This window comes from Sphingomonas sp. jy18, assembly GCF_056931895.1.
In genome coordinates, this window is sequence record NZ_JBXPBT010000001.1 from 937904 (window position 1) to 990990 (window position 53087).

The 53087-nt window shown below is 66.2% G+C and carries 60 protein-coding genes and 1 tRNA gene (2 of these 61 running past the window's edge); 30 read left to right on the forward strand and 31 right to left on the reverse strand.

Features of this window, described 5'->3' with window-relative positions:
* The 3 genes in view from leuS to holA are tightly spaced (each overlapping or abutting the next) and all read left to right on the forward strand, a layout consistent with a single transcriptional unit that may run on beyond the window.
* A protein-coding gene (gene leuS, locus AC0QC4_RS04585) for a leucine--tRNA ligase (protein ID WP_483658524.1) crosses the window boundary here: on the forward strand, window positions 1–422 show its final stretch. The gene continues 2107 nt to the left of window position 1, outside the view; only the last 422 of its 2529 coding nucleotides appear in the window; the start codon falls outside the window, past its left edge; its stop codon occupies window positions 420–422.
* Entirely contained in the window at window positions 419–940 is a 522-nt protein-coding gene (lptE, locus tag AC0QC4_RS04590) for an LPS assembly lipoprotein LptE (RefSeq protein ID WP_483658525.1), read from the forward strand. Before leuS ends, lptE begins: the two co-directional genes overlap by 4 nt.
* A complete protein-coding gene (holA, locus tag AC0QC4_RS04595; protein WP_483658526.1) occupies window positions 940–1989 on the forward strand; it encodes a DNA polymerase III subunit delta in 1050 nt (349 codons plus the stop codon). The genes lptE and holA overlap by 1 nt, the downstream gene beginning before the upstream one ends.
* Here the strand turns inward: holA and AC0QC4_RS04600 are convergent.
* Window positions 1976–2524 carry a DUF4402 domain-containing protein gene (locus AC0QC4_RS04600; RefSeq protein WP_483658527.1) on the reverse strand — a complete coding sequence of 183 codons (549 nt, stop codon included), beginning with the start codon at window positions 2522–2524 and terminating at the stop codon, window positions 1976–1978. The two genes, holA and AC0QC4_RS04600, sit on opposite strands and share 14 nt — an antisense overlap.
* 90 nt (window positions 2525–2614) lie before the next feature.
* On the opposite strand from AC0QC4_RS04600, the gene AC0QC4_RS04605 reads away from it, so the two are divergent.
* The 5 genes from AC0QC4_RS04605 (at window position 2615) to AC0QC4_RS04625 (ending at window position 8074) form a co-directional block, all read left to right on the forward strand.
* Complete coding sequence (locus tag AC0QC4_RS04605; protein ID WP_483658528.1) at window positions 2615–3673, forward strand: type III polyketide synthase; 1059 nt, start codon at window positions 2615–2617, stop codon at window positions 3671–3673.
* A gap of 44 nt (window positions 3674–3717) precedes the next feature.
* Window positions 3718–4383, forward strand: a complete 666-nt coding sequence (locus tag AC0QC4_RS04610) for a methyltransferase domain-containing protein (RefSeq protein WP_483658655.1) — start codon at window positions 3718–3720, stop codon at window positions 4381–4383.
* Window positions 4380–5480 carry an NAD(P)/FAD-dependent oxidoreductase gene (locus tag AC0QC4_RS04615; RefSeq protein ID WP_483658529.1) on the forward strand — a complete coding sequence of 367 codons (1101 nt, stop codon included), beginning with the start codon at window positions 4380–4382 and terminating at the stop codon, window positions 5478–5480. The genes AC0QC4_RS04610 and AC0QC4_RS04615 overlap by 4 nt, the downstream gene beginning before the upstream one ends.
* A gap of 31 nt (window positions 5481–5511) precedes the next feature.
* Window positions 5512–5907 (forward strand): peptide-methionine (R)-S-oxide reductase MsrB, encoded by a 396-nt coding sequence (msrB, locus tag AC0QC4_RS04620; RefSeq protein ID WP_483658530.1) that lies wholly within the window; start codon window positions 5512–5514, stop codon window positions 5905–5907.
* Between the two features lie 85 nt (window positions 5908–5992).
* Entirely contained in the window at window positions 5993–8074 is a 2082-nt protein-coding gene (locus tag AC0QC4_RS04625; protein ID WP_483658531.1) for a transglycosylase domain-containing protein, read from the forward strand.
* Window positions 8075–8101: 27 nt separating this feature from the next.
* Here AC0QC4_RS04625 and AC0QC4_RS04630 read toward each other — a convergent pair whose 3' ends face one another.
* From AC0QC4_RS04630 to AC0QC4_RS04640, 3 genes are read right to left on the reverse strand one after another with little or no spacing between them, the layout of a single operon-like run.
* Window positions 8102–8863, reverse strand: coding sequence for a M48 family metallopeptidase (locus AC0QC4_RS04630; protein ID WP_483658532.1), 762 nt, complete (start codon window positions 8861–8863; stop codon window positions 8102–8104).
* Window positions 8820–9275, reverse strand: a complete 456-nt coding sequence (locus AC0QC4_RS04635) for a YcgN family cysteine cluster protein (protein ID WP_483658656.1) — start codon at window positions 9273–9275, stop codon at window positions 8820–8822. Before AC0QC4_RS04635 ends, AC0QC4_RS04630 begins: the two co-directional genes overlap by 44 nt.
* The gene (locus tag AC0QC4_RS04640; RefSeq protein ID WP_483658533.1) at window positions 9263–9904 is read right to left on the reverse strand and encodes an SCO family protein; all 642 of its coding nucleotides are present in this window, start codon (window positions 9902–9904) and stop codon (window positions 9263–9265) included. Before AC0QC4_RS04640 ends, AC0QC4_RS04635 begins: the two co-directional genes overlap by 13 nt.
* Before the next feature lie 83 nt (window positions 9905–9987).
* On the opposite strand from AC0QC4_RS04640, the gene AC0QC4_RS04645 reads away from it, so the two are divergent.
* Entirely contained in the window at window positions 9988–10617 is a 630-nt protein-coding gene (locus AC0QC4_RS04645) for an ankyrin repeat domain-containing protein (RefSeq protein WP_483658534.1), read from the forward strand.
* Window positions 10618–10623: 6 nt separating this feature from the next.
* On the opposite strand, the gene AC0QC4_RS04650 is transcribed toward AC0QC4_RS04645, so the two are convergent.
* The 11 genes from AC0QC4_RS04650 to AC0QC4_RS04700 all read right to left on the reverse strand — a co-directional run bounded on the left by AC0QC4_RS04650 (window position 10624) and on the right by AC0QC4_RS04700 (window position 17799).
* Window positions 10624–11121: an MmcB family DNA repair protein gene (locus AC0QC4_RS04650; RefSeq protein WP_483658535.1), complete on the reverse strand. Its 498-nt coding sequence runs from the start codon at window positions 11119–11121 to the stop codon at window positions 10624–10626.
* A 123-nt stretch (window positions 11122–11244) separates the two neighbouring features.
* Window positions 11245–11799: a cell wall hydrolase gene (locus AC0QC4_RS04655; protein ID WP_483658536.1), complete on the reverse strand. Its 555-nt coding sequence runs from the start codon at window positions 11797–11799 to the stop codon at window positions 11245–11247.
* A 254-nt stretch (window positions 11800–12053) separates the two neighbouring features.
* Window positions 12054–12413, reverse strand: a complete 360-nt coding sequence (locus AC0QC4_RS04660) for a DUF1491 family protein (protein WP_483658537.1) — start codon at window positions 12411–12413, stop codon at window positions 12054–12056.
* Window positions 12400–12864 carry a PaaI family thioesterase gene (locus AC0QC4_RS04665; protein WP_483658538.1) on the reverse strand — a complete coding sequence of 155 codons (465 nt, stop codon included), beginning with the start codon at window positions 12862–12864 and terminating at the stop codon, window positions 12400–12402. Before AC0QC4_RS04665 ends, AC0QC4_RS04660 begins: the two co-directional genes overlap by 14 nt.
* Before the next feature lie 6 nt (window positions 12865–12870).
* Entirely contained in the window at window positions 12871–13338 is a 468-nt protein-coding gene (locus AC0QC4_RS04670; RefSeq protein WP_483658539.1) for a PTS sugar transporter subunit IIA, read from the reverse strand.
* Between the two features lie 169 nt (window positions 13339–13507).
* A complete protein-coding gene (gene hpf / locus AC0QC4_RS04675) occupies window positions 13508–14092 on the reverse strand; it encodes a ribosome hibernation-promoting factor, HPF/YfiA family (RefSeq protein ID WP_483658540.1) in 585 nt (194 codons plus the stop codon).
* Window positions 14093–14198: 106 nt separating this feature from the next.
* On the reverse strand, window positions 14199–14894 hold the full coding sequence (gene dnaQ / locus AC0QC4_RS04680; RefSeq protein WP_483658541.1) for a DNA polymerase III subunit epsilon: 696 nt from the start codon (window positions 14892–14894) through the stop codon (window positions 14199–14201).
* Window positions 14895–14904: 10 nt separating this feature from the next.
* Window positions 14905–15519 (reverse strand): dephospho-CoA kinase, encoded by a 615-nt coding sequence (coaE, locus tag AC0QC4_RS04685; protein WP_483658542.1) that lies wholly within the window; start codon window positions 15517–15519, stop codon window positions 14905–14907.
* Window positions 15516–16361 (reverse strand): shikimate dehydrogenase family protein, encoded by an 846-nt coding sequence (locus AC0QC4_RS04690; protein WP_483658543.1) that lies wholly within the window; start codon window positions 16359–16361, stop codon window positions 15516–15518. The genes coaE and AC0QC4_RS04690 overlap by 4 nt, the downstream gene beginning before the upstream one ends.
* Entirely contained in the window at window positions 16358–16957 is a 600-nt protein-coding gene (locus AC0QC4_RS04695) for a Maf family protein (RefSeq protein ID WP_483658544.1), read from the reverse strand. Before AC0QC4_RS04695 ends, AC0QC4_RS04690 begins: the two co-directional genes overlap by 4 nt.
* Window positions 16954–17799: a pyruvate, water dikinase regulatory protein gene (locus AC0QC4_RS04700; RefSeq protein WP_483658545.1), complete on the reverse strand. Its 846-nt coding sequence runs from the start codon at window positions 17797–17799 to the stop codon at window positions 16954–16956. Before AC0QC4_RS04700 ends, AC0QC4_RS04695 begins: the two co-directional genes overlap by 4 nt.
* A gap of 310 nt (window positions 17800–18109) precedes the next feature.
* Here AC0QC4_RS04700 and hemE point away from each other — a divergent pair, with 310 nt between their 5' ends.
* The 6 genes from hemE (at window position 18110) to AC0QC4_RS04730 (ending at window position 22567) form a co-directional block, all read left to right on the forward strand.
* On the forward strand, window positions 18110–19114 hold the full coding sequence (hemE, locus tag AC0QC4_RS04705) for a uroporphyrinogen decarboxylase (RefSeq protein ID WP_483658546.1): 1005 nt from the start codon (window positions 18110–18112) through the stop codon (window positions 19112–19114).
* Entirely contained in the window at window positions 19111–19557 is a 447-nt protein-coding gene (locus tag AC0QC4_RS04710; protein ID WP_483658547.1) for a CopD family protein, read from the forward strand. Before hemE ends, AC0QC4_RS04710 begins: the two co-directional genes overlap by 4 nt.
* A gap of 176 nt (window positions 19558–19733) precedes the next feature.
* A complete protein-coding gene (rho, locus tag AC0QC4_RS04715; protein WP_483658548.1) occupies window positions 19734–20990 on the forward strand; it encodes a transcription termination factor Rho in 1257 nt (418 codons plus the stop codon).
* Window positions 20991–21002: 12 nt separating this feature from the next.
* The gene (locus tag AC0QC4_RS04720) at window positions 21003–21299 is read left to right on the forward strand and encodes an antibiotic biosynthesis monooxygenase family protein (protein ID WP_483658549.1); all 297 of its coding nucleotides are present in this window, start codon (window positions 21003–21005) and stop codon (window positions 21297–21299) included.
* Window positions 21296–22018, forward strand: a complete 723-nt coding sequence (locus AC0QC4_RS04725; protein WP_483658550.1) for a YjbE family putative metal transport protein — start codon at window positions 21296–21298, stop codon at window positions 22016–22018. The genes AC0QC4_RS04720 and AC0QC4_RS04725 overlap by 4 nt, the downstream gene beginning before the upstream one ends.
* 84 nt (window positions 22019–22102) lie before the next feature.
* Window positions 22103–22567 carry a hypothetical protein gene (locus AC0QC4_RS04730; RefSeq protein WP_483658551.1) on the forward strand — a complete coding sequence of 155 codons (465 nt, stop codon included), beginning with the start codon at window positions 22103–22105 and terminating at the stop codon, window positions 22565–22567.
* Between the two features lie 2 nt (window positions 22568–22569).
* On the opposite strand, the gene AC0QC4_RS04735 is transcribed toward AC0QC4_RS04730, so the two are convergent.
* Genes AC0QC4_RS04735 through AC0QC4_RS04745 form a run of 3 tightly spaced genes read right to left on the reverse strand, consistent with a single transcriptional unit; the run spans window position 22570 to window position 24151 of the window.
* Window positions 22570–22971 (reverse strand): nuclear transport factor 2 family protein, encoded by a 402-nt coding sequence (locus AC0QC4_RS04735; protein WP_483658552.1) that lies wholly within the window; start codon window positions 22969–22971, stop codon window positions 22570–22572.
* Window positions 22968–23660: a dienelactone hydrolase family protein gene (locus tag AC0QC4_RS04740; protein WP_483658553.1), complete on the reverse strand. Its 693-nt coding sequence runs from the start codon at window positions 23658–23660 to the stop codon at window positions 22968–22970. Before AC0QC4_RS04740 ends, AC0QC4_RS04735 begins: the two co-directional genes overlap by 4 nt.
* Window positions 23657–24151, reverse strand: a complete 495-nt coding sequence (locus AC0QC4_RS04745) for a methylated-DNA--[protein]-cysteine S-methyltransferase (RefSeq protein WP_483658554.1) — start codon at window positions 24149–24151, stop codon at window positions 23657–23659. Before AC0QC4_RS04745 ends, AC0QC4_RS04740 begins: the two co-directional genes overlap by 4 nt.
* 50 nt (window positions 24152–24201) lie before the next feature.
* Here AC0QC4_RS04745 and AC0QC4_RS04750 point away from each other — a divergent pair, with 50 nt between their 5' ends.
* From AC0QC4_RS04750 to AC0QC4_RS04790, 9 genes are all read left to right on the forward strand, one after another.
* The gene (locus tag AC0QC4_RS04750) at window positions 24202–24474 is read left to right on the forward strand and encodes a DUF6489 family protein (RefSeq protein WP_483658555.1); all 273 of its coding nucleotides are present in this window, start codon (window positions 24202–24204) and stop codon (window positions 24472–24474) included.
* 8 nt (window positions 24475–24482) lie between these two features.
* A complete protein-coding gene (gene mnmE, locus AC0QC4_RS04755) occupies window positions 24483–25793 on the forward strand; it encodes a tRNA uridine-5-carboxymethylaminomethyl(34) synthesis GTPase MnmE (RefSeq protein WP_483658657.1) in 1311 nt (436 codons plus the stop codon).
* 67 nt (window positions 25794–25860) lie between these two features.
* Window positions 25861–27726 (forward strand): tRNA uridine-5-carboxymethylaminomethyl(34) synthesis enzyme MnmG, encoded by a 1866-nt coding sequence (gene mnmG, locus AC0QC4_RS04760; RefSeq protein WP_483658556.1) that lies wholly within the window; start codon window positions 25861–25863, stop codon window positions 27724–27726.
* Window positions 27723–28361, forward strand: a complete 639-nt coding sequence (rsmG, locus tag AC0QC4_RS04765; protein ID WP_483658557.1) for a 16S rRNA (guanine(527)-N(7))-methyltransferase RsmG — start codon at window positions 27723–27725, stop codon at window positions 28359–28361. The genes mnmG and rsmG overlap by 4 nt, the downstream gene beginning before the upstream one ends.
* A gap of 27 nt (window positions 28362–28388) precedes the next feature.
* Window positions 28389–29171, forward strand: coding sequence for a ParA family protein (locus AC0QC4_RS04770; protein ID WP_483658558.1), 783 nt, complete (start codon window positions 28389–28391; stop codon window positions 29169–29171).
* 2 nt (window positions 29172–29173) lie between these two features.
* Window positions 29174–30118: a ParB/RepB/Spo0J family partition protein gene (locus tag AC0QC4_RS04775; protein ID WP_483658559.1), complete on the forward strand. Its 945-nt coding sequence runs from the start codon at window positions 29174–29176 to the stop codon at window positions 30116–30118.
* Between the two features lie 157 nt (window positions 30119–30275).
* The gene (locus AC0QC4_RS04780; protein ID WP_483658560.1) at window positions 30276–30782 is read left to right on the forward strand and encodes a DUF4402 domain-containing protein; all 507 of its coding nucleotides are present in this window, start codon (window positions 30276–30278) and stop codon (window positions 30780–30782) included.
* Between the two features lie 264 nt (window positions 30783–31046).
* Window positions 31047–31883 carry a fimbrial biogenesis chaperone gene (locus tag AC0QC4_RS04785; protein ID WP_483658561.1) on the forward strand — a complete coding sequence of 279 codons (837 nt, stop codon included), beginning with the start codon at window positions 31047–31049 and terminating at the stop codon, window positions 31881–31883.
* A gap of 74 nt (window positions 31884–31957) precedes the next feature.
* Window positions 31958–34645 carry an MSCRAMM family protein gene (locus AC0QC4_RS04790; protein ID WP_483658562.1) on the forward strand — a complete coding sequence of 896 codons (2688 nt, stop codon included), beginning with the start codon at window positions 31958–31960 and terminating at the stop codon, window positions 34643–34645.
* Window positions 34646–34672: 27 nt separating this feature from the next.
* On the opposite strand, the gene AC0QC4_RS04795 is transcribed toward AC0QC4_RS04790, so the two are convergent.
* Window positions 34673–34759, reverse strand: a tRNA-Leu gene (locus AC0QC4_RS04795).
* A gap of 113 nt (window positions 34760–34872) precedes the next feature.
* The gene (locus AC0QC4_RS04800; protein WP_483658563.1) at window positions 34873–35751 is read right to left on the reverse strand and encodes an MJ0042-type zinc finger domain-containing protein; all 879 of its coding nucleotides are present in this window, start codon (window positions 35749–35751) and stop codon (window positions 34873–34875) included.
* A 119-nt stretch (window positions 35752–35870) separates the two neighbouring features.
* On the opposite strand from AC0QC4_RS04800, the gene ftsE reads away from it, so the two are divergent.
* Genes ftsE through AC0QC4_RS04820 form a run of 4 tightly spaced genes read left to right on the forward strand, consistent with a single transcriptional unit; the run spans window position 35871 to window position 38766 of the window.
* Window positions 35871–36644: a cell division ATP-binding protein FtsE gene (gene ftsE / locus AC0QC4_RS04805; protein WP_483658658.1), complete on the forward strand. Its 774-nt coding sequence runs from the start codon at window positions 35871–35873 to the stop codon at window positions 36642–36644.
* The gene (locus AC0QC4_RS04810) at window positions 36641–37543 is read left to right on the forward strand and encodes a cell division protein FtsX (RefSeq protein ID WP_483658564.1); all 903 of its coding nucleotides are present in this window, start codon (window positions 36641–36643) and stop codon (window positions 37541–37543) included. Before ftsE ends, AC0QC4_RS04810 begins: the two co-directional genes overlap by 4 nt.
* On the forward strand, window positions 37540–38070 hold the full coding sequence (locus AC0QC4_RS04815; RefSeq protein WP_483658565.1) for a YdcF family protein: 531 nt from the start codon (window positions 37540–37542) through the stop codon (window positions 38068–38070). Before AC0QC4_RS04810 ends, AC0QC4_RS04815 begins: the two co-directional genes overlap by 4 nt.
* A 3-nt stretch (window positions 38071–38073) precedes the next feature.
* Window positions 38074–38766 (forward strand): lysophospholipid acyltransferase family protein, encoded by a 693-nt coding sequence (locus tag AC0QC4_RS04820; protein ID WP_483658566.1) that lies wholly within the window; start codon window positions 38074–38076, stop codon window positions 38764–38766.
* 37 nt (window positions 38767–38803) lie between these two features.
* Here the strand turns inward: AC0QC4_RS04820 and AC0QC4_RS04825 are convergent, their stop codons facing one another.
* On the reverse strand, window positions 38804–39709 hold the full coding sequence (locus AC0QC4_RS04825; RefSeq protein ID WP_483658567.1) for a prephenate/arogenate dehydrogenase family protein: 906 nt from the start codon (window positions 39707–39709) through the stop codon (window positions 38804–38806).
* Window positions 39706–40809, reverse strand: coding sequence for a histidinol-phosphate transaminase (gene hisC / locus AC0QC4_RS04830; RefSeq protein ID WP_483658568.1), 1104 nt, complete (start codon window positions 40807–40809; stop codon window positions 39706–39708). Before hisC ends, AC0QC4_RS04825 begins: the two co-directional genes overlap by 4 nt.
* 106 nt (window positions 40810–40915) lie before the next feature.
* On the opposite strand from hisC, the gene metX reads away from it, so the two are divergent.
* Together metX and metW are read left to right on the forward strand one after the other, a co-directional pair.
* Complete coding sequence (gene metX, locus AC0QC4_RS04835; protein ID WP_483658569.1) at window positions 40916–42031, forward strand: homoserine O-acetyltransferase MetX; 1116 nt, start codon at window positions 40916–40918, stop codon at window positions 42029–42031.
* The gene (metW, locus tag AC0QC4_RS04840; protein ID WP_483658570.1) at window positions 42028–42618 is read left to right on the forward strand and encodes a methionine biosynthesis protein MetW; all 591 of its coding nucleotides are present in this window, start codon (window positions 42028–42030) and stop codon (window positions 42616–42618) included. Before metX ends, metW begins: the two co-directional genes overlap by 4 nt.
* 262 nt (window positions 42619–42880) lie before the next feature.
* Here metW and AC0QC4_RS04845 read toward each other — a convergent pair whose 3' ends face one another.
* The 9 genes from AC0QC4_RS04845 to map all read right to left on the reverse strand — a co-directional run.
* Window positions 42881–43852, reverse strand: a complete 972-nt coding sequence (locus AC0QC4_RS04845; RefSeq protein WP_483658571.1) for a YeeE/YedE thiosulfate transporter family protein — start codon at window positions 43850–43852, stop codon at window positions 42881–42883.
* Window position 43853: 1 nt separating this feature from the next.
* Window positions 43854–45278, reverse strand: coding sequence for an aldehyde dehydrogenase family protein (locus AC0QC4_RS04850; protein ID WP_483658572.1), 1425 nt, complete (start codon window positions 45276–45278; stop codon window positions 43854–43856).
* A gap of 79 nt (window positions 45279–45357) precedes the next feature.
* Entirely contained in the window at window positions 45358–46824 is a 1467-nt protein-coding gene (locus AC0QC4_RS04855; RefSeq protein ID WP_483658573.1) for a S41 family peptidase, read from the reverse strand.
* Between the two features lie 105 nt (window positions 46825–46929).
* Window positions 46930–48042, reverse strand: a complete 1113-nt coding sequence (locus AC0QC4_RS04860; protein ID WP_483658574.1) for a helix-turn-helix domain-containing protein — start codon at window positions 48040–48042, stop codon at window positions 46930–46932.
* 8 nt (window positions 48043–48050) lie between these two features.
* Complete coding sequence (locus AC0QC4_RS04865; RefSeq protein WP_483658575.1) at window positions 48051–49346, reverse strand: M20/M25/M40 family metallo-hydrolase; 1296 nt, start codon at window positions 49344–49346, stop codon at window positions 48051–48053.
* 17 nt (window positions 49347–49363) lie between these two features.
* Entirely contained in the window at window positions 49364–50521 is a 1158-nt protein-coding gene (locus tag AC0QC4_RS04870) for a putative 2OG-Fe(II) oxygenase (protein ID WP_483658576.1), read from the reverse strand.
* 184 nt (window positions 50522–50705) lie between these two features.
* On the reverse strand, window positions 50706–52118 hold the full coding sequence (gene glnA, locus AC0QC4_RS04875; RefSeq protein WP_483658577.1) for a type I glutamate--ammonia ligase: 1413 nt from the start codon (window positions 52116–52118) through the stop codon (window positions 50706–50708).
* A gap of 40 nt (window positions 52119–52158) precedes the next feature.
* Complete coding sequence (locus tag AC0QC4_RS04880) at window positions 52159–52497, reverse strand: P-II family nitrogen regulator (RefSeq protein ID WP_483658578.1); 339 nt, start codon at window positions 52495–52497, stop codon at window positions 52159–52161.
* 230 nt (window positions 52498–52727) lie between these two features.
* Window positions 52728–53087, reverse strand: the final stretch of a protein-coding gene (gene map, locus AC0QC4_RS04885) for a type I methionyl aminopeptidase (protein WP_483658579.1). It continues 462 nt past the right edge of the window; 360 of the gene's 822 nt are visible here — the last part of the coding sequence; its start codon lies beyond the right edge, outside the window; it ends in the stop codon at window positions 52728–52730.

The window sequence follows — 53087 nt, forward strand, 5'->3', positions numbered from 1 at the left end:
CCGATATCGACGCGCTGGCCTTCAACAAGGCGGTCGCAAAGCTCTACGCGCTGTCTAACGCCATCGAGAAAGCCGCGCCCTCGGCCAGCCGCGATGCCGCAGCGCGCGCATTGGTGCTGCTCGCCTCACCAATGCTGCCGCATATCGCCGAGGAAATCTGGAAGCTGTGGGGCGAACCCGGCCTGATCGCCGACGCCGCCTGGCCGGTCGCGGATCCTGCGCTGCTGGTCGATGACGAGGTAACCATCGCGCTGCAGGTGATGGGCAAGCTGAAAGACACGATCACCGTCGCCAAGGGGCTCGACAAGGCCGAGCTGGAGGCTCTGGCGCTGGCCAATGCTGCGGTACAGCGGACGCTGGCAGGCGCGGCGGTGAAAAGAGTGATTGTCGTGCCCGACCGTCTGGTCAATATCGTCGCATGATCCGCCGCACCGCCCTGCTTGCCTTGCTTATGGCCCCCGCGCTGGCCGGGTGTGGTCTGCAGCCGCTATATGCAGGCGGAACCCGCGGTCCTGTGGCCAGCGCGCTATCATCGGTCAGCGTTGCGCAAATCGAAGGCGAGGCGGGCTGGCTGGTACGCAATGCGATCCGCGACCGGCTGAGCGCCGCAGGCGACAGTGCGCATCCGCGCTATCGCATCGACGTCCGGCTCGACGACCAGATCAGCGGATTCGCCGTGCGGCGGGATGATTCGGTGACGCGTGAGCGGCGCACGTTGCGCGCGCGCTGGCAGCTGGTCGACACCGGTACCGGCACCACGCTGGTCGACGCCACGGCGACAGCCGATGCCGGCATCGACGTCGTCGGCAGCGAATATGCGACGATCGCGGCCGAACGGACGGCGCTCGAGCAACTGTCGGTGGACATTGCCGACCAGATCGTCGCGCGGGTCGCGCTCTATGCCCGCAATCGGGCGGGCGACAACCCCGCCGCGCGCTGATGCTGCTCAAGGGCAGCGCTGCAAGTGCCGCGCTGGCACGCCCTGACCCCGCCATTCGCCTCTATGTCCTGGGCGGCGAGGATGAGGCGGGCTCCCGCGCAATGCAGGCCGATCTCGCCAAGGCGATGGGTCCGGATGCCGAGCGGATCGACTTTACCCCGGCAAAACTCAAGGAAGATCCCGCCGCCCTGGCTGACGAGGCGGCGTCGATGTCCTTGTTCGGCGGTCGCCGCTGGATCAGCGTGACGATTTTTTCCGGCGGTGGCGACGAACTGGTCGCGGCCGCGGAAAATCTGCTCGATGCCCCGGCCGCGGGCAATCCGGCAGTAATTATCGGCGCGTCGCTGACCGCGCGATCGAAATTAGTGAAACTCGCCGAAAAGCATCCCGCGGCTGTCGGCGTGATCTCCTATCTACCCGATCTCCGGGACGCCGACCGCCTGGTCGAAGGCTTGGCCAAGCCGCTGGGCCTGCGCGTCGACCATGACGTCGCGCTTGCGCTGTTCGCCGCAACCGGGGGCGACCGTGCGCTGATGGCGCGCGAGGTCGAGAAGCTCGCGCTCTATTGCGATGCCGACCCGTCGAGCCCGCGCTCGGCCGACATTGGCGACTGGCATGCCATCGGTGCCGACTTGCCCGAGGAGGATGTGGGCGCTGCGGTCAATGTCGTGCTCGGCGGCCAGTTGAACGAGCTGCCAGGCCAGTTCGCCAAGCTAGCCGCAACCGGCGTTGCCGACATCCCGCTGATTCGCGCGATGGCCCGTCGCGCGCTGCAGCTCGCGGAGCTGCGCACTGCAGTCGATGGGGGGCGTTCGGTAACGCAGGTCATCGAGGCGGCGGGCAAAGCCATATTCTGGAAAGAGCGGTCGGCCATCGCCGCACAGCTCTCGCGCTGGGATTCGCCCCGCCTCGCACGCTTGGTCGAGCGGCTGCACCGGCTCGAACGGGAAATGAAGGCGCCCGACAACGCCGGGGATGTGCTGCTGCGGGCCGGGCTTCTCGACATTGCCCGGGTTGCGGCGAGCGGGGGCAGAGCTATTCGTAGCTGACAGTCACCGGGATCCGGCCGCGATAATCGCCGTCCTCGTTGCCACTGATGTCCAGCCGGCCGCCAAAGCTGAATTCGAGTCGCCCGGTAACGCCCAACCTGAGCACCGGTGCCTCGCCCGTGCTGATTTGCGTTACCCGGGCGGTACGGCCGTCGGATGCCGTCAGCGTAATCGACTCGGGCAGACTGACGCGCACATTGCGCAGCGGGGTGCCGGTGACGATTACCCGGCCCGAAAAGCCATACCCACCCAGCGGGGCGACATTGCCCTGTGTCTGCCCACCGCCGCTCTGCGGATCGAGGGTGATGCTGCCCCCGCCATCGCCCGCGACCAGACGCGAAAAATCGAGATCGGCAATCACTTCGACCCGCAACGGCAGTTCGGGCAGAATGCCATCGACGCTGCTCGACGCAGGCGCGCTGCTGTCGGTACACAGCAAGCATTGCGCCGCCGCCGGTGACGCCGCGCCGAGCAGGATGGCAATGCCGCCGCCGGCGCAAAGCACATGTTTCGCCGCACCGGCCAAAGCAGGCATGGCGTTACCGCGCCTAATGGTGCATTTGGCTCTCATGGTCGGACAAGATGCATCATTCGTAGTTAACAGCCGGTTTTCTGTGCCGCAGGCATGAGCGCCCAGCCAGCCATTCGTCAGCTCGCGGTTGCCAGTCCGGGTCATGACATCCATCGCGCTTTCATCGACTATGCCACGGCAAAGATCGCCGACGAGCGGGAGCGGCGCCTGTTCCTGCGCATGGCCGATCGGTCGGGGATCGGGCATCGCTGGTCGGTCCTGCCACGCGCGGACAATGGCGGCTCCCCGGTCGACCCCGGCGGTTTCTACGATGCATCGCCGCTGCCCCCCACCTCCGCCCGGATGCGCGCCTATGCCGAGCTGGCTCCAAAGCTGGCATTGACGGCGATAGGCAAGCTCAGTTTCGATCCGGCCCGCATCACCCATATCGTCGTCGCCAGTTGCACCGGCTTCACCGCGCCCGGCATCGACCAGATCATCGCCCGTGCGCTGGGTCTGTCACCGCAGGTCGAACGCCTGCTGATCGGCTTCATGGGCTGCTATGCCGGCGTGACCGCACTGCGCGCCGCCCGGCACATCGTGCGGTCCGATCCGGATGCGCAGGTTCTTCTGGTCAGCGTCGAGCTTTCCACACTTCATCTTGAGGATACCGGGGCGATCGAGCCGTTGCTGGCGATGCTTCAGTTCAGCGACGGCGCTGCGGCGGCGATCATAGCGGCCGGAGCGGGGCCGGTCTCGCTGGGCGGCGGCATCAGCCTGGCGCTGCCCGCTTCGGACGAGCTGATTCGCTGGGATATCGGCGAGCAGGGTTTTGTCATGCGCCTGTCGGGCGAGGTGCCGGCCCGCATCGAGGCCGCGCTCGCTGACCGCGATCTGGCAGACGGCCTGTTCGGCCCCGAATTGCCGGCGCATCTTGCCATCCATGCCGGTGGCCGCTCGATCCTCGACGCAGTCGAACGCGCACTCGCGATTCCGCCGCAGGCGCTGTCCGCCAGCCGCGATACGTTGCGAGACTATGGCAACATGTCTTCGGCGACCGTGCTGTTCGCCATCGCCCGGCTGGTAGAACGCAAGGCGGTCGGGCCGGGCCTTGCCCTCGCCTTCGGCCCCGGGCTGGCGGCGGAGGCGATCCGGCTGGATTTCCGGGCGTGAACCCCTTCGCTTCCCTGGTCCAGCCGGTGGAGCGAGAGGAAGAGATGGATGCGCTCGACCTGTCGTCCGAACGCTACGCCCGCATCATTGCCGATCTTGCCCGCATCAATGCCCTGACACTGGCGACGCGGCCGACGCGGGCCTTTTTCCGCACCGTCACGCAGTTGCGCGGCGCAAGTGCGTCGCCGCTGCGCTTGCTTGACGTCGGTTTCGGCCATGGCGACATGCTGCGCTGCCTGGCCCGCGATGCCGAGCGGATGGGCATTGCCGTCGAGCTGGTGGGCATCGACCTCAATCCGCGCAGCGAGGCCGCCGCCCGTCGCGCCACGCCGGCGACGATGCCGATCGTCTATCGCACCGGCGATTATCGGCAGCTGGCGGGCGAAGGCTGGGACGCGGTGATTTCCAGCCTGGTCGCGCACCATATGACGCCCGAACAGCGCATCGCGTTTCTCCATTTCATGGAGAGCGAGGCGCGTGCCGGCTGGCTGATCAACGATCTGCATCGCCAACGCTTGCCCTTTGTCGGCTATCCGGCTCTGGCCGTGCTGGCGATGGTCGATCCAGTCGTACGCCGCGACGGCCAATTGTCCATCGCCCGGTCGTTCCGGCGGGATGAGTGGCACGCGATCCTGGCCCAGGCGCGCATCGAGGGCGCGCAAGTCCGGCGCTGGTTCCCATGGCGGCTGTGCGTGGAGCGGATCCGTTGACGTCATGGATCGACCGGCCACTGGTAATCGGCGGGGGCCCTGCCGGAGCCGCGGCGGCGATTCATCTGGCCCGCGCCGGCGCCCCGCCGCTGCTGATCGAGCGCATGCGCGAGACCGGCGATGCCATCTGCGGCGGCTTCCTGTCGTGGCAGACGCTGGCGACGCTCGATCGTTTGGGGCTCGATAGCGATGCGCTGGGCGGCCAGCGGGTGACACGGGTGCGGTTGTTCGCCGGCGGCCGGTCCATCGAGACAGACCTGCCGCACCCCGGCATGGGCCTTTCCCGTCGTCGGCTCGACAGTCTGCTACTCGATGCCGCCATCGCCGCCGGAGCCGGGGTGGAGCGCGGCGTCACCATCCGTTCGATCGGCGCGGGGCAGGCTGTCACTGACGATGCGGCGACATTGGCCAGCCCGACCCTGTTGCTCGCCAGCGGCAAGCATAATGTCGCCGGCCACCGCCGTATGCCATCGGCGCACGGCGCTGCAGACCCGGTGATAGGCCTGCGCCAACGCATTGCGGCATCGACCGCGGGGGAACGGCTGGTGGGTGACGCGGTCGAGCTGTTCCTGTTCGATCGCGGCTATGTCGGCCTGGTGCGCCAGGAGGATGGCAGCCTCAACCTCTGCCTTGCGGTGCACAAGTCGCGACTGGCCGAGGCCGAGTCGCGGCCGGAAACCCTGCTGCAGCAATGGGGCAACGCCTGTCCGCCGCTAGGCGAACGGCTCACCTCGGCCGATGCAATCGGACGGATCGATGCGATTGCGGCCGTGCCCTATGGCTGGCGTGCGCGCATTGGGGTGCCGGGCGTGTGGCTGTTGGGCGATCAGGCGGGATGCATCCCGAGTCTGGCAGGCGAGGGGATGGGGATCGCGCTGGCCAGCGCCGAATCCGCGGTGGCGGCATGGCGTCAGGCGGAGGGTGCACTCTCCTGGCAACAGCGTTTCGCCGATCGGCTGCTGCTGCCGATGGGCGTGGCCGGGACCGCGTGGCGCGCCTGCGAAAATCCGTGGATGGCTCCGCTGCTTTTGCGATTCTTGCGCCATTCCCCGGGCAGCATCCGCGCCATCGCCCGATTGACGCGGATTAGCGCTTGAAACCGCCGGGTCGCCACCGCACCTTGGGGCCATGGACAAGCTGAACCTTACCGACGCCGAATGGCGTGAACGCCTGACCCCCGAACAATATCATGTGCTGCGGGAGCATGGTACCGAACGGGCTTTCACCGGCCAGTTCAACGTGCACAAGGCCGATGGCATCTATGTCTGTGGCGGCTGCGGCGCGCCGCTGTTCGACAGCGGCACCAAATATGACAGCGGCTCGGGCTGGCCCAGCTTCTTTCAGCCGATCAGCGACGATGCGGTGACCATCCATCGCGACACCAGCTACGGCATGGTGCGCGACGAGGTACGGTGTGCACGGTGCGACGGGCATCTCGGCCACGTCTTCCCCGACGGTCCGGCCCCGACCGGCGCGCGTTTCTGCATGAATAGCGCCAGCCTCGACTTCACCACCCGCGACTGATCCGTTCACGCAAGCGAAAGCTGGACGCGAGCAAAGCGCAAATTCGCTTGTCGCGATTCCCGCGCAGTCCTAATCAGGCGGCCTGATGGCAACCGCATCCCGTTCCGGCAGCAAGGCCGCTCCCACCCGCGCCCGGCGGATCGTCATGGGCATCGTCAAATGGGGTTCCGCGCTCGCGCTGCTGATTCTGATCGGCATCGCGATCGCGGTCGGCGTGGCCGCGTCCAATCTTCCGAGCTTCGAGGAGCTGAAAAGCTCCCCCAACGGACAGACCATTCGCGTCCGCGACGCCAATGGCGCCATCATCGTATCGATCGGCCCCAATTACGGCCGCTGGATGAAGCTGTCGGATACCCCGCAGCCGATGCGTGACGCCATGGTCGCGGTGGAGGACAGGCGCTTCCGCTATCATTTCGGCATCGATCCTGTCGGGCTGGCACGTGCCGTCAGCATCGCGCTCGAACGGCGTGGCGAGGGGCGTTGGCAGGGTGCGTCGACGATCAGCCAGCAGCTCGCGCGCAACATCTTCCTCAGCAACAGCTATTCGGTCACCCGCAAGGCGCAGGAAGCCATCTTGGCGATGGCGCTGGAGTGGAAGTTCAGCAAGGACCAGATCCTCGAACTCTATCTCAACAAGGTCTATTTCGGCGGCGGCAGCTACGGCATCGATGCCGCGTCCCGCCGCTTCTTCGGCCATGGCGCGGAAGATCTGGGGCTGCCTGAAGCCGCGGTCATCGCCGGTCTGGTCAAGGCGCCGTCGCGCTACTCACCTACCGCAGATGCGGAGGCCGCGCTGGGCCGCGCCAATGTCGTGCTTGACGTCATGCTGGATGCGGGCGTCATCACCCCGGAACAGCGCCGCCGCGCCCGGCCCGCCGATGTCGAACTGGCAGCAGAGCCGCCGCAGAACAGCGCCCGCTATTTCACCGACTGGGCCCTGCCGCAGCTCGACACGCTGATCGACGAATCGACCCAGCCGCTCGATGTGTGGACCACGCTCGACCTCGGCATGCAGCGCGCGGCGACCGCGGCGATCCAGGCCAATACCCCCGGCGGCGCGCAGGGCGCGCTGGTCGCGCTCGATCGGGATGGCGCGGTGCGGGCGATGGTCGGCGGGCGCGACTATGTGACGTCGAACTACAACCGCGCCACCACGGCGACCCGTCAGCCGGGATCGGCGTGGAAGCTGTTCGTCTATATGGCGGCGCTGGAGGCCGGCTATCGGGTCGACGATCGCGTGGTCGACGAGCCGGTGACGATCAACGGGTGGAGCCCCCGCAACGCCAACGGCCGCTTTTCGGGCGAGATGGATGTGCGGTCGGCCTTTGCCTATTCGGTCAACACCGTCGCCGCGAAGCTGGGCGATTCGATCGGGACCTCAGCGATTGCCTCGATGGCGCGCCGGTTCGGCATTTCGACCGATATCAATACCCAACCCTCGATGGTGCTGGGCACATCCGATGTGCGGGTGATCGACATGACCGCCGCTTTCGCCTCGGTCGCCGCCGAAGGGCGCGCGGTGCGGCCCTATGCCATCGCCCGGGTGACCACCGCCGACGGCGATCTGCTGTATGAGCGGACGCCTGAGCCGGCAGCGGTGCTGGTCGATGGATGGGTCGCCGCCGGGATCACCGACCTGCTGCAGACCGCCGTCAATACCGGCACCGGTCGCGCGGCGCAGATCGGGCGCCCGGTGGCGGGCAAGACCGGTACCACCAGCAGCAACAAGGATGGCTGGTTCCTGGGCTTTTCCGGCGGCATCACCACCGGCGTGTGGATGGGCCGCGACGATGCGCGCGCTGTCGGCGGCCTGCAGGGCGGCCGGGCACCGGCGCAGGCCTTTGCCGATTTCATGCGCGTTGCCGTCGCCAACCGCCCGATCGAGGAGTTCAAGACCGAGGTCGAACTGCCGCAATGGCAGCTGGAGACCGAGGATGATGCCTATTTCGGCGAGCCTGGCGAGGGCGCGCTGACTGATGAAAATGGTCAGCCGATCGAGCTCGACCCGGCGCTGGAACCGACGGATGGCGTCGAAGTGGAAGGCGACACCGGGCCGGCCCCTGATGAGGAGCGCAAACCACAGCTCGACCAGCGCTGGATCGACGAGATGACCGGGCGCCGCGCCCAGCCACCGCCACGCCCCCCGGCCAACCCCAAACCCCAATAGCGACCGCCCCGTCGGCCGCGGCCGCGCTCAGCTGTCGAAATTCAACGCGTGCAGCATCATGCCATGCGCCTTCAGCCAAGCCTTGGATTGGGCGTTGGCGGCTCCGCCCAGCCGGTCGGCCAGCGCGTGGAAGCGCGGGCCGTGATTCATGTGCGCGAGATGCGCCACCTCGTGCGCGACAATCGCATGGCGGACAAATTCGGGCGCCATCGCCAGCCGCCAGCTGTAGCGGATCGCGCCTGACGCACTGCAACTGCCCCAGCGGCTCCGCGGATCGCCGACCGAGACGCTGCGCAGCGGCAGGTTTTCGGCATCGGCCATCGTGCGGCTGCGTTCGCCGAACTCGCGCCGCGCCACCTGCTGCAGCCAGCGACGGACACGCGGTGCAATCGCGGTCGTCGGCCCGCCGAGCCGCAGGCAATCGGCGTCGATGACGGGCTGACGCGGATGATCGGGCGACCATTGGATGGTCAGCCAGCCGCCGTCCCACGGCAGGCGGGTGCCAGCCGTCACCATGGTGCCGCTGACCGGTCGGGCAACGATCTGCTGCGCGATCCATGCCCCCTGATCGGCGACCCACTGGCGCGCCGGGGCGATGCGCTGGCGCAGCGGCAGGGTCAGGCGCAGCTCACCCGACCGCTGATCGTAGCGCAAGCGATAACGCCGCGACGCGTGATGGCGTCTGACCCGGACGGTCAGCACCCGATCGGCGACGACGACGCTGAAATCCTCGGCTGCCGGCGTGTCAGATCGCGCGATCGACAACATGATGCTCCAGCGGCCCGGCATCGACCTCGCTCACTGTCCAGCCACGGATCGATTCACCGGCGGCGTGCACCGCTTCGCGATCGCCGCACAGCAGATAATGCCATTCGGGCAGCGGGCGGCCCTCCGCGCGCAGCCGATAGGCACAGGTGAGCGGCAGCCAGAACAGCGAATCGATGCGGCCCGCGCTCAATTGCAGACATTCGGGCACATAGCGGCGGCGGTTGCGATAATCGCTGCACCGCGCCGTCTCACGATCGAGCAATTTGCAGGCAACATTGGTCGGCCAGACCCGCACTTCCTCTTCATCTTCCTCTTCGAGCTTGTGCAGGCAGCATTTGCCGCAACCGTCGCACAGCGCCTCCCACTGCGCGGCATCGAGGCTGGCAAGTGGTTGTTCCCAGAAAGGCGCTGGGCTGTCGCTCACCTTACCCAGCGCGCCAGTTCGGCTGCGACCAGATCGGGTGCGCCCTCGTTCACCGATTCGGTGGTGATATTGTCGGTGGGCAGCAGCGCCAGCGGCTCTCCGTCCGGGCCCATCAGATAGGCGGCGTTGGTGTGCGCCATCAGATAGGCATCGGGCGTGCTGCCCGGCTGGCGGCTGTATTGGACGACATAGGCATCGGCGGCGGCACGGATCTGCTGGTCGCTGCCGGTCAGGCCGATCAGACGCGGATGGAATTTGCGTACATAGTCACCGATCACCGCCGGCGTGTCGCGCGCCGGGTCCACGGTGATGAAAATCGGCTGGATGCGCGCCGCGCGCGCCGAATCCTGCCGTTCGAACTGCTTGAGGCCGAGCATCAGCCAGTTGAGATCGACCGGGCAGACATCAGGGCAGAAACTATAGCCAAAATAGACCAACCGGTAGCGCCCGGCAAAATCCCGGTCGGTGACGGCCTGGCCGTCGCTGCCGACCAGTGTGAACGGGCCGCCGATCCGGGCCCCTTTGAGGGGTGGCTCCTCGACCGGCGCATTGGCCGGACCACAGGCGGCAAGCATCAGCAGCATGGCGGCGACACTTGCGCCAAGCATCGAGCGGAGAGTAAGGAAACCATCATTCATGACGCGCTCAGACTTGCGGCGGCATGAGCGGAAAATCAATCGCTCACGCCGCCCGCCGCCCGTCGGATCAAGGAATTTTGTCGATGATGTTGCCCGCTCGCCGACTGGCCACCGCTGCGACCGCCCTGCTGCTGTCGACCGGCAGCGCCATGCTGCTGACCGCACCGGCGGCGGCGCAGCTCTTCTCCGACAGCTACCAGTTTCTGGAAGCGGTGCGCGACCGTGACGGCAACAAGGCGATGGAGTTGCTCAACGGCCTCAGCGGCACGCTGATCAACACCCGCGATCGGTCGACCGGCCAGACTGCGCTGCACATTGTTGTCGCGCGGCGCGACCTGACCTGGCTCAACTTTCTGCTACAGCGCGGTGCCGACGCCAATCTTGCGGACCGCGAGGGTGCAACGCCGCTGCAGGTGGCGGCGCAACTCGGCTTCGTCGATGGTGCCCAGGCGCTGGTCACCCGTGGCGCGCGCGTCAACGCGGCGAACGGTCGCGGCGAAACCGCGCTCCATCTCGCCGTGCAACGCCGGGATATTGCGATGGTGCGCGTGCTGATCGCGGCCGGAGCAAACCCCGATCTTCAGGACAATCTCGCCGGCAAATCGCCGCGCGACTATGCTACCGAAGACAGCCGCGCCGCTGCGGTGCTCGCGGCCCTCGATTCCCGGCCACAAGGCGCAACCCCTGCGGCACCCGTCGCCGGGCCCAACTAGGCCAGTTTACAGCGCCGCTTCGGCGGCGCCTGCGGTGCTGGCAAACATCGGGTCCGCCGCAAAACTGAGCCTGCGCATGGCCAGCCGCCCGATGCGCAGCAACTCGCTGCGCCGCCGTGCCGACGCCAGCCGATGCTCGACCGACTCCCGGATCACCGCCGCATCATAGCGGTCTGCGACGATCAGCCCGCACCGCTCCGGTTGCCGGTCCTGCAGCACGTCATGGCTCAGCGACGGGGAAAGCGCCCAATAGAAATGGTCGCACCAGTCGAGATACTCCGGCCATTTGGTGTCTGCGATCAGGTCACCGCGCGCGACCTTGATCTCGACGATGGTGATGGTGCCCTTGGCATCGATCAACACCATGTCGGCCCGGCGCCCGTTCGGCAACGGCACTTCGCAAAGGGCCGTGAGGCCGCGATGGTGGAAGAATCGCGCCAGGCTTCGGGCAACATCTGCGGCACAACAGTCCGGTTGGGGGCAGGGGGATGCAAGCGTTGCCATGACGACAGCTTATGGCGGTTCGGGAACAAAGCAAGACCCCGGACGGACGGTCCGGGGTCTTGCAGCGACCCGAACGATCAGTTCCGCCATCCTCCCCGTTTTCGGGGCAAAGCGGGCTCCCGCTCAGCGATAGAAAATATGATCACCCAACCGCGCGATCCGCGGGCGATTCCAGCCCGGCGACACGTAGGTCGCATGAAAGAAGAGGGCGCCGGGCACCGGATCGCTCCAGCGGTCCTCGCTGGCAATCCGCGCTATCGCCACGGCCCGCTGCCAGCGGCCGTCATTGGGCGGGGTCGGGATGATCCCGCGGCGCACGAAGGAAAACTGCCCGCGCTGCGTCAACACCGCGCATGGCGTAGGAGCGAAGCGCCCCGATTCAGCACGATTGATGATGACATTGGCCACCGCGAGCTGGCCTTCGACACTCTGATTGGCCGATTCGAAAAAGACGCCGGTGGCAATGCAGCGCAGATCGTCGGTTTCGGGTTCGCTGTGGGGCATGGCGGCGACCATGGCTTCGAGCGAGGCGTGGTCGATCTCGTCAGGCCGGTCCGCGCTGTCCGCTGCGGCCTCGCCGGTCTCTTCGGTCGCGGGGACTGGTTCGAAAATGACATCGCCCGGCTGCGTCTGTGCTAGCGTCGGGGCGGTCAGGGCGACTGCGGTCAGCGCAGTCATGCCTACGGCCAGCGCCGAGGCAAAGTGGAAAAGGCGACTCATTACGCATCAAACTGGGCGGAGCGGTCTCGGCGACGGCGGCTGACCCTAAAGCGAGGGGTCGAGCATGCCGGGCGTTGCCCTCCGACTGCGTGTTTGCCCGGGAACCGTCCTGGTTCCGGCTGGTTCTCCCTCCCCCTGTTGAAGAATGGAGACAGCGCAGGGCAACCTTCGCACCTAAGATGCGGCGCCTGTGCGCACGCCCGCCCGAAAGGTCAAGCCGCGTCGGTCATTTCGGCGACGAACCGTTGCGCATCAGGGATGTCCAGTTCGATCACCCACAGATCCGGGTCGCTGCGCAGGCGGCGCGAGAGCCGCTCGCCGCGCGCGCCAGGGTCTTCGCCGGTTGCGGCCGCCACCGAGCGCCAGCCGATCGAGCCATCGAATTCGGTGATTCGTTCGAGCAGCATGTCGCTCTGCCCGCGATCGCAGCACTCGACCAATATGGCACCGGCACGATCGTCGCCACGGTGGATCACGGTAGCAAATCCGCCAGCGCCATTGACCCTGCGGACCAGCGCGGAGACCAGCATCACGCTGGTCAGGCGTGGCGGCACCCCGTCACCCGGCGACATAACCGGGCAATCCGGACAGTGCGAAGGATGAGCGCATGAAGGTGCCGGTCCCGCGCGCCACTTCTTCCCCGGTTGCATCGACCAGGAAAGCCTCGGCCACGAACACCCGCCGGCGGCCGCTGACCCAACGGCCATGAGCGGTCGCCGGCCCTGCCTTGAGCGGGCGGGTGAACAGCAGGTTGAAGGCGGTGGTCAGCAGAAACCTGTCGGTCACCAGGCTGTTGGCGGCATAAAAGGCCGCATCGTCGAGCATCTTGAAATAGCTTGTGCCATGCGCCGCGCCAGCCGCGTGATAATGATCGGGCAGGATGTCGAAACGGATGGTGGCCCGTCCCGCCGTCTCGACATGAAGCGCGGAGGGAAACAGCCGGTTGATCGGGGCGACGGCGTAAAGCGACTCAAGCGCGCGGAAATGGGCGGCTTCTCCGGCGCTGATGACCTCGTCGCTCATCCCGGCTCAGGCCGCGTCCCGGGCCTCATCCCCGGTCAGGATGGCATAGAGGGCTTCGGCGGTGCGGCTACCGCGCAGGCGGGCAACTGCATTGTCGTCGCGCAGGAAGCGGGAAACCTGGGCCAGCGCCTTGAGATGTTCGGCCCCGGCGTCGAACGGCGACAGCAACACGAAGGCAAGATCGACCGGCAGCGCATCGATGGCGTCGAAATCGATCGGACGCGCGAACTGGATGAACATCGCCCGCACGCCCGACAGGCCGGGAATCCGGGCATGCGGAATGGCCATGCCGCGGCCGAAGGCGGTGGAGCCCAGCCGCTCGCGCTCGAGCAGCGCCTCGGTCACCTCGCTGGCGTCGAGCCCCAGCGCAGACGCGGCAAGGGTGCCCGCGAGCGGGAAAAAGGCCCGCTTCGACTCAACCGGCTGCTGGGCGCGGACGGTGGCGGGATAAACGAGGTCTGAAAGACGAATCATTGTTGCAAATGTCACGCAATCGAGGGGGATTCAGGTCAGGCAGCAGGCGATGGCATCATTGTTGCCACCCGACCCGCGCCATCACCGCGATAGCTAGTCCGGCCGCGCCCATAGACGCAGCCGGACCTAATATCCACCCATGTTTGTCAAACGCAGACGACACGGCGGCTCAGCTGCGCTTCGGCTCGACCCAGCCGATGGTATTGTCGCCCCGGCGATAGACCATATTGTGCACGCCGGTGGCGGCATTGACGAACAGCAGCGCGCCGGTGTTCCTGAGGTCGAGCATCATCACAGCGTCGGATACGCTGGTGGTCGGCACGTCGACGCGGGTTTCGGCGATGATGGCCGGCGCGTCGCCGACTTCCTCCTCGGACGGATCGGCCTCGAACACCGTGTAACCGGCATCGAGCGGCACTTCGCCGGGCGGTTGCTGCGCGGCGCCATTGCCATTGGCGTTACGATCCTTGAGCCGGCGCATGTAGCGCCGCAGCTGCTTTTCGATCTTGTCGGCAGCGCCTTCGAAGGCGACATGCGCATCCTGTGCCTGGTGATGGCCCTTGAGTACCACCCCCTGCATGACATGGGCGATGATGTCGCAGGTCAGCGACTCATGCGGGCCGCGACCGAAGGTGGCGTGGGCGGAGATGGCCCGCGCGAAATATTTGTCGGCTATAGCGTTCATTCGATCGGAAACATGGGTTTGCAGGGCGGCGCCCGTTTCGAGCTGGTGACCGGATACGCGAATGTCCATGCTTCTTCTCCTGTATTGACGGCGATGCCGCATTGCCCGGACCGTCCGGCTGTTGACGCTTCTTGACGGTACGCGGAATTTCTCTCTTCCCCCTTAGTTTCTCCCTTCAATTCTGCTGCAGCCACAGGGCCTGATCGATGGTGGCAATAAAGGCTGCATGCGCTGCAAGTTCCTCTGCGCTTGCGGCATGCGGCCGCGGTGCGCGGAAGGCGCGGGCGACGGTTATGGCCGAAGCGGCAGAGAGCGTGGTCTGTCCGGCCGGCTTAGCAGCAAGGCCAAGCCCGATCTGCCGGCCGCCGGTCATCTCGACATAGAGCTGGGCGAGCAGTTCCGCATCGAGCAGCGCGCCATGCTTGACGCGATGGCTGCGATCAATGCCGTAGCGGGTGCAAAGGGCGTCGAGGCTGTGCTTGGCCCCGGGATGCAGCTTGCGGGCCATCGCCACCGTGTCGATCATCCGGCTGCGGTCGAGCGGGGGATAACCAGCGCGCACCAGCTCGGCATCGATGAAGCCGAAATCGAACGCGGCATTGTGGGCAACCAGCGCCGCGTCATCGCCCAGAAAAGCCAGCAACGCGTCGACGATGTCGGCAAAGCGCGGTTTGTCCGACAGGAAGGCATCGCTGAGCCCGTGCACGGCCTGCGCCTCGGCCGGCATCGGCCGTTCCGGGTTGATATAGGCATGGAAGGTGCGGCCGGTCTCGATCCGGTTGACCATCTCGATGCACCCGACCTCGACCAGCCTGTCTCCGCCGCCAGCATTCAGGCCTGTGGTTTCGGTATCGAACACAATTTCGCGCATCGTCGTGAAACTATGCGCCGCTCTCCGCGCTAAGGCAAGCAACGACAGCGGCGAGCTGTGCGCGCGTTTCGGCCAACGATCGCCCGGTATCGATGACATGATCGGCGCGGGCGCGTTTCTGCTCGTCGGGCGTCTGCCGGGCCAGGATCGCCTCGAACTTGTCGTTGGTCATCCCGGGGCGGGCAAGCACGCGGCGGCGCTGCTCATCGGGCGGCGCGGACACCACCAGGATCCGGTCGACCGCCGAGAAGCCGCCCTTTTCGAACAGCAGAGGAATGTCGAGAACGATGATCGGCGCGCCGGCATTGGCGGCCATGAACGCGGCCTGCGCGGCACCGACCGCCGGATGGACGATCCGCTCGAGCCGGGCCAGCGCCTCGGCATCGTTGAACACCAACGCGCCCAATTTGGCCCGATCCAGCCCGTCAGGGCCGGTCGTGCCGGGGAAGGCGGCTTCGATCTGCGACAGCATTGCTCCGCCGGGGGCCTGCAACCGATGCACCTCGGCATCGGCATCGAACACCGGCACGCCGAGATCGCGGAGCATGGCCGCTACCGTCGATTTGCCCATGCCGATCGAACCGGTGAGGCCGACAATCAGCGGGCGACCGCGGGCATCGCTCATCGCACCAAGAGCTCCCTGAGCTGTTCGTCATGGTCGCGTGGCGGGGCCGCGCCAAACAGCAGCTCGAACGCCAGCGCGGCCTGACCGACCAGCATCTCAAGCCCGTCGATTGCCGCTAGGCCGCGATCGTCAGCGGCGGCAATCAGATCGGTGACCAGCGGCGCATAGACGAGGTCATAGACCACCGCATCATCGGGCAGCGGCGCGAGATCGAGCACCAGCGGCGATTGCCCGGACATGCCCAGCGAGCTGGCATTGACCAGCAAACCAGCCTTGGGCAGCGCGGCATCCAGCGGCAACGCCTCGCCTTTGAGGCCAAAGGTCGCAAGCAGCATGCTCGCCTTGAGCGTGTTGCGGTTGAGGATCGTCACCGGCCCGACATTCATCTTGGACAGCGCGAACAGCACCGCCCGCGCCGCACCGCCCGCGCCGATCACCGCGACCGGACGGCCGGCCAGCTCCTGATCTGCCAGCGGCGCAAAGAAGCCGCCGGCATCGGTGTTGGTCGCAAACAGCGCGCCTTGCGCGTCGCGGGCAACCGTGTTGGCGGCGCCGATGCTGCGGCCAATGTCGCCGGGGTCGGCCACATGCTCGAGGATGGCCAGCTTGTGCGGGATGGTGACGTTGCAGCCCAGCCAGAGCGGGTCCTCTCGCCGGCGCGCCACATAGTCGGCGAGCTGCTCAGGCCTGACATGGCAGCGCCGGTATGCGCCGGTCATGCCGAGTTGCTCCAGCCAGAAGCCGTGAATTACCGGGGACAGGCTGTGGGCAATCGGATCCCCGATCACTTCGGCATAGCGGACTCCCGGACCGGCCGTCTCAGGTGTCGCAATGTCGGTCATGCAGCAAGAGCCCCGCGCTGGCGCAGATAGCCGAGCAGTGGCAACAGCGGCATGCCCAGGATGGTGAAATGGTTGCCGTCGATCCGCTCGAACAGCTGGATGCCCATCGCCTCAATCCGAAAACAACCGACGCAACCCGCAATGGCGGGCCATTCGGCATCGAGATAGGCGTCGATGAAGTCCGGCGACAGGCGGCGCACCGTCAGCTTGGCCTCATCGACATGGCGCCACACCGGCCGGCCACCCTCCGCCACCACCACCGCACTGGTCAGCCGCATCGCCTTGCCTGAAAAAGACTCAAGATACTGTTTTGCATCCTCACGTGACACCGGCTTGTCGAGGAGCTTGCCATCAACATCGATCATGGAATCGCTACCAACTACGAGACTCTGGGGATACAGCAGCGAAATATGCAGCGCCTTGAGCTCAGCCAAAGCGTCTGCAATTGCTCTGGGCTTCTGGCCTTCCGCCAGCAGCGCGTCGGTCAGTACGGCCTCGTCGGCATGCGCCGGCAGCGCCCGATGGGCAACCCCCGCCGCGGTCAGCATGGCGCGGCGGCTGGCGCTTTGGGAAGCCAGAATCAGCGTATCGGTCATGACGCAGGCTGGACCCAGGCTGCGCCCTGTCGCAACGCAACGCGCCGGTCCTCACAAAGCTTGATGATGGCTGCGGCAGTTTCCTCGATCGAGCGACGCGTCACGTCAATCACTGGCCAGTCATTGTCGGCGAACATCCGCCGCGCATAGCCGAGCTCGCGCTTGACGGCCTCTTCGTCGGCATAGCTGGTGACACGATCCTCACCCAGCGAAGACAGCCGGTTGCGGCGTACCGCCACCAACCGGTCGGCACTGGTTGTCAGCCCGACCACCAGAGGATTGCGCAGGGTGAAGAGCGTGTCGGGTGGCGGGGATTCGGGCACGATCGGGATGTTGGCGGTCTTGTATCCACGGTTGGCAAGATAGATGCTGGTCGGCGTCTTCGACGATCGCGATACACCCGCCAGCACGATATCGGCATCCTCCCACCCTTCGGGAGCAACTCCATCGTCATGCGCCATGGTATAATGAATTGCTTCGACGCGCGCATAATAGGCTGCGTCCAATATGTGCTGACGCCCTGGCCGGGCCTTGGCTTCCTGCCCGAGAAGTTGCGACAGCGCGTCGGTTACCGCATCGAGCGCCGGCACGGTAGGCAGCCCCAGTGCCGCACAGCGCGATTCCAGTTCGCGCCGCAATTCACCATTGACCAGCGTGAACAGCACCAGCCCCGGATTGTCGGCAACCTCGCCCAATATCCGTTCCAGATGCGCACGGTTGCGCACCATCGGCCAGAAATGGCGGGTTACAGAGACATCGTCGAATTGCGCCAGCGCAGCCTTGGCAATCGTCTCGAGCGTTTCGCCGGTAGAGTCGGAGAGGAGATGCAGGTGTAGCTTCATCGGTGCCTCAAAGCATGTGAGCAGACTGTGGATAAGGCAAGGCAGCGATACGGGTACAAAGGGCCATCCCGGCGGTTGTCGATTCCATCCACAGGATAGCCCGCAGCTCGGCGGACAATCCACAGCCTGTGGATAACGGGTATGGAACGGGCGACTCGGCGTCGCGCAACGAGTCGATTCCGCACGGCTGTTGGCAAAAGCGGGACAGCCGACTAATCCCCACTATGCACGCGCCAACTACCTTCATCATTCATAAGAGAAAGATATAGATTCTATGGGAGAATGCCCGGCCGCGCCATTTGAGGGAGCCATGCTGCGCGTGATGCGTGGCGAACGGCTCGATCCACCCCCGATGTGGCTTATGCGCCAGGCTGGCCGCTATCTTCCGGAATATCGGGCATTGCGTGCGGAGAAGGGCGGCTTCCTCGAACTGGTGCACGACAGTGCGGCCGCATGCGAAGTGACGTTGCAGCCGCTGCGCCGGTTCGATTTCGATGCCGCCATCCTGTTTTCGGACATTCTCGTCATTCCGCATGCGATGGGGCAGGATCTGTGGTTCGAGGCAGGCGAAGGCCCGCGTCTCGCCCCACGGCTTGCCGACGTGGCACTGGAAACGCTCCAGCCGGCCCCTGAGCGGCTGGAGCCGGTCTACCAGACCATCCGTCTGCTCCGGCAGGCGATGCCCCCAGGACGGGCTCTGCTGGGCTTTGCCGGCAGTCCATGGACGGTTGCCACCTATATGGTGCATGGCGCGGGATCGAAGGACCATAGCGCGGCGCGGCGCATGGCCTATGGCGAGCGCGACCGGTTCGCTGCGCTGATCGACGCCATCGTCGATGCCACCACCGACTATCTGGTCAAGCAGATCGACGCCGGCGTCGATGCAGTACAGTTGTTCGATAGCTGGGCCGGCAGCCTGGCGCCCGACGAATTCGATCGCTGGGTCATCGAACCCAACCGCGCGATCGTCGAGCGTATCCGCACGGCGCGCCCGAACGTGCCGATCATCGGCTTTCCCAAGGGCGCCGGGGCCAAGCTCGCGGCCTATGCCGAAGGCGTGCGGCCCGACATCCTCGGTCTCGACGAGACCATAGATCCGGTCTGGGCCGATGCGGTTCTGCCGGCCGGATTGCCGGTGCAGGGCAATCTCGATCCGTTGCTGCTGATCGCCGGCGGCGATGCGCTCGATGCGCGCATCGATGTGTTGCGCGCGGTCTTCGCCAACCGGCCGCATGTGTTCAACCTCGGCCATGGCATCCTGCCCGACACGCCCATCGCCCATGTCGAGCAACTGGTGCGGCGGGTGCGCGGATGAGTGCGATGCTGGCCTCCGCCTATCCCTGGCTCAAGGCTGTCCATCTGATCTTCGTCATCTTCTGGATGGCCGGCCTGTTCGCCTATCCGCGGTTCCTGGTCTATCATCAGGAAGGCCTGGCCGATCCTGCCGAATGTGCGCGATGGGCGGAACGCGAATCCAAGCTGCGGTCGATCATCCTGACGCCGTCGATGATCGTCGTCTGGCTGCTCGGATTGCTGCTGGCGGAGACTATTTCCGCATGGAACCAGGGCTGGTTCCACGCCAAGCTGGCGGTGGTGCTGGCGCTGTCTGCCTATCATGGCTGGATGATCGGGTATGGCCGCAAGCTCGCTCGCCCAGGCGCGGCGTTGCTGACAGGCAAACAGCTGCGGCTGATCAACGAAGTGCCCGGCATTGCCACCATCGCCATTGTCGTGCTGGTGATCGTAAAACCGTTCTGACGGGTCCGCCGCTCGCGTTGACAGGGTGGCCGGCGACTCCTAAATGAGCGCCAGCAGGGGGCGTCAGCCCACTTGCCTCCTCCTTTGCGCGACGTAGCGATTCCCCATCGCACAGACCCTCGCTCCCTTGCCCGGACCATCTGGTCGACCCGCGCCATTTCCCACCGGAACCCGAAATGCATCTCAAAGATCTCAAGAAGAAAACCCCCGCCGAGCTGGTCGAAATGGCCGAAGAGCTGGGTGTCGAGGGTGCCTCCACCCAGCGCAAGCAGGACATCATGTTCTCCATCCTCAAGGCGATGGCCGAGGATGGCGAGGAAATCACCGGATCGGGCACGATCGAGGTGCTGCAGGATGGATTCGGCTTCCTGCGCAGCGCCGAGGCCAATTATCTGGCCGGCCCCGATGACATTTACGTCAGCCCCAACCAGGTCCGCAAACATGGCCTGCGCACCGGCGATACGGTCGAAGGCGAGATCCGCGCGCCCAAGGACGGCGAGCGCTATTTCGCGCTGACCAAGCTGATCAGTGTCAATTTCGACAATCCCGAAGCGGTGCGTCACCGCGTCAATTTCGACAATCTGACGCCGCTCTATCCCGACGAGAAGCTGTCGCTCGATCCGCACGACCCGACGCAGAAGGACATGTCGGCGCGCGTCATCGATCTGGTCAGCCCGCAGGGCAAGGGCCAGCGCGCGCTGATCGTCGCGCCGCCGCGCGTCGGCAAGACGGTGTTGCTGCAGAATATCGCCAAGGCGATCACAGACAACCATCCCGAGGTCTTCCTGATCGTGCTGCTGGTCGATGAGCGGCCCGAGGAAGTGACCGACATGCAGCGCTCGGTGAAGGGCGAGGTGATTTCCTCGACCTTCGACGAGCCTGCCACCCGCCACGTCCAGGTCGCCGAGATGGTCATCGAAAAGGCCAAGCGCCTCGTCGAGCACAAGCGTGACGTCGTCATCCTGCTCGATTCGATCACGCGCCTCGGTCGCGCCTACAACACCGTGGTGCCCTCTTCGGGCAAGGTGCTGACCGGCGGTGTCGATGCCAATGCGCTGCAGCGCCCCAAGCGCTTCTTCGGTGCCGCGCGCAATATCGAGGAAGGCGGCTCGCTGTCGATCATCGCCACCGCGCTGATCGACACCGGATCGAAGATGGACGAGGTCATCTTCGAAGAGTTCAAGGGCACCGGCAACTCGGAAATCGTGCTCGACCGCAAGGTCGCGGACAAGCGCATCTTCCCCGCGCTCGATGTCGGCAAGTCCGGCACCCGCAAGGAGGAGCTGCTGGTCGAGAAGAACAAGCTCAGCAAGATGTGGGTGCTGCGCCGCATTCTCATGCAGATGGGTACCGTCGATGCGATGGAATTCCTGCTCGACAAGATGAAGAATTCCAAGACCAACGAGGATTTCTTCGAAAGCATGAACCAGTAAGGCGGCTCGGCCGTGCCGGTCCTCGAGCATGCTTTGCTGGCGGTGCGTGCCGGGCAGGAGGCAGCGTTCGAGGCGGCGCTGGCCGAGGCCCGCCCGCTGATCGCGGCATCGCCGGGATTTATTTCGCTCACCGTGCGCCGGCCTGCCGGAACCGGACGCAGCTATCTGCTTTTGGTCGAGTGGGAAACGATCGCGGACCATCGCGATGGATTTCGCCTGTCGGATCGGTATCAGCAGTGGCGTCTGCTGCTGCACCCCTTTTATGACCCGGTGCCCGAGGTCAGTTATTTCGGAGACAATGTGTGTTGATCGACCTGCTTGCCCATGGCGCGGCTTCCGCTGGCGGCTTCGGTGGCCCTGCCGATATCTGGGCGGCGATCGTTGCCGACTTTTCCAACATCACCGATCCGTCGGCCTTTGCCGCCTTCATCCAGGTGCTGTTGATCGATCTGGTACTGGCCGGCGACAATGCCATTGTCGTGGGCGCGCTGGCGGCGGGTCTGCCTGCGGATCAGCGCCGCAAGGTGATCATCATCGGCGTGCTCGCCGCGCTGGTGCTGCGCATTGCCTTCGCGCTGGTTGTCACCCAGTTGATGCAGATCGTCGGCCTGATCTTTGTCGGCGGCCTGCTGCTGATCTGGGTGTCCTGGAAAATGTGGCGCGAGCTGCGCCATGCCGGGGAATCCGGTGGTTCGCCGGAAATCGCCGGTGACGAACATGCCGGACTGAGGCCTGCCAAGAGCTTTGTCGGCGCGGCCTGGGCGGTGGCGGTTGCCGATGTCAGCATGAGCCTGGACAATGTGCTGGCTGTCGCCGGCGCCGCGCGCGAGCATCCTGGCATCATGATCGTCGGCCTGATCTTCGCGGTCGCGCTGATGGGCGTCGCTGCCAACATCATCGCCAAATATATCGAACGCTATCGCTGGATTGCCTACATCGGTCTCGCCGTCATCCTCTATGTCGCGGTCAAGATGATCTACGAAGGCTGGGTCGATCCGGCGGTGGGTATCGGCACTTTGTTTGGATAAGCCAAGTATTTGCCGCTGAAATGAAAAGGGCCGGGTCTATTCCCGGCCCTTTATCTTCGGGAGACCTTGCTTTACTGTTGACCGGTGAGCGACAACGGCGAAGTCTTCTCAGCAGATGCGATGGTCGAGATCGCCCGGGTCATCTCGCCTTCCGAGGCGATGACGCTGGCAGCAATGCTCGAAGCGGCAGGACTTCTCTGCCAGATCGGCGGCTGGCGGCATCACAGCGTAGAGATCAACGCGCTCGCCTTGGGTGGCTTTCGCCTGGCTGTACCCCGCGCGCAATATGAGGATGCCAGCGCGCTGTTTCGCGATTATCGATCGCAACCCATCGCGACCGCGCCATTCTTCGCACAACGGCGCCGTGTCCTGCGCATTATGGCGGTAGCGGCACCGGTGCTGCTGCTGCCACTGTTGCTGGCGACAGCGGCAAGCGAGGAGGCCCTGCCGGCATGGACCTGGATTGCCGCACCGCTCGTTCTGGCCGGGCTGCCTGTTCCACCGCAGGGCAGCGGGGACTATTTTCTGGCGCGCGCCGAGCCTGCCTGAGGTCAGCCGGCCTTCGCCAGCTGCGCGCCCATTTTCTCCCACAGCATGTTCACCGCCTTGAGCGGGCGCACCATTACCTTGAAATCCTTGACCAACCCCTCATCGTCGAAGCGGATCAGATCGATGCCGTTGAGGAAGATGCCGTCGATGGTCGCGGTGAATTCCATCATCAGATTGTCGCCGTCGACGATCTCGCGGACATAGGTGAAGCTGGGTTCGCCCCCCAGCACATGGCCGGCGGCGTCGAGATAGGCGAATACCTTATCCCGCCCGGCCTGCGGCGTGTGGACCACGGGCGAGTGGAACACTGCATCCTCGGCGAGCAGCGCGCGCAGCGCCGCAGGGTCCTTGCCGCCACTGAAATAGGCGTGCCAGCGTTGCCGGCCTGTTTCTGCGTTGCTCATGCCAGCTTCTCCTCGAAAAACTTTGCCGTCCGCTGGTCGGCCAGCGTCGCACCCGCTTCATCGCGGCGCGCGCCATGCTGGGTGGCGAAGCCATGGTCCAGCCCCGGATAATCGTGCAGCGTCACCTTAGGGTGATCGTCGAGCCCGGCGTGCATCGCGGCCTGCGCCTGCTTGGGCACGAAGCCGTCTTCGCCGGCGATATGCAGCATCAGCGGCTTGGCGATGGCGTGGCTCTCGTTCAGCATCGCGTCGACGCCGACCGCATAATAGCCCACCGAGCAATCCACATCGGTGCGCGCGGCCGCCATATAGGCGAGCTTGCCGCCAAGGCAGTAGCCGACGAGCCCGACCTTTTGCTGCGCCGGTTGGCCCAGCGCCCCGCCCCGGATGGCTTTGATCGTCGCCTCTATGTCGTTGACACCGTCATTGGGATCATAGCGCTGGAAATAGCCGAAGGCCTGCTGCAGTTCGGCCTCGACATCGGGATCGAGCTCGACGCCGGGCGCAAAGCGCCAGAAGATCTCGGGCGCGACCGCCAGATAGCCGGCCTGCGCCAGCTGCTCGCACTTCTCGACGATGCCGGGGTTTACGCCGAAAATCTCCGGCACCACGATGATCGCGGCGCGGGGCGTATCCGTGGGCACCGCGACATAGACGCCCATCTCTCCGACTGTCGCATTGGTTGTCATAACAGGGCCTTTCCGCTGTGGCGTGCTTCGTGGGCGATCAGCCAGGCCTTGGTGGCCGGACCGTCGCCCGCGCTGTAGTTTTCCTTGGCCCCGCCGCTGGACGTGACCCGGTGGCAGGGGATGATGATAGGGTAGGGGTTGCGTGCGCAGGCACCGCCGACGGCGCGCGCACCGCTGTCATGCGCCTTCGCGAGGGCGCCATAGGTCATGGTCTCGCCATAGGGGATGCTGGCGATGGCCGCCCGCAGCGCTTCCCCCCGCTCGGTTTCGAGCGGCAGCAGCGGCACGTCGAAGTGGCGCAGGCTGCCGTCGAAATAGGCCTTGAGCTGGGCGGCCGCCTGCATGACCGCACTGTCGGCGGGCCCGGTGGGGGATGTGGCATCGCTTTGGCCGGCAGCGAAGCTGATCGATGTCACCGCATCGGGCGTGCCCGCAATCACGATCGTGCCGACCGGCGTTTGCAGCGTCGCCATATGCTGTGCATAAGTCATGGCACAGGCCTAGCAGCAGCAGCGCCACCGGCTCAAGCGGGGAGGATGTCATGAAGATAAAGATTACGGTCGATTGTACGCCGGTCGAGGCGCGCAACTTCCTCGGCCTGCCCGATGTCACACCGCTTCACGACATCTATCTCGACAAGATGAAGGGACTGATGGACAAGGGGATTACCCCCGACATGGTTGGCGATGTCGTCAAGAGCTGGTCGAGCATGGGCGATGCGGGCATCGCCATCGCGCAGCAGCTGTTCGGCCAGCTCGGCAACACGCTGACCGGCGGCCTGACCGGCGGGGCCAAGCGGGGCGGCAAGAGCTGAGCGACACGCTGACCGATCGTCCGACCATCTATGCGCTGTCGAGCGGCTCGCCGCCGGCAGCGATTGCCGTGCTGCGGATCAGCGGGCCGGGTGCCGGCGCCGCCCTGTCGGCGCTGGCGGGCCCATTGCCCACCCCGCGACAGGCCAGTCTGCGCCGAATCGTCGATCCACGCAGCGGCGACCCGCTCGATTCGGCACTGATCCTGTGGTTTCCCGGCCCTGCGACCGCAACCGGTGAGGATCTGGCCGAAATTCACGCGCATGGCGGGCGCGCGGTGGTGCGGGCCGTTGAAGCGGCGCTGGCCACCCTGCCGGGCCTGCGCCCTGCGGAGCCCGGCGAATTCACCCGCCGCGCGCTGCTCAATGGCCGCATCGACCTGACCGAGGCCGAGGGCCTGGCCGATCTGCTGTCGTCGGAGACCGAGAATCAGCGCAAGGCGGCGCTGGCGCTGGCGGGCGGCGCGCTCTCGCGCGAGGTCGCCGGCTGGCAGAACCGGCTGTTGCTGCTGTCAGCGCGGGTGGAGGCCTTGCTCGATTTCTCCGACGAGGACGATGTCGACACGGATGCCGCCGCCCTCCGCGTAATATTCAAAGAAATTCAGAAGCTTGAGACAGACTGGCGGCACTGGCTGGCGCTTCCCGATGCCGAGCGGCTGCGCGACGGCGTCACCGTCGCCATCGCCGGACCGCCCAATGCCGGCAAGTCGACGTTGCTTAACGCATTGGCGCGGCGGGAAGCAGCGATTGTCTCTCCCATCGCCGGCACTACTCGCGATGTCATCGAGGTGCCGCTGGCGCTTGATGGCATCCCCTTCCGCTTCGCCGATACAGCCGGCCTGCACGACAGCCGCGGTGACGCAATCGAGGCGATCGGCATCGATCGCGCACGGGACTGGCTGGTCAGCGCCGATATCGTCCTTTGGCTCGGCGATCCTGCCGATTGCCCCCGCCGGCCGCGCGTCTGCCGTATTGCAGCACAGGCGGACATAGGTGCTGCAGAGCCAGCCTGGATCGCGCAAGCCGCTGCCGCCGACATCGCCTTGTCCGCTCGGACCGGGGAAGGGCTGGGCGCGTTGCACCGCTGGCTGGTTGCCGCCGCACAAAATTTTGTACCGGGAGAGGGTGAGGTTGCGATCAACCGGCGCCATCGCGCAGCGTTGGCAGAAGCGACGGCGGCCATCGAGCAACCTGCGTCCGACCCGCTGATTCTTGCCGAGCAACTCCGCGCCGCCCGCCTTGCAATCGATGCCATAACCGGCAGCGCCGGAACCGAGGCGATGCTCGACGCGCTGTTCGGCCGGTTCTGCATCGGCAAGTAGCGCGCACGTTTCACGTGAAACGCGGGGGCGGTTTCGTCTAGACACGACATGCGCTATGGGCGCGGCCATGTCCTCCCACCACGACATCATCATCATTGGCGGCGGCCACGCCGGGGTCGAAGCGGCATGCGCTGCGGCCCGTGTCGGCTTGCGCGACGGGCTCAAAGTGGCGCTAGTCAGCTTCGATCCCGCCAGGATCGGTGCGATGTCTTGCAATCCGGCGATCGGCGGGCTCGGCAAAGGCCATCTGGTGCGCGAGGTCGATGCGTTCGATGGTGTGATCGCGCGCGCTGCCGATGCGGGTGCGATCCATCACCGCATGCTCAACGCCAGCAAGGGAGCAGCAGTGCAGGGGCCGCGAGTCCAGGCCGACCGGACCCGCTTCGGCGCAGCGGTGCGCGCCATCGTCGGTGCGCAACCCAATCTGGAGGTGATCGCCGGCGAGGCTGCGGCGTTTCACGAGGATGGCGGCGGCATCGCCGGCATAGTGCTAGCGGACGGCCGATTGCTGCGGGCTTCGGCCGTCATCCTTGCGACCGGCACGTTCCTTGGTGGTCGCCTGTTCCGGGGTGAGGAGATAGTGGAGGGTGGCCGCATCGACGAGGCCGGTGCCACACGTCTGGCGCAACAGTTGCGCGCTGCTGCGCTGCCGATGGCGCGGCTCAAGACCGGTACGCCACCCCGTCTCGACGGTCGCAGCATCGATTGGGCAGGGCTCGACGAACAGCCCAGCGACGGTGGCGGCTGGACTATGTCGTCGGCGACACCTGCACGATTGCTGCCGCAGATCAGCTGTTTCATCACCCGGACCACCGCCGAATCGCACGATCTCATCCGCGCCAACCTGCACCGCTCGCCGTTGTTCAGCGGCGCGATCGGTGCGCGCGGTCCACGCTATTGCCCGTCGATCGAGGACAAGATCCACCGCTTCGCCGACCGCGACTCGCACCAGATTTTCCTCGAGCCCGAGGGTCTCGACACCCATCTGGTCTATCCAAACGGCATTTCCACCTCGCTCCCGGCCGATGTCCAGCTCGCACTGCTGCGGACAATGCCTGGCCTGGCCGCGGTTGAGATGGTGGTGCCGGGCTATGCGGTCGAATATGACCATATCGATCCGCGCGCGCTCGACCGCAGCCTGATGGTGCGCGCCATGCCGGGCATCTATTGCGCCGGGCAGATCAATGGCACGACGGGCTATGAGGAAGCAGCAGCACAGGGCCTGGTCGCGGGCATCAACGCTGCACTGCGTGTTGCCGGCCGCGACCCACTGATTCTGGAGCGCTGGGACAGTTATATCGGCGTGATGATCGACGATCTGGTGTTGCAGGGGGTCACCGAGCCCTATCGCATGTTGACGGCGCGCGCCGAGCACCGTTTGCGCCTGCGTGCCGACAATGCCGAGACCCGACTTTCGTCGATTGCCGATGCAGTCGGCGCGCTGGGCGCGGAACGGCAGGCAGCGGTTGCCGAACGCTGGAGACAGCGCGAGACCGGGTGCAGCGCCATCGATCGCGATCTGGATACGGCCGCCATGCGTGCGGCGGGTCTTCCACTCCCCGCAGATGGTGTCCGCCGTTCGCTCGGCCATTGGGCAACGGTCGCGGACAGCGCCACGCTCGAACGGCTGATCGCCGGCGATGCCATATTGTCCACGCTACCACCGACCATCATCGATGAGTTGGTCGAAGATGCCCGTTACGCGCCCTATATTGCGCGCCACGACGCCGAACTGCGGGCGCTTGCCGCCAATGAACGGGTGCTGCTCGACCCGGCCCTCGATTATGCCGGCATCGGGGGGCTTTCCAGCGAGATGATCGAACGCCTCAATGCGGCCCGCCCCGAAACGCTGGGACAGGCCGGGCGTATCGCCGGGATCACGCCGGCCGCGCTGACCGCGATCCTTGTCCATAGCCGCCGCAGCGCCGCATGACGCTGCTGACCCGCGAATCCGAGGCACGCGCCTGGATAGCCGCATTGCCGGGTGTTTCACGTGAAACCATGGCGCGGCTGGAGGATTTCGCTGCGCTGCTCACCGAGGAAAATGCCCGCCAGAACCTCATCGCCGCGTCGACTCTCAGAGAAGCGCTGTGGTGCCGCCACATCGCCGATAGCGCGCAACTCCTCCCACTCGCGCCGATGAACGGCGGCCGCTGGGTCGACCTCGGCAGCGGGCCCGGTCTGCCGGGACTCGTCATCGCCATCCTCGCCTCGCAATGGGAGGTGACCTTGGTCGAGTCGCGCCGCCTTCGCTGCGATTTCCTGCGCAGCGCCGTCACCAAGCTGGGCCTGGAAGCGCGCGTTACAGTCGCCCAGCGTCGGGTCGAGGCCCATCGCGACGGGCGCTACGATGTCATATCGGCACGCGCCTTCGCGCCCTTGCGCGCCCTGTTGGCGACGGCGACGCATTTGTCGCAAAAATCGACCGTCTGGCTGCTGCCGAAGGGCAAAAACGCGGTAAATGAGCTTTCAACCTTGCCGCAAGCATGGCAGAAACTGTTTCACGTGGAACCTAGCCGCACCGATTCCGACGCGCGAATCCTTGTAGGCAGCGGTTCCTTCGCTTGAACAGTCCATCACAAGGCGCAAAACGGCATGATTCGCATCGCGATCGCCAACCAGAAAGGCGGAGTGGGCAAGACCACCACCGCCATCAACCTCGCCACTGCGCTTGCTGCCACTGGCTGGCGGGTGTTGCTGATCGATCTCGATCCGCAGGGCAATGCCTCGACCGGGCTCGGGGTCGCCAGCCAGGCGCGCAAACTCTCCAGCTACGAACTGCTCGGCGCCGAGGCTAGCGTCGCGGAAGCAGTGATGCCTACGCGCATTCCGCGGCTCGATCTTGTCCCGGCTACGGTCGATCTGTCCGGCGCTGAAATCGAGCTGGTGTCGGTCGACGACCGCACCCGCCGCCTGTCGCAGGCGCTCGATGCGGCCACGCCTGGGCGGTGGGACATCTGCCTGATCGATTGTCCGCCGTCGCTCGGCCTGCTCACGCTCAATGCCTTGACCGCGGCCCACTCGATTCTCGTGCCGCTGCAGTGCGAGTTTTTCGCGCTGGAAGGGCTGAGTCAGCTGTTGCAGACGGTCGAACGTATCCGTGCACGATTCAACCCTGACCTCGCCATTCTCGGCGTGGTGCTGACCATGTTCGATCGCCGCAACCGGCTCACCGATCAAGTTTCGGCCGATGTGCGCGAATGTCTCGGCGGTATCGTCTTCGATAGCGTCATCCCTCGCAATGTCCGCCTGTCGGAAGCGCCCAGCCATGGCTTGCCGGCGCTGGTCTATGATCATCGCTGCTCGGGTTCCGTTGCCTATATCGAGCTTGCGCGAGAGGTGATCGTCCGCTTGCCGACGCTACGGCAGGCTGCATGATCATGAGTGACGAGGCGCAAGAGGGCGAAGACGTCGTCCGCATCGTTCCGCTCGGCAAGGGCAAGCGCCCGGCCGCACTGGGGCGGGGGCTGTCGGCCCTGCTGGGCGACATCCAGACCGACGTCCCGGTCAATAATCCAGCCTCGCTGCGCGACGGCTTTTCGCTGCTGGCGATTGCCGACGTCCATCCGCACCCTTTGCAGCCGCGTCGCCGCTTCGATGAGGATGCGCTGAAGGAACTGGCCGAATCGATCGCCGCGCGCGGCGTCGTCCAGCCGATCCTCGTGCGCCCCGCGCCCAATGGGCAGGGCTATCAGCTTGTCGCAGGCGAGCGCCGCTGGCGCGCCTCGCAACGCGCCGGTCTGCACCAGATTCCGGCCATCGTCCGCGATCTCGACGAGACCGAAACCTTCACCATCGCGCTGATCGAGAATATCCAGCGGCAGGATCTGACCGCGATCGAGGAGGCCGAGGCCTATGCCCGGCTGCGCGATCAGCTAGGGCACAGCCAGGACGCGATCGGCCAGATGACCGGCAAGTCGCGCAGCCACATCGCCAATATCTTGCGGCTGCTCGAACTGCCCGAAGCGGTGCGGGACATGATCGCCGATGGCCGGCTCGGCATGGGCCATGCCCGCGCGCTGATCGGTCTGGACGATGCCGAACAGCTCGCCCGCAAGATCGCGGCCAAGGGCCTGTCGGTGCGCAAGGTCGAGGCGATGGTGCGCGCGAGCAAGCGCCAGCCCGGCGGTCTGGCCCGTCCGGGCAGCACCAAAGCCACGCCGGACGCCGATATTGCGGCGTTGGAAAATCACCTGTCGAATCTGCTCGGGTTGAAGGTGCGAATCAGCCACCAGCCCGATCAGATGGGTACGCTCAGCCTCGACTACACCAGCCTTGAGCAGCTCGACATGCTGTGCCAGCGCCTGTCCGGCGAACAGCTCTGACACATAACCCGTTGTAAAACAGCGATAAATTTTCCTAACGAGCTATTTACCACGTCCTGCAGCGATTCCTGAACGGGGTCATCGCTATTTGCCCAGACTGTCTGGCGGAGGTTGCCGGGCGACCTTCGTAGATTTCGGGTAAAAGGGACCAAATTCCATGACCAAGCTGATCAACCGCGCCGTTGCTGGCGCCGTCATCGCTGCACTCGGCCTGTCGGCCGGCATGGCGCAGGCAGCACCGGTGACCGCTTCGGCCACCGCCAAGGCGCGCATTCTCAAGCAGATCACCGTCACCAACACGTCTGACCTCGACTTCGGCACCATCGTCGCTGGCACCTCGGCCTCGACCGTCGCCGTTTCGACCGGTGCGGTCCGCACCTGCGGTGCCGGCCTGACCTGCACCGGCACCGTCACCTCGGCCAATTTCGACATCACCGGCACCAACAACGCCGTCGTCACCATCACCGGCGACAACAGCGTCACGCTGGCCAACGGCACCGGCGGCACCATGTCTGCCTCGCTGACCCGCTCGGCTTCGACCCTGACGCTGACCAACTCGGCGATCGGTGGCTCGTTCCAGGTCGGCGGTACGCTGAGCCTGGCCGCCAACCAGGCCGATGGCGCCTACACCGGCACGTTCAACGTCACGGTCGACTATCAGTAAGCGCTGAGTTCTGCTGCCGACAGGCAGCAGCATCGGGGTGGCAACACCCGGGAACAAGAGGGGTGTCGGTGCACAGCATCGGCGCCCCTTTTGCTGCGTCCGTTCCATAGGTTGCGGGTCAGCGAGTGCGCGAAAATCCGGCATGGTTAGCGAAGCGTCAACCATGTTGCCCCTAGGCTCCCGGGTATCGAACTGGCGCGGGGCGCCGCTGGTGCTTGCCCGGCACCTGCGGGGATCTCCGCGCGGACCAGCAGGAGATACCCCATGGGCCTTACACACTGCGTGCGTCGCGTTGCGACGCTGATCCTTCTTGCCTGCTCTTTTGCGCTGCCTAGCCAGGTTCAGGCAGCCGGCGACCTGCTCGTCGCGCCGACCCGAATCGTGCTCGATGGGCCGCGCGGCGCGGAAGTCGTGCTCAACAATGTCGGTGCCGAAACGGCGACCTACCGTATCTCGCTCGAGCTCAAGCGGATGCGCGAGGACGGCAGCCTCGAAGACGTGACGCCGGAGCAGGTGACACCGAAGGAACAGGCCGTGCTCGACATGCTGTTCTACAGCCCGCGCCGGGTGACGCTGCCGCCCAACCAGCCGCAGACCATCCGCCTTGGCGTGCGTGCACCAGAGGGTCTGCCCGATGGCGAATATCGCGCGCACATGCTGTTCCGCGCCGTGCGCGATCCGGTGCCCGCCGTGGTCGATCCCGCAGTGCCGCCCGCAACCGGCGTGTCGATCTCGCTGACCCCCATTTATGGCGTGACCATTCCGATCATCGTCCGCCAGGGCAGCCTTTCCGCCACTGCGGCGATCGCCAACCCGCGGCTGGAAAGCACCGACACCGAACATGCGCTGCGGTTCGATCTGTCGCGGCAGGGCGATCGCTCCGTGTACGGAGAGGTCGTCGTCGAACGGCCCGGAGCCGCGGAGCCGCTGCTGCAGGCGCGCGGCATCGCCATCTATGTCGAGCGCGATCAGCGCACGGTCACCATTCCGATCAGCGCGGAAACCGCCGCAGCACTGCGCGGTCCGGTCGTGATCCGCTATATCGAGGATCGCGACGTCGGCGGCGCGACCATCGCCGAAGTGCGGGGCGAGCTGCGCTGAGGCGGTAAGGGAGAGGGGCCGGCACCGCGCCGGTCCGCCCGATGCGTTGGCCCGCTCGCCTTGTCTCCGCCGTCATGGCGGCATCGGCACTCCTCGGCATCGCGCCGGGGGGTGCCTTGCCCTTTGCGGCGTCGGCGCAGCAGGCGGCCGCCTCGTGGCGCCCGACAGCGGACGATCAATGGCTGTTCGAGCTGCGCACCCGCCAGTTCACCATCGGGGAGGGCATCCGCGGCTATTCGGATGGCACCCGCAGTTGCGTCGCGCTCAGCGACGTGGTGATCGCGCTCGATTTGCCGATCCGCATCGATGGCGAGTTGCGCCGCGCAACTGGCTGGGCCTTCGACGAGCGCCGCACGCTGGAAATCGACCGTGACGCGGGCCGGGTCAGCATCGCCAGCCGCACCCAGCCGCTTGCCGCCGATGCGATTGTCGACACGGCGGAAGGCTGGTGCGTCAATCCGGCGCTGCTCGGCCAATGGCTGGGCGTCACGCTGACGGCCGATCTGTCCAACTCTGTGCTGCGGCTCGAGTCGGATCAGCCGATGCCGTTCGAGCTGGCGGCGCAACGGCGTGCCCGCGCGGCGGCCATCCGCCCCGGTGTGCGCTTCAACATTGCCGATCTGCCGCAGGCCACCCGGCCCTATGCGATGTGGCAGACGCCGTCGGTCGATGTGGTCGCCTCGGCCGGGGTCGTTCGCGATGCGGCGACGGGCCGTACCGACACGCAAGTGCGCTACGAGCTGTTCGCCAGCGGCGAGCTGCTTGGCGCCTCCTTCGACGCCCGCCTGTCATCCGACAATAATGGCGTGCCGCAAAGCCTCAGGGTGCGTGCCTACCGGTCGGATCCCTCGGGCGGGCTGCTCGGGCCGCTGGCAGCGACCCATGTCGCCGTGGGCGATGTCTCCAGCCTGTCTAGCCCGATTGCCGCGCTGCCGGTGGCGGGACGTGGTGCCCTCGTCACCAACCGGCCGCTGGACCTGCCCGACAGCTTCGATCGCACCACATTCCGGGGCGATCTGCCCGCTGGCTGGGACGCAGAACTCTATCGCAACGGCCAGTTGCTGGCCTTTGCCACCCCCACCGCCGACGGTCGCTACGAATTCGTCGACGTGCGCCTGCAATATGGCCTGAACCGCTTCGAGATCGTGCTCTACGGCCCGCAAGGCCAGGTGCGGCGCGAAGTCCACAATATCCCGGTGGGGATGGATGCCATTCCCCCGCAGAAAACCTATTACTGGGCCGGGATAGTGCAGGAAGGGCGCGATCTGCTGCGCATCGGGGACGATAACCGGCCGTTCCGCCGCGGCTGGCGCGGCACGATCGGGCTTGAGCGGGGCCTCAACCGGCGCTTCTCGGTCGGCGCCTGGGCAACCAGCCTGCTCATCGAGGACCAGCGCTACATGATTTTCGAAGGCGCCCTGCGCCACACCCTCGGCAACACCATCGCCGAGCTGACCGGCAGCTGGCAGAATGGCGGCGGGCACGCCGCGCGCCTGCTGTGGGCCGGACAATTCGGCGAGAATTTCTTCACCCTCGATTCGACGCTGGCCCGCGGCGGCTTCCGCTCGGACCGCGTGACGCAGGGAATCAGCGGGCTGCACAGCCTGTCGATCGATCTCAGTCCGCGCATCGCCGGCGCCGTGCTGCCGCTGCACATCGAAACCCGCTATCGCACCCGCGTCGATGGCTTCGACCGGCTTGAAACCGGCGCCCGCGTCTCGGCCAACTGGCGCAACATCTCGCTCACCGGCCAGCTCGACTGGCTGCAGGGCATGGGCCGATCCAAGGATCGCGATATCGTCGCAACCCTGCTCGCCAACGCCCGCTTCGGCCGATTGCGCGTGCGGGGCGAGGCGCGGATGTCGCTCTCCGGCCGCGGCGGTGAGGATCGGGTGACGGTAATTGGCGAATGGACGCAATCCGAACGCGCCGATTGGCGGGTCGAGCTGGGCTATGAGCGCAGCGCCCGCCGCGCTCGCGCCGGTCTCGGCTATATCCGCCGCTTCGACCGGCTGGCGCTGACCGGCCTCGCCGAGGTCGCCACCGACGGGTCGGTTGCGGCCAGCGTCAGCCTGTCCTTCGGCTTCGGCCCGGATCCGCGCGGTGGAGGCATCCGCTTCTCGCGCGAGCGGCTCGCCACCCAGGGTCAGGCACTCGCAACCGTTTTCTACGACGACAATGGCGATGGCCACCGCCAGGCCGGCGAGGAGCTGGCCGACAATGTCGTCCTCACCGCCGGCAATGCCGTGTCGGATGTGCCGACCGGCACCGATGGCCGAGCGATCGTCGATGCGCTGGCGCCGTTCCGCCCGGTTATGATCGGCATCGACGAAAGCTCGCTGCCCAGCCCGCTGGTACGCCCGGCGCTGCCCGGCGTGGTGGTCACCCCGCGCCCCGGTGTCGCCACCCCTGTGCTGCTTCCTTTGGTCGCTGCAGGCGAAGCCGAGGGCGTGCTAACGCGTCGCGGCGGCAATGGCATCGAAGGCGTGGATCTCGAACTGGTCGACAGCGCCGGCCGCGTCCGCGCCACCACGCGCACCGACTTCGACGGGTTTTTCCTATTTGAATCAGTCCCTTACGGCCAATACCGACTGCGCATCAGTGCGCTCGCGGCGCAGGCGGCCAATCTGGCGGCGGATCTCGGAACAGTGGTGCTGGATCGGCAGCATCCGCGTGCGCGCCTCGGGACGCTCGGCGTCGAAGCCCGTTCGGAACTTGCCCGGGGGCCACCACGCAGCGCCGGGCAAGACAGTGGCCTCTAGCCCCGCCGCCGCAGCGGCCTGTTCTTCTGGTGCGGTCGAGAAGACTCGAACTTCCACGGGCTTTCGCCCACAACGACCTCAACGTTGCGCGTCTACCAATTCCGCCACGACCGCGAGACCAGAAGAAAAATGCCGCATCAGCCGGAGCGGATGCGGGCAGGCGTGCGCGCTTAGCAAAGGCCCTCGGCCGCTGCAAGCGCTGTTCTGCGCTTGCATGGCCCGCCGGTTCAGCGCGGGTCGGCCCAGCTCGCCGTCAGCAGTACCGCGCGGCGCGGGATGTCGGCCCGGCCTTCGCTGAATCGCGCGCGCTGACCCGGGGGCAGCGATGCGACCGGGGCTGGGATGATATATTCATAGACGATATCGCCATTGGCATCGCGCAATTCCGCCTTGATCGGCGGCACCCGCTGAACCTCGTCGCTCGGGTTGATGATGTAGCCGTTGGCGTGGAAATAGATGGTGCCGTTCTCGGTGGTGCGATGCACCTGGTCCGCGACCGGCAGCTCGATCACCAAGTCTGGCTCCGCCGGCAGGGCGAAGGCGAAAGCGTCTTCGGCCCACGCGGGCAAGCCGAAATAGGCGACCGCGCCTGCCGAGCCCGAGACCAATAGGGCGAACGCCACGGCAGCCATGGTCCACAGGCGGGCGGGGTTGCGGCGTGGCCGGTCGCCGTAGCGACCGACCGCGAGCGGCGGCGGAGGCAGTTGATCGATGTCGCGGTCGGCCCAGCTTGACGCCGGGGGCTCGCTGGCGGCCGGTTGCGGGGCGGCGACGCGTGGCGGCGGCGCCGGCGCGGGTTCGACCTTGGCTTCGGCTTCGGTCACTGGCGGAGGCGCAGCGGCGGTCGGCTCCGTCGCTGACGGTGCGGGCGCGGCTACCGGCGGTGCTTCGGGCCGGGGAGCAACCGGCGGGGGGGCGGCAGGGGCTGCGGCCTGCTCCATCGGCGTCGCCGGCGCCGGGCGGGCCATGGCGTCATCGGCGAGCGGGGCCGGTGGCTGGAACCATTTGTGGCCGCAGGATGCACAGCGCACCGACCGCCCGGTCGCGCCGATGGCATTGTCTGGCACGACATAACGGGTCTTGCAGGCAGGGCATTGCAAAATCATGGCTGATGCGGGTCATGCACCGGCAGCCGCGGCGTGGCAAGCCGTGCCTGCATCGAGTCGTCGTTGGCGGAACGCTTGTCGTGCGCCCGACAGCGTGCAACAGGGTGGCTGCAATGCCGATGCTCGAACGACAGGACCAGTCGCGCGCCGCCGATGGCGACACCGTGCGCGGCGCATTGCCGGGCGGGGCGCCGGTGGTCCAGTTCGACAATGTCGGCCTGCGCTATGGCCGCGATGCCGAAACCCTCTCCGACATCGGTTTTTCGCTGGTACCGGGCGGCTTTTATTTCCTGACCGGCCCGTCGGGCGCGGGCAAGACCAGCCTGCTCAAGCTGCTCTATCTGGCGCTGCGGCCGACGCGCGGGCACATCCGCTTCTTCGGCACCGACATGACCGCGCTGCCGCGCGACCGGTTGCCGGGTTTCCGGCGGCGAATCGGTACGGTTTTCCAGGATTTCCGCCTGGTTCCGCATCTGTCGGCGTTCGACAATGTGGCGTTGCCGCTGCGCATCGCCGGGGTCGCGGAACGCGACCTCAGGTATCCGGTGCATGAAATGCTCGACTGGGTGGAACTGACCCAGCGGGCCGGGGCTTTGCCGGCCACCCTTTCGGGCGGGGAACAGCAGCGGGTGGCCATCGCCCGCGCGGTCATCGCGCGCCCGGAATTGCTGGTCGCGGACGAACCGACCGGCAACGTCGATCCGGAGATGGCAGTGCGGCTGCTGCATCTGTTCGAAGGGCTGAACCGGATGGGCACCACGGTGGTGGTCGCCACTCACGATCTGCATCTGATGAACCGGGTGTCGCAGGCGCAGATGATGCGGCTGTCCCAGGGCCGCCTTGCCGATCCGACCGGCGCGCTGCGCTATCCGCCGGCGCGGGAACGGCCATGACCGGTCCGTCGTCCGAACCCTTGCCTTCGGTCACCGCAGGCGAGCTGCGGCTGGCGCCAATCGGCGGCTGGACCCGGCCGATGCGCTGGATGATCGCACTGATGACCGCGGTGGCCATGCTTGCCGCCGCCCTCGCCCTGTGGGCGGGGCCGGCTGCCGCTGCGATGCGAGGCGAAATCGGCGGTCGCCTGTCGATCCAGCTGGTGGAAGCAGACCCGGCGGCACGGCGTCAGGCGGTGGAACGGCTGCAGCAGGCCTTTGCCGCAGCGCCATTCGTGCGCAGCGTGACCATTGTCCCTGACAGCGAACTGCTCGGCATGGCGCGGGATTGGCTCGGCAGCGGCGTCGATCGCGCTGAATTGCCGTTGCCGGCCATCGTCGATGTCGACCTTGTCGCCGCTGTCGATGCCGCTACGCTGGCAAGCGCGCGCACGCTCGCCAGCCAGACAACGCCGCGCGCGCGTGTCATCGTCCATCGCGACTGGCTGGGGCCGCTGGTCAGCATCCTCGCCTCGCTGGGCTGGATGGCGCTTCTGCTCGCCCTCTCGCTGCTGCTGGCCGCCGCCGGCATCGCCGCCATGTCGGCGCGCGCGGCGCTCGCCGCGCAGCGCCCGACCATCGAGCTGTTCCACCTGATCGGCGCGACCGACGCGCAGATTGCCCGGCTGTTCCAGCGGGTCATCGTGCGACAGGCGTTGATCGGCGCGGCCATCGGCAGCGGCATCGCCCTGCTGCTCGGGGCCTGGTTCGGCTGGCTCGGCGCGACGCTGGTCGCCGGCATGGCGGGCCGCCCGCCGCTGCTGCTCGCCGCCAGCCTGCTGGTGCCTTGTCTGGTCGTGCTGGTTGCCATCGCCGCGGCGCGGATGGCGCTGGCCCGGGAATTGCGGGATCAGCCATGATCCGCCGCATCGTCTCCGCGCTCGCACTGGTCTGGCTGCTCGGCTTTGTCTGGTTCGCCATGCTGCTGCCCCAGCCGCTCGGTGACTGGCGGACGGACGGCATCGTCGTGTTTACCGGCGGCCCCAACCGCATCGACCGCGCGCTCGACCTGCTCGAAGATGGCCAGGCCAAGCGGCTGCTGATCTCCGGTGTCGACCGGGATGTCCGCTCGGCCGAGCTCGCTGAAACCTACCGACGGCCGCAGGCGCTGTTCGATTGCTGCGTGGCGCTCGGCCGGCAGGCGGTCGACACCCGCTCGAATGGAGAGGAAGTCGCCAACTGGGTCGCGCGGCGCGGTTATCGCTCGGTGCGGTTGGTCACCACCGATTGGCACATGCGCCGCGCGCGATTCGAGGTGGAACGGGCGCTGCCCGATGACATTGTCGTGATCAGCGATGCCGTGCCGTCACGCCCCAGCTTTCGCACGCTGTGGATCGAGTATCACAAGCTGCTGCTGCGGCGGCTCGGTGCTGTGTTCGGGATCTGATCGATGCGCCTGTTTGTCGCCGCCTTGCGCACATTGCTGTGGACGCCGCTCTTTTATTGCGGCTCGGCCCTGATCGCCATCGCCGCCGGGGTGGCGGCCCTCCACAGCACGCCCAGTTTCGAAGCCACGGTCGCCCAATGGGGCCGGTGGCAACGCTGGTGCGCGCGGGTATTGCTCGGCCAGCGGGTCGAAATGCAGGGTCAGCTGCCGCAGGGGCCGACTTTCTTCGTCTTCAAGCATGAAGCGATGTTCGAGACCATCGACATGCCGATGCTGCTGCATCGCCCGGTGGTGTTCGCCAAGCGCGAGCTATTCTCGATTCCCGTGTGGGGCCGGCTGGCGCTCAAATATGGCCTGATCCCGATCGAGCGTTCGGCCGGGGCAAGCGCCTTGCGGACCATGCGCAAGGCCGCGCTTGCAGCCATTGCCGATGGCCGTCCGGTGGTGCTGCTGCCGGAGGGCACCCGCGTGCCGCATGGTCAGCGGCCACCGCTCCGCGCAGGATTTGCTGGTCTTTACAAGATCATAGGGTTGCCGGTGGTGCCGGTCGCGGTCGATTCCGGCCGGCTCAAGCATGGCTGGATCCGCCTGCCCGGCATCATCACCTATCGGGTCGAACCGGAAATCCCGCCCGGCCTGCCGCGCGAGGAGGCCGAAGCGCGCATCCACGCGGCGATAAACAGCCTCAACAGCTGAGGAGCCGTTGCGGCGCCGTCCTCGCCAGTGGCGCCGCTCAGTCGTGCCGTCGCCCGAAATCGGGGGCGGCATCGTCCTGACCCTGTTCGACGATCGATCGGCGGATGGCGCGGGTGCGGGTGAACAGCGCTTCCAGCGCATCGCCGTCACCCCAGCGGATGGCACGCTGCAACTGCGTCAGATCCTCGGAGAAACGCTGCAGCATCTCCAGCACTGCCTCGCGGTTGGACAGGAACACGTCGCGCCACATCACCGGGTCGGACGCGGCGATTCGGGTGAAGTCGCGGAAACCGCCGGCCGAATATTTGATGACCTCACCCTGCGTCACATCTTCGAGGTCGGATGCGGTGCCGACGATGGTGTAGGCGATGAGGTGCGGCAGGTGGCTGGTCACCGCCAACACCAGATCATGGTGCCGCGCGTCCATCGTCTCGACATTCGCGCCCACCGCTTCCCACAGCGCGCGCACCGCGGCGATGGCCGAGGGATCGGTGCCTTCGGCCGGGGTCAGGATGCACCAGCGCCCCTTGAACAGGCTGGCAAAGCCTGCGTCAGGACCGCTGTTTTCCGTCCCAGCCACCGGATGTGCCGGCACGATGGCGTGGCCGGGCAGCGCCGTCGCCAGATCGGCGAGCACACTGGCCTTGGACGACCCGACATCGGAGACGATCGCGCCCGGTTTCAGGTGCGGCGCCATCGCTTCCGCGACGGCTGCCGTGGCGCCGACCGGTACCGCCAGGATCACCAGATCCGCTGCGGCCACGGCCTCGCCCAGCGACTCCTTGATTTCGCTGCAAAATCCTAGCTCGCGCGCCCGCTTGCGGACGGTCTCGTCAGCATCGTGCCCGGTGACCGCCGCGCCCGCCAGCGCCCGCGCCAATGACGATCCGATCAACCCCAGTCCGATGATCGATATGCGTGACGATGGAGAAGGCCCGCTCATTCGCCCGCCACGATCCGCCGCATCGCCGCCGCTACGCCGCGTGTCTCCTCCTCGGTGCCGATGGTGATTCGCAGTGCGTGCGGCAGCCCCTGTCCCGGCAGCCAGCGCACGATATAGCCTTCGTCCATCAGCCGCTTGTAGACCTCGCCGGCGCTCAGCACGCCATTGAACTCGACCAGAATGAAATTGCAGGCGGACGGGATGACGCGCAGGCCGTGGTTGCCCAGCGCCGATATCTCGTCGGTCAGCCACTGCCGCCACCGGGCATTATGCGCCCGGCTGGCCTCGACGAACGCCTGATCCTCCAGTGCCGCGATGGCAGCGAACTGTCCGGCGCTGGTGACGTTGAACGGTGCGCGGATGCGATGCATGGCGTCGATCAACGGTGCCGCGCCATAACCCCACCCGATTCGTTCCGCCGCCAGTCCATAGATTTTGGAGAATGTGCGGGTGACGAACACATTGTCCGCACGCTCCGCCAGTGCAAGCCCGCCATCGTCCTGGTCGGGTTCCAGATACTCGGCATAAGCCTGATCGAGCACAAACAGCACATCGGCGGGCAATCCTGCATGCAGCCGTGCGATTTCCTCTCGCGACACCAGCGTGCTGGTCGGATTGTTGGGGTTGGCGAGATAGACGATGCGGGTCCGCGGTGTGACCAGCGCCAGTATGGCATCGACATCGGTGCCATAGTCGCGGTCCGGTGCAACGATCGGCGTCGCGCCGACCCGCCGGGCGGCAATGTCGTACACCGCAAAGCCGTAGCGCACGTAGATCACCTCGTCGCCTTGGCCTGCAAAGGCGCCGGCGGCGAGGTGCAGCAGCTCGTCCGAACCAGTGCCGTAGAGGATGCGCGCGGGATCGAGCCCATGCTGTGCCGCCAGTGCTTCACGCAGCGCAGTGGCACCCGGATCGGGGTAGCGCCGCATGTCGGCATGCGCGATGAAAGCTTCGCGTGCCTTAGGGCTCTGCCCCATCGGATTTTCGTTGGCAGACAGTTTGGCAAGCGGCCGCCCGTCATCGCCGGTGGCACGGCCGGGAACATAGGGCGCAATGCCCATCACCCAGGGTTTGGGCTGCGGAACGGTGGGATTGGTCATGCCGCGGCGTTTAGCGCCTGCATCGCCGCTGTCCAGCAATCAGCCAGCGCGGATGGCACAGGATGCGTTGACAGGCACTAGCCTTCTGGCGCACCTCGCGCCTTCCATGTCGCCCACTGCCGTCACCCACCGCTTTCTGCCCCTCGCCCGGCCGCTGCCGCTGGATAACGGCACCGCGCTTGCCAACGTGGAAATCGGCTACCAGACCTATGGCTCGCTTGCCGAGGATCGCGGCAATGCCGTGCTCGTCTGTCACGCCCTGACAGGTGACCAATATGTAGCGGGGCGCCATCCACTGACCGGCAAGCCAGGGTGGTGGGAACGGATGGTGGGCCCCGGCAAGCCAATCGACACCGACCGCTTCTTCGTGGTCTGCGCCAACGTGCTTGGCAGCTGCATGGGCACCACCGGCCCCGCCAGCATCGATCCTGAGACCGGCAAGCCCTGGGGCATGGCCTTTCCCGTCATCACCATCCCGGACATGGTACGCGCGCAGGTCGCACTGCTCGATGCGCTGGGTATCGAGCGGCTGCACGCCGTGGTCGGCGGCTCGATGGGCGGGATGCAGGCACTGGTATGGGGCGCACATCATGCGCATCGTGTCGACCGGGTGCTGGTCATTGCCTCGGCGGCCCGGCATTCGGCGCAGAATATCGCGTTCCACGAGGTCGGGCGACAGGCGATCATGGCCGATCCAAACTGGAATGGCGGAGACTATGATGCAGCGCTGGCGCCCCCCGCCAAGGGTCTCGCCGTCGCCCGCATGGCCGCGCACATCACCTACCTGTCGGAAGAAGGGCTGACCGAGAAGTTCGGGCGGCGCCTGCAGGACCGTGACGCCAAGACGTTCGGCTTCGATGCCGATTTCCAGGTCGAATCCTATCTGCGGCATCAGGGGCTGGCCTTTACCGACCGGTTCGATGCCAACAGCTATCTCTACATCACCCGGGCGATGGACTATTTCGACCTCGCAGAGCCGCATGGCGGGCGCTTGTCCGATGCCTTTGCCGGCTCGGCGCGGACGCGGTTCTGCCTCGTCAGTTTCAATTCCGACTGGCTCTATCCGACCGCGGAATCGCGGGCGATCGTGCACGCGCTCAATGCGGTGGGGGCGCCGACCAGCTTTGTCGAGCTCGACAGCCCGTTCGGCCATGATGCCTTCCTGCTCGACGTTCCGGCGCTCGACAGGGTGGTCGCCGGTTTTGTGGGGAAAGGGCAGTGAGCGCGCTGCGTCCCGATCTGGCGATCATCGCCCGGCATGTCGCGCCCGGTTCGCGCGCGCTCGACATTGGCTGCGGTGATGGCGAGCTGATGGCCGCGCTGCGTGACAAGGGCTGCGATGCGCGCGGGCTGGAGCTCGATCCGGCCAATGTTGCTGCAGCGGTCGGCCGCGGGCTCAGCGTGGTGCAGGGGGACTGCAACACCGATCTGGTCGACTACCCCGCTGCCTCCTTCGATTATGCCATCCTCAGTCAGACGCTGCAGACCACCATGCGCCCGGACCTGGTTGTGGAACAGTTGCTGCGCATCGGCCGGCAGGCGTTCGTTTCCTTCCCCAATTTCGCGCATTGGCGGGTGCGCCTCAGCCTGCTGTGGGGCGGGCGCATGCCGGTGACCCGCCTGCTGCCGATCGCCTGGTACGAAACCCCCAACATCCACCATGTCACCATCGACGATTTCCGCGAGCTGCTGCGCGAACGTGGTATCGCCATCGATCAGGCCTGGTTCCTCAACGGCGATCGGCTGACCAGCGCTGCCGCCGCCAATTTCCGCGCCGAACATGCGGTGTTTCTGGTCAGCTGCGGTTAGGTCGTAAACTAATAAAATGCACGTTCGAGGCGGTGAAATGGCGAAGATGTCGGGTTCAGGTGGCCGCCGCGGGTGGTGGTTCCACCTGCAAGGCCGCGTGGAGCCGAGATCGAAGCCATTTCACCGCCCCGCAGGGGTTCGACCCATTTTGTCCATGGCTGCGTCGGCAAAGCTTGAAATATCGACATATTCCTTCGCCTTGCCTCCTTGCCCTGAACAAAATGGCCTCGAACCTCGAACGCGCATTTTATGAGTTTACGACCTAGTCTTCCGTGGGCGCGCGGTTGGTGATCCAAGCGAACAGGATCAATGACGCCATGGTGATGGCGTAGGCGACCGACAGATTGGGCAGCAGCAGCGGCAGACCGGTGTAGAGCATCGCTTCATTGCCGCCCGGCACCAGGCTGGCGCCCGCACCCATCAGCAGGCCGCCCGCTCCAGCCCGCAGCCAGCGCACGGCTGACCCATGACGCAGCGAAAACAGGCGGCCGCGCCAGGCGGCGATGACCGATCCGGCAAGCACCACCATCGTCAGGGCCAGCCGTTCGGCGATGTCTCCGGTCATGCCGCGCGCGAGATCGGCGAGCAGCGCGGTGTAGGGCCAGTTGCGGTCGAGCGCGAACAACAGTCCGCTGGCCAGCCCGGTCAGCGCCATGCTGAGCGCGGGAGACCAGAATTGGGCGGCTGGTGCCTGGCGCAGCCCGCGACGCAGCAGCAGCCACAGCCCGCAGCCTGTCAGCGCCGCCAGACCAAGGGTCGCCAGCGGATCGAGCCCGACATAGGGCGATGGCACCGGCCCGCTGATCATGCTCGTGCCCAGCCACGCCTTGAACACGGCCATGCCGCCGAACAAGCCGATCAGCAGCCCGCTCAAGGTGCCGAGCCGCGCCAGATCGCCGGCCGCAAGGTCGGCCAATGTCCCCATGGCGCACCGCCCGTTGATCATGGCGCCGGCGGCGAACACGATCGCGCCCGCGGCGGTGATCAACGTCGCGGCATGGCCGGGGAAATTGACGAACACGCGGTTCCCGGACAGCTCGTCGATCGCCATCACGCTCGTCGCCACCGCAGCGCTGAACAGGAAGCCGAGCAGCCGGTTCAGCCGTCGCGCGCGCACGATTTCCTGTGCGGCGGCAACCGCGCAGACGCTGGTTCGCTGGGTGATGTAGCCTGCCAGAAACAGCAGGGCGATCGTCAGCGCAAGGCTGCCGATCGCCACGCTATCGCCGGACATGTCAGGCGGGGATGCCGCTGATAGCCTTCACTTCCATGAAGTCCTTGAGGCCATAGAGGCCACCTTCGCGGCCGTTGCCGGACTGCTTGTAGCCGCCGAACGGCGCGCCGGGCGCCGGCCCCCAATTGTTGACCGCAACCATGCCGGCACGCAGCCGCGGTGCGACATCGGCGGCCTTGGCGGGATCGCCCGAGATCACAGCCGACAAGCCATAGGCGGTGTCATTGGCAATGCGGATGCCTTCCTCCAGCTCGTCATAGGTCATGATCGTCGCGACCGGACCGAACACTTCCTCCTGCGCGATGCGCATGTCGGGCGTGACCCCGGAGAACACCGTCGGCTTGATGTAATAGCCACGGTTGACGTTGGCGGGCAGGCCGGTGCCGCCGGTTTCCAGCTTGGCGCCCTCATCGATCGCCGACTGGATCAGCGCCTGGATCTTGTCGAACTGGGCCTTGTTGACCACCGGGCCGATGTGCATGCCCTCGCTCAGCGGATCGCCGACCTGTGTTGCGTCGAACATGCCCTTGACGATGCCGACAGCCTCGGCCTCGCGGTCCTTCTGTACCAGGATACGGGTCGGTGCGATGCAGCTCTGGCCGGTGTTGACCAGCACGCCCGATGCGGTCGGTGGCAGCACGGCGGCAAGATCGGCATCAGGCAGCACCAGGTTGGGCGATTTGCCGCCCAGCTCCTGATGCACGCGCTTGACCGTGTCGGCCGCCGCCTTGGCGACCAAAATGCCGGCCCGGGTCGAACCGGTGAAGCTGACCATGTCGATGTCGGGGTGCGCGGAGATCGCGGCACCGACGCCGGGGCCGTCGCCCTGCACCAGATTGAACACGCCCGGCGGCACGCCTGCTGCGTCCAGGATCTCGGCAAAGATCGCCGCATTGCCCGGGCATTCCTCGGATGGCTTGAGCACCATGGTGTTGCCGGCGGCGATCGACGGCGCGACCTTCAGGGCGATCTGGTTCAACGGCCAGTTCCAGGGGGTAATCATCCCGACCACGCCGATGGGTTCATAGACGATCAGGTTGGCACCCTGCCGCTCGCTGAACTCGAAATCCTTGAGCGCTGCGATGGTGCCCAGAAAGCCGCCGATGCCGGCACCGACCTGTGCGGTGCTGGCAAAGCTGACCGGCGCGCCCATTTCCTCGGCCATCACCCGCCCAAGATCGCCGGCGCGCTTCTTATACTCCTCGACGATCCGCTCGAGCAGCGCCAGTCGCTCTTCGCGCGTGGTCTGGGAAAAGCTGTCGAACGCACGGCGGGCAGCGGCGACAGCCTTGTCGACGTCGGCCTTGGTGCCCAGCGTGATCGCCGAGCAGGGCTCTTCGGTCGACGGGCTGATCACTTCGTGCCGGGTGCCACCCTCACTATCGACCCACTGGCCATCGATATAATGCTGCAGATGTTCGCGCATGACACTCTCCCTTCCGGTTCGAATCCGTTCGCGGCAGGGTGTGACGCGATGCGTTGCGGCGTGCAACCCTTTTGCGCCGTTACGCCCTCAGTATGTGGGCGACTGCCCGCTCCATCGCCCGGTCGGTCCCCGCCGCCAGATCGGCGGCCGTAGGGGCCACGGCAATGTCGGGGGAAAGACCGCTATCGGGTTGGGGCCGGGTCGGGAAGGTGCCGATCAGCGGCAGATCGAATTCGATCCCAGATTGCGGCAGGGTTGCAAAGAAGAAGGCACCGCCATTGATCCCGCGCAGATTGCCGCCAGTGGTCTCGCCGATCAGCGTCGCCAGCCCTTCGCGCCGGGCCAGCCGCGCAAACTGGAAGGTTGCAGAGCTGTTTTCCGCGCTGGTCAGCACCGCCATCGGCATCGTCAGCCGCGGCCCGCGTGGCGCGATGACGTCGTCTTCGGGCGCGTCGGCCAACTGGAAATAGCGGTCGTCGAACGGCTGTGCCTGGTCTCCCCAGTCGCGGAAACCATTGTCCCAGGTCCGCAGATAGGGGTTGAGATGGTCGGGCACGCGGCGGTAGCGCACCAGCCGGTGCGCCTCGAAACGCCGGATGGGACCTGCGGCAAAGCGGGCCAGGATCGGGTCGCCGCAATCCAGTCCGCCCTCGTTCTGGCGGATATCCAGGATCAGGCCGCGTGCTCCGGCAAGACTGTCCAGACGCTCGCCCAGCCACGCCTGCCAGTCCCAGCGGCTGTTGTAGACCGCCCAGCCATCCATGGTCAGCACCGCAATGCCATCCTCGCGCATGCGCCATTGCCACAGCGCGCCATCGTCGCCGGAGGTCGTGCCGGGAGCGAAGGCGCGGCGTTCGGCCAGCGTCAGCGCCGGCATGTCCGCCCACACATCGCTCGGCGTGCCGGGCGCACGATAATGGATGTTGAACGTTCCGCCCTGTGGCGCGCCATAGACCAGGCCGTGGAACACGTCGAAAAACTCGATGCCGTTGCTGCCGGTGACCGACAGCAGCGATCGTGCCTTGCCGTCATTATGTCCGTCCACCCGGGCGAAGGGCAGCAGGCGGCGCAACATGTCGCGCACGGGGACACCATCGACCGCACGGATGATGCTGCCGACGGGCAGCCAGACCTCCGTCCGGCCGCCCGCGCCGCTGTGATTGGCGGTGACGACCATCTCGTCGCCGATCCAGCGGAAAGCAAAGGGCAGACGGGTCGGCCGCTCGAACAGTGCATCGGCAACCGGCTGCGACTGGTTGAAGAAGCTGGCATAGCTGTGGCCGCAGCGGATGGTGGCGAGGAAAGCGGAGAGCGCGAGATAGCGCTGCTCCAGCCCTGCTGCCGCATCCCATGTCTGCTCCAGCGCAGCCAGTCGCTGTTCGGTCTCGCGGGGCGAGGCATAGCGGTAGAGGCCGGGGTGCAGGCTGGTCAGCAGATCGCGCAGGATGGCGATGTCGCCGCGCGTTTCTGCCGCACGGGCGGCGGGGGCCAGCCCGGCAGCGGCGGTGGTGGCCAGCGAGGAGAGGAGGAAGTGGCGGCGGTCCATGGGCAGGCAATCCTGTGCTGAGGGCTGTGCCGTTGCCTTGGCCGGCATGCCTGCCGGGGTCGCCTCAAAATCTGCCGGACCGGTTGTATTTGAGCATTTGAGACGTCAGCCACTCCGGCCCATCTGCGCCCTGTAGGCGGACGGGGTGCAGCCCATCGCCTCGCGAAACGCCCGGTTGAAGCTGGCCTTGCTGTTGAATCCCGCCTCCAGGGCCAGATCGAGCAGATCGTCCTGTCGGCCATCGCGAATCATGGCGGCGACGCTGTGCGATCGCAGCGCATTGATGAACTGGGAGAAGTTGACACCCAGCCCCTCGTTGAGCGCGCGTGACAGATAGCTGCTGTTGGTGCCCAGGCGACGGGCCAGTGCCGCCAGCGTCAGATCAGGATCGCGGTGCCACTCGCCCGTGCGCGTCGCCTCCGCCCAAGCCTCGCCCAGCGCGCGCCAATCGCGCGCCGCTTCCCCGGCCGGCGCATCGCTGGCGTCGCGCAACACCGGGAAAGGGTGGTGGGCGTGGCGCCATCCTTCGATCCCCATGTACAGCGCGATGGCCGCCACCGCCGTGTAGAGTCCCATGAACCCGGTGTAGCCCAGCGGCGCAATGGCATCCCACAGCGCGAACCCGCCGATCAGCGGCACCAGCAGCAGCGTGACGCCCACCACCTGCACCAGCCAGCGCGCGGCGAATCGGTCATCATCGGCGCGCTGGGTTGCCAGCCAGTCACGATAGCGCCGCAGCAGCCGCAGCCCGGCGGCACCATAAACCAGCAGCCCCGCCAGCGTCGCTGCGGTCGTCATGACGTCATAGGGCGCTTCGATCGCTTCGGCCCAACGCCCCTTCAGCGGCGCAGGCAGCAGGAAACTGGCGAACAGAAACAGGAATTGGCCGAACGCCGGCGCCAGATGCCACCATCCCCGCGCAGGCCAGCGACCGAACACCAGCGCCTGAATGTACAGCCACCCCAGCGGAGCGATCGCCAGTCCGATTTGCAGCGGCAGAAAGGTCAGCCACGTCCATTTGTCGTAGAATCCGGCGAACCCGATCAACCAAGGCATGAACATGCCGGCGAGGATCATCAGCAGTGCCGCCAGCGTGCGGTTGGCGCTGCGATTGGCCAGCGGACGCAGCAAGGCCAGCGCCAGTATGACAAGCTGCGCCAGCGCGACGGTGAGGATCGCGGTCCGCCAGCCGAAGGCCAGCCCGTCGATCAGGCCCATGGCGGCATCTACCGCCGTTCGCGTGCCAGTCGGCCGATCAGGATGGCGGACCGCGCAGCCTGGCGGGGCAGGCTGGCCAGGTCGATCCACTCGCCCTCGGCATGCGCCAGCCCGCCCGATGCGCCGAGCCCGCCCAGCGTATCGACATGCGGCGCGACGAAGCCCGAATCGGCCGCGCCGCGGCGGGCCGGGTCCATTTCCGCCATCGTGTCGAAGCCGAGATCGCGGTTGACCAGGTTGAGCCGCTCCAGCAGCGCCCGGTTGCCCTCCGTGGGGCTCATCGGCGGATAACCGCTGTCGATCACCAGCGTCGCATCGGTGCCGGGCAGGCTGGCGTCGGCTATGGCCTGCATCCGGGCGCGCACCCGCTGGTCCTGCTCGACCGTCAGCGTGCGCAGATCGCCGCGCGCTATCGCCTGTGATGGCACGATATTGGTCTTGCCGGTGCCGGTGGCGATCTCTTCCGTCGCGTCGAGCCCGGCCGGTGTCCCGCCGGCCATCACCCCGACATTGTAGGTAAGGTTGGCCTCAGGCAGCTCGCGGCGGAACGCATCGAGGATGCGCGCCAGCTCGTAGATGGCACCATAGCCCATGGTTTCCGAAAAGATGGTGCTCGAATGGCCGGTACGCCCCGTGGTGGTCAGCAGCCAGTTGCTCGATCCACGCCGGGCGATGGTGCCATATTCGCCCGCTCCGTCCCGCGCGAGATTCTCATACTCCAGTGCAACATCGGCCCACTGACCGGCGGCAATCAGGTCCCGCCGCGCCAGATCCTGCGGGTCGCCGATCCGCTCCTCGTCGCCGGTAAGCACCACCTTTATGTCGGCGTTGCGCAGGGTGCCGGCGGCCTGCATCGCCCGCAATGCGCCGATGATGACCACCATCCCGCCCTTGTCGTCACCAACGCCGGGTCCGATCGCCCTGGTGCCGTCGCGGCGATAGCTCTGGAAGGGCGAACTTGGCTCGAACACCGTGTCGAGATGACCGATCAGCAGGATACGCTTGCCGCGGCCATTGCCGACATGCGTCGCCACCAGATGCCCGGCGCGTCCGGTCGCGCTCATGTCGATCCATTCGACGGTGAAACCCAGCGGCTCCAGCTCGGCCCGCATCATCTCCCCCACCGCCCGCACACCGGCGAGGTTGAGGGTGCCGCTGTTCTGGTTGACCAGCCGCTCGAGCAAGGCCTCGCCATGCGCGGCATCGGCTGCGGCATGATCGGCAGCGCGTCGCTCGGCGGGGGTCAGTTGCGCCATGGCCGGCGTGGCGAGGAGGGCGGCAAGGCCCAGCAGCATCAGTCTCATGACCTGCAGACTAGCTGTTACGGCTCGGCGTGCAATTCGAATGTCACTGCGATACGCGGCGTGCCTGTTCCGTGCGCGTAGGTCCGATGGTGGCTGAAGGACGGGAACAACAGCATGGTACCCGCCTGCGGCCGAATGATGTGCAAACCGGCACCGTCAGCATCGACCGACCCTGCCAGTTTCCGCGGCAGGCCGAAGGCGATGCAGCCAGCCCTATCGGTTCCGGTCGAAACCTGATTGGGAATCTGGACATAGTAGACGCCATTGAACCAGCCGGTCGGGTGGATGTGCCAACTCTCATGGTCGTCGCGATCGGCAATTCGCACGGCAGTGGTCAGGCGAACGAAAGGGGGGCGGTGCCGTATCCAAGGATGATCGATGGTCGACAGCAGGTTGATTTCTCGCTCCAATACTGCGGCGATTTGTTCCATCAGCTGGCGGGCCAGCGGACTATCTGCGGTCAACGGATTGTTGATGAGTTGACTGCTCTCGGCAAAGCCGCCGTGCTCCGTGCGGCGCAGGTCCGGGTGGCTGAGCAGTTCGGCGGCCAGCGCCTCGTTGAACGCTGTCATGTCGGCCCAGCCTGCGGGCGGCGCCAGCGCGATGGTGCGGTGCAATGTTGCCATGGCGGTCAGAGCATCGGCTGCCTCTGTCTCGCCGCGATGAACGTGCGCCAGTCGCCGGGTGACCATCGCATAGGGATGGATGATGCCATGCGCGGAGAGGCGATCGGCTAGCGCCGCAAGCGCGTCAGCATTTCCTGTTGCGGCCTCGATCCGCATCAGGCGGGCGCATGCCCGCTGGTTGGATGGGTCAGTCTGCAGCGCGCTGAGGAAGTGGCGGCGTGCGGTCGCCCTGTCTTGGCGCGCCATTGCGATCTGGGCCTGATGGGTCAGGGCGGCACTGCGGACTTCTGGCGCAATGTCGCCGTCCAGCAGCCGCTCGATAGCCGACGCGGCCCGGTCCAATGCCTCGGCTCTCGGTACCCGCAGCCATGCATCGACCAGCATCAGCGTCTCAGCACTGTCGAGATTGTTTTCATCTTGCAGGATCATGATGACCCTCTGCGGCTCGTTCAGGCGGGACGCGATCAGCGCCAGGCGCGCGCGCAGCAGGGGGGTCGGCTTGCGGTCATAGGCGGCCTGCAACAAGGCGCGATGTTGCGTTGCCGTCATCAGCATCGGGTCTTCAATGCGGATCGCTGGCTCTGGCATGTGCGTGGCCGAGCCTAGCAGTCTCGACCGCCCGGTAAAGTCGCCACAGGTAAGGCATTTGACGCAAAGGGCACGGAAAGCCTCTGCTTCCCGTGCCCGATGGAGATTGGTCGATGGTGCTGCCGGCGAGATGCCGGGCCAGCACTTACCAGCTGTAGTACATGTCGAACTCGACCGGGCTGGGGGTCATTTCCCAGCGATACACCTCGTCCCACTTCAGTTCGATGTAGGCGTCGATCTGGTCCTTGGTGAAGACATCGCCCTTCAGCAGGAAGTCATGATCCGCGATCAGCGATTCCAGCGCTTCGCGCAGCGATGCGCACACGGTCGGCACTTCCTTCAGCTCTTCAGGCGGCAGATCGTAGAGATTCTTGTCCATCGCATCGCCGGGATGGATCTTGTTCTGGATGCCGTCGAGCCCCGCCATCAGCAGCGCCGAATAGCACAGATAGGGGTTGGCCATCGCGTCCGGGAAGCGGAACTCGACGCGCTTGGCCTTGCTGCCGGCGCCGTAAGGGATGCGGCACGAGGCCGAACGGTTGCGGCTCGAATAGGCCAGCAGCACCGGCGCTTCAAAGCCCGGCACCAGCCGCTTGTAGCTGTTGGTGGTCGGGTTGGTGAAGGCGTTCAGCGCCTTGGCGTGCTTGATGACACCGCCGATGTAGTAGAGGCAGGTGTCTGACAGGCCGGCATAGCCATTGCCCGCAAACAGCGGCTTGCCGCCTTCCCACAGCGACATGTGGGTGTGCATGCCCGACCCGTTATCTTCCTTGATCGGCTTGGGCATGAAGGTTGCGGTCTTGCCATAGGCATGCGCGACCTGGTGCACGACATATTTGTAGATCTGCATGTTGTCGGCAGTCTTGACCAGCGTGTCGAAGGTCAGGCCGAGCTCATGCTGGGCAGCCGCCACTTCATGGTGGTGCTTGTCCATGTTGAGGCCCATTTCGCGCATGGTCGAAACCATTTCCGCGCGAATGTCGACAGCGCTGTCGACCGGGGCGACAGGGAAATAGCCGCCCTTGGCACGCGGGCGATGGCCGAGGTTGCCGCTGTCATAGGTGCGGCCGGTGTTGGTCGGCAGCTCGACGTCGTCGAGTGTGTAGCCAGACGCATTATAGCTGTTCTCGAAGCGGACATCGTCGAACATGAAGAATTCGGCTTCGGGGCCGACATAGACGGTATCGGCGATGTTCGCGGCCTTCACATAGGCTTCGGCGCGCTTGGCGGTGCTGCGCGGATCGCGCGAATAGAGCGCGCCCGACGACGGCTCGACGATGTCGCAGAAGATCACCAGCATCGGCGATGCGCTGAACGGGTCCATGTGGACGGCATCCAGATCGGGCTTGAGGATCATGTCCGACTCGTTGATCGCCTTCCAGCCGGCGATCGACGAACCGTCGAACATCAGCCCTTCCTCCAGCTGGTCTTCGTCGATCAGTGCAGCGGTCATGGTCAGGTGCTGCCACTTGCCCTTGGGGTCGGTGAAGCGCAGGTCGACCCACTCGACCTCCTTGTCCTTGATCAGCTTGACGATGTCCTTGGGGCTGTTGGCCATGGTTCTTGTCCCTCGCTCTGGATTGTAGGATGTTGGAAAATCAGATGGCGTCGCTGTCGCGCTCGCCGGTGCGGATGCGCAACGCGGTTTCCACCGGCATCACGAAAATCTTTCCGTCGCCGATGCGGCCGGTCTGGGCCGCCCCGGCGATCGCCTCGACGACGCGTGCGGCCAAGCTGTCGTCGACGACGACTTCCAGCTTCACCTTGGGCAGGAAGTCGACGACATATTCGGCACCCCGATAGAGTTCGGTGTGTCCCTTCTGTCGGCCAAAGCCCTTGGCTTCCGTGACGGTGATTCCGCTGACGCCGACTTCGTGCAGCGCCTCCTTGACCTCGTCGAGCTTGAACGGCTTGATGATCGCTTCGATCTTTTTCATGGTTCCCCCGATGAGTGGCTACGGCGAACGTGACGTGCAGCATCGCGCCCGCCCGCCGCGTACGTGCCCAAGCTCAATCAAGAAGCGTGCCACCCGTGGCGGCGGGAGAAATCCGCATCAGCGCCGGGCGGCGGAGCGCATCGCTGCCTTAAAACCGGGCAGACGTTCAAATATCTGCCGCGAAAACAGGCAAATCCTGTTGATGTAAGCTATGTCCCGGTCGCAACCGGTCAATAGGGCGGATGATCGAGGCCTGCGGGGCTGCGGGTGAAAATCTCGCAGCCGGTCTCGGTGATGCCGATGCTGTGTTCGAATTGGGCCGAAAGCGACCGATCTCGGGTCACTGCCGTCCAGCCATCGTCGAGCACCTTAACGCCCGGCTTGCCCAGGTTGATCATCGGCTCGATGGTGAAGAACATGCCCGGCCGCAGTTCCGGCCCTTGCCCCGGCCGACCGGCATGGACAATCTCGGGCGCGTCGTGGAACAGGCGGCCGAGACCATGGCCGCAGAAATCGCGCACCACGCCATAGCGCTGCCGTTCGGCATGGCTCTGGATGGCGTGGCCGATATGCCCCACCGTGTTGCCCGG

What these genes read in the sequence shown, in the direction of transcription:
- AC0QC4_RS04690 (WP_483658543.1), bottom strand. Translation starts at nt 16,361, where the DNA reads ATGACCGACATTGCGACACCTGAGACGGCCGGTCCGGGAGTCCGCTAT.
- AC0QC4_RS04650 (WP_483658535.1), bottom strand. Translation starts at nt 11,121, where the DNA reads ATGGCAACGCTTGCATCCCCCTGCCCCCAACCGGACTGTTGTGCCGCA.
- AC0QC4_RS04605 (WP_483658528.1), top strand. Translation starts at nt 2,615, where the DNA reads ATGAGCGCCCAGCCAGCCATTCGTCAGCTCGCGGTTGCCAGTCCGGGT.
- AC0QC4_RS04740 (WP_483658553.1), bottom strand. Translation starts at nt 23,660, where the DNA reads ATGACAACCAATGCGACAGTCGGAGAGATGGGCGTCTATGTCGCGGTG.
- holA (WP_483658526.1), top strand. Translation starts at nt 940, where the DNA reads ATGCTGCTCAAGGGCAGCGCTGCAAGTGCCGCGCTGGCACGCCCTGAC.
- AC0QC4_RS04775 (WP_483658559.1), top strand. Translation starts at nt 29,174, where the DNA reads ATGAGTGACGAGGCGCAAGAGGGCGAAGACGTCGTCCGCATCGTTCCG.
- AC0QC4_RS04665 (WP_483658538.1), bottom strand. Translation starts at nt 12,864, where the DNA reads ATGAGCGACGAGGTCATCAGCGCCGGAGAAGCCGCCCATTTCCGCGCG.
- AC0QC4_RS04865 (WP_483658575.1), bottom strand. Translation starts at nt 49,346, where the DNA reads ATGAGACTGATGCTGCTGGGCCTTGCCGCCCTCCTCGCCACGCCGGCC.
- AC0QC4_RS04625 (WP_483658531.1), top strand. Translation starts at nt 5,993, where the DNA reads ATGGCAACCGCATCCCGTTCCGGCAGCAAGGCCGCTCCCACCCGCGCC.
- AC0QC4_RS04700 (WP_483658545.1), bottom strand. Translation starts at nt 17,799, where the DNA reads ATGAAGCTACACCTGCATCTCCTCTCCGACTCTACCGGCGAAACGCTC.
- AC0QC4_RS04630 (WP_483658532.1), bottom strand. Translation starts at nt 8,863, where the DNA reads ATGCCGGGCCGCTGGAGCATCATGTTGTCGATCGCGCGATCTGACACG.
- AC0QC4_RS04600 (WP_483658527.1), bottom strand. Translation starts at nt 2,524, where the DNA reads ATGCCTGCTTTGGCCGGTGCGGCGAAACATGTGCTTTGCGCCGGCGGC.
- metX (WP_483658569.1), top strand. Translation starts at nt 40,916, where the DNA reads ATGTCGCCCACTGCCGTCACCCACCGCTTTCTGCCCCTCGCCCGGCCG.
- AC0QC4_RS04870 (WP_483658576.1), bottom strand. Translation starts at nt 50,521, where the DNA reads ATGACGGCAACGCAACATCGCGCCTTGTTGCAGGCCGCCTATGACCGC.
- AC0QC4_RS04770 (WP_483658558.1), top strand. Translation starts at nt 28,389, where the DNA reads ATGATTCGCATCGCGATCGCCAACCAGAAAGGCGGAGTGGGCAAGACC.
- AC0QC4_RS04820 (WP_483658566.1), top strand. Translation starts at nt 38,074, where the DNA reads ATGCGCCTGTTTGTCGCCGCCTTGCGCACATTGCTGTGGACGCCGCTC.
- AC0QC4_RS04845 (WP_483658571.1), bottom strand. Translation starts at nt 43,852, where the DNA reads ATGTCCGGCGATAGCGTGGCGATCGGCAGCCTTGCGCTGACGATCGCC.
- AC0QC4_RS04695 (WP_483658544.1), bottom strand. Translation starts at nt 16,957, where the DNA reads ATGACCGATACGCTGATTCTGGCTTCCCAAAGCGCCAGCCGCCGCGCC.
- hisC (WP_483658568.1), bottom strand. Translation starts at nt 40,809, where the DNA reads ATGACCAATCCCACCGTTCCGCAGCCCAAACCCTGGGTGATGGGCATT.
- AC0QC4_RS04735 (WP_483658552.1), bottom strand. Translation starts at nt 22,971, where the DNA reads ATGAGCAACGCAGAAACAGGCCGGCAACGCTGGCACGCCTATTTCAGT.
- hemE (WP_483658546.1), top strand. Translation starts at nt 18,110, where the DNA reads ATGCTGCGCGTGATGCGTGGCGAACGGCTCGATCCACCCCCGATGTGG.
- AC0QC4_RS04655 (WP_483658536.1), bottom strand. Translation starts at nt 11,799, where the DNA reads ATGACTGCGCTGACCGCAGTCGCCCTGACCGCCCCGACGCTAGCACAG.
- msrB (WP_483658530.1), top strand. Translation starts at nt 5,512, where the DNA reads ATGGACAAGCTGAACCTTACCGACGCCGAATGGCGTGAACGCCTGACC.
- AC0QC4_RS04610 (WP_483658655.1), top strand. Translation starts at nt 3,718, where the DNA reads ATGGATGCGCTCGACCTGTCGTCCGAACGCTACGCCCGCATCATTGCC.
- AC0QC4_RS04850 (WP_483658572.1), bottom strand. Translation starts at nt 45,278, where the DNA reads ATGCGCGAACATCTGCAGCATTATATCGATGGCCAGTGGGTCGATAGT.
- AC0QC4_RS04800 (WP_483658563.1), bottom strand. Translation starts at nt 35,751, where the DNA reads ATGATTTTGCAATGCCCTGCCTGCAAGACCCGTTATGTCGTGCCAGAC.
- AC0QC4_RS04670 (WP_483658539.1), bottom strand. Translation starts at nt 13,338, where the DNA reads ATGATTCGTCTTTCAGACCTCGTTTATCCCGCCACCGTCCGCGCCCAG.
- AC0QC4_RS04880 (WP_483658578.1), bottom strand. Translation starts at nt 52,497, where the DNA reads ATGAAAAAGATCGAAGCGATCATCAAGCCGTTCAAGCTCGACGAGGTC.
- AC0QC4_RS04750 (WP_483658555.1), top strand. Translation starts at nt 24,202, where the DNA reads ATGAAGATAAAGATTACGGTCGATTGTACGCCGGTCGAGGCGCGCAAC.
- AC0QC4_RS04855 (WP_483658573.1), bottom strand. Translation starts at nt 46,824, where the DNA reads ATGGACCGCCGCCACTTCCTCCTCTCCTCGCTGGCCACCACCGCCGCT.
- AC0QC4_RS04810 (WP_483658564.1), top strand. Translation starts at nt 36,641, where the DNA reads ATGACCGGTCCGTCGTCCGAACCCTTGCCTTCGGTCACCGCAGGCGAG.
- coaE (WP_483658542.1), bottom strand. Translation starts at nt 15,519, where the DNA reads ATGAGCGATGCCCGCGGTCGCCCGCTGATTGTCGGCCTCACCGGTTCG.
- lptE (WP_483658525.1), top strand. Translation starts at nt 419, where the DNA reads ATGATCCGCCGCACCGCCCTGCTTGCCTTGCTTATGGCCCCCGCGCTG.
- hpf (WP_483658540.1), bottom strand. Translation starts at nt 14,092, where the DNA reads ATGGACATTCGCGTATCCGGTCACCAGCTCGAAACGGGCGCCGCCCTG.
- AC0QC4_RS04780 (WP_483658560.1), top strand. Translation starts at nt 30,276, where the DNA reads ATGACCAAGCTGATCAACCGCGCCGTTGCTGGCGCCGTCATCGCTGCA.
- AC0QC4_RS04745 (WP_483658554.1), bottom strand. Translation starts at nt 24,151, where the DNA reads ATGACTTATGCACAGCATATGGCGACGCTGCAAACGCCGGTCGGCACG.
- AC0QC4_RS04860 (WP_483658574.1), bottom strand. Translation starts at nt 48,042, where the DNA reads ATGGGCCTGATCGACGGGCTGGCCTTCGGCTGGCGGACCGCGATCCTC.
- rsmG (WP_483658557.1), top strand. Translation starts at nt 27,723, where the DNA reads ATGACGCTGCTGACCCGCGAATCCGAGGCACGCGCCTGGATAGCCGCA.
- rho (WP_483658548.1), top strand. Translation starts at nt 19,734, where the DNA reads ATGCATCTCAAAGATCTCAAGAAGAAAACCCCCGCCGAGCTGGTCGAA.
- AC0QC4_RS04815 (WP_483658565.1), top strand. Translation starts at nt 37,540, where the DNA reads ATGATCCGCCGCATCGTCTCCGCGCTCGCACTGGTCTGGCTGCTCGGC.
- mnmG (WP_483658556.1), top strand. Translation starts at nt 25,861, where the DNA reads ATGTCCTCCCACCACGACATCATCATCATTGGCGGCGGCCACGCCGGG.
- glnA (WP_483658577.1), bottom strand. Translation starts at nt 52,118, where the DNA reads ATGGCCAACAGCCCCAAGGACATCGTCAAGCTGATCAAGGACAAGGAG.
- AC0QC4_RS04710 (WP_483658547.1), top strand. Translation starts at nt 19,111, where the DNA reads ATGAGTGCGATGCTGGCCTCCGCCTATCCCTGGCTCAAGGCTGTCCAT.
- AC0QC4_RS04640 (WP_483658533.1), bottom strand. Translation starts at nt 9,904, where the DNA reads ATGAATGATGGTTTCCTTACTCTCCGCTCGATGCTTGGCGCAAGTGTC.
- dnaQ (WP_483658541.1), bottom strand. Translation starts at nt 14,894, where the DNA reads ATGCGCGAAATTGTGTTCGATACCGAAACCACAGGCCTGAATGCTGGC.
- AC0QC4_RS04825 (WP_483658567.1), bottom strand. Translation starts at nt 39,709, where the DNA reads ATGAGCGGGCCTTCTCCATCGTCACGCATATCGATCATCGGACTGGGG.
- ftsE (WP_483658658.1), top strand. Translation starts at nt 35,871, where the DNA reads ATGCTCGAACGACAGGACCAGTCGCGCGCCGCCGATGGCGACACCGTG.
- AC0QC4_RS04660 (WP_483658537.1), bottom strand. Translation starts at nt 12,413, where the DNA reads ATGTCGCCGGGTGACGGGGTGCCGCCACGCCTGACCAGCGTGATGCTG.
- AC0QC4_RS04790 (WP_483658562.1), top strand. Translation starts at nt 31,958, where the DNA reads ATGGCGGCATCGGCACTCCTCGGCATCGCGCCGGGGGGTGCCTTGCCC.
- AC0QC4_RS04785 (WP_483658561.1), top strand. Translation starts at nt 31,047, where the DNA reads ATGGGCCTTACACACTGCGTGCGTCGCGTTGCGACGCTGATCCTTCTT.
- AC0QC4_RS04645 (WP_483658534.1), top strand. Translation starts at nt 9,988, where the DNA reads ATGATGTTGCCCGCTCGCCGACTGGCCACCGCTGCGACCGCCCTGCTG.